The organism is Luteibacter sp. NPDC104163, assembly GCF_055584245.1.
This window is the reverse complement of record NZ_JBVJMK010000001.1, coordinates 170,297-217,669: the sequence shown is the minus strand read 5'-3', so window position 1 is coordinate 217,669 and position 47,373 is coordinate 170,297. Positions and strand designations below refer to the sequence as shown.

38 protein-coding genes (1 of these 38 running past the window's edge) are annotated in these 47,373 nt (G+C 66.4%); 18 read left to right on the top strand and 20 right to left on the bottom strand.

Going from position 1 to position 47,373, the window contains the following annotated elements:
• Nucleotides 1–125 precede the first annotated feature (125 nt).
• From ACZ6YI_RS00930 to ACZ6YI_RS00920, 3 genes are all read right to left on the bottom strand, one after another.
• On the bottom strand, nucleotides 126–449 hold the full coding sequence (locus ACZ6YI_RS00930) for an H-NS histone family protein (RefSeq protein ID WP_465777041.1): 324 nt from the start codon (nucleotides 447–449) through the stop codon (nucleotides 126–128).
• Between the two features lie 854 nt (nucleotides 450–1,303).
• Nucleotides 1,304–3,004, bottom strand: coding sequence for a proline--tRNA ligase (locus ACZ6YI_RS00925; RefSeq protein ID WP_465777040.1), 1,701 nt, complete (start codon nucleotides 3,002–3,004; stop codon nucleotides 1,304–1,306).
• A 39-nt stretch (nucleotides 3,005–3,043) separates the two neighbouring features.
• Nucleotides 3,044–3,469: a DUF4124 domain-containing protein gene (locus ACZ6YI_RS00920; RefSeq protein WP_465777039.1), complete on the bottom strand. Its 426-nt coding sequence runs from the start codon at nucleotides 3,467–3,469 to the stop codon at nucleotides 3,044–3,046.
• 156 nt (nucleotides 3,470–3,625) lie between these two features.
• On the opposite strand from ACZ6YI_RS00920, the gene pssA reads away from it, so the two are divergent.
• The 3 genes from pssA to rimI are packed head-to-tail and all read left to right on the top strand — an operon-like array spanning nucleotide 3,626 to nucleotide 5,361.
• A complete protein-coding gene (gene pssA, locus ACZ6YI_RS00915) occupies nucleotides 3,626–4,411 on the top strand; it encodes a CDP-diacylglycerol--serine O-phosphatidyltransferase (protein WP_440329315.1) in 786 nt (261 codons plus the stop codon).
• A 2-nt stretch (nucleotides 4,412–4,413) separates the two neighbouring features.
• The gene (locus ACZ6YI_RS00910) at nucleotides 4,414–4,884 is read left to right on the top strand and encodes a hypothetical protein (RefSeq protein ID WP_465777038.1); all 471 of its coding nucleotides are present in this window, start codon (nucleotides 4,414–4,416) and stop codon (nucleotides 4,882–4,884) included.
• 3 nt (nucleotides 4,885–4,887) lie between these two features.
• A complete protein-coding gene (gene rimI / locus ACZ6YI_RS00905) occupies nucleotides 4,888–5,361 on the top strand; it encodes a ribosomal protein S18-alanine N-acetyltransferase (protein ID WP_465777037.1) in 474 nt (157 codons plus the stop codon).
• A 10-nt stretch (nucleotides 5,362–5,371) separates the two neighbouring features.
• Here rimI and ACZ6YI_RS00900 read toward each other — a convergent pair whose 3' ends face one another.
• Together ACZ6YI_RS00900 and ACZ6YI_RS00895 are read right to left on the bottom strand one after the other, a co-directional pair.
• The gene (locus tag ACZ6YI_RS00900; protein WP_465777036.1) at nucleotides 5,372–7,855 is read right to left on the bottom strand and encodes an ABC transporter permease; all 2,484 of its coding nucleotides are present in this window, start codon (nucleotides 7,853–7,855) and stop codon (nucleotides 5,372–5,374) included.
• Nucleotides 7,852–8,538, bottom strand: coding sequence for an ABC transporter ATP-binding protein (locus ACZ6YI_RS00895; protein WP_465777035.1), 687 nt, complete (start codon nucleotides 8,536–8,538; stop codon nucleotides 7,852–7,854). The genes ACZ6YI_RS00900 and ACZ6YI_RS00895 overlap by 4 nt, the downstream gene beginning before the upstream one ends.
• Between ACZ6YI_RS00895 and ACZ6YI_RS00890 the strand changes: the two genes are divergently transcribed.
• The 3 genes from ACZ6YI_RS00890 (at nucleotide 8,537) to ACZ6YI_RS00880 (ending at nucleotide 11,030) form a co-directional block, all read left to right on the top strand.
• Nucleotides 8,537–9,151 carry an arylesterase gene (locus tag ACZ6YI_RS00890; protein WP_465777034.1) on the top strand — a complete coding sequence of 205 codons (615 nt, stop codon included), beginning with the start codon at nucleotides 8,537–8,539 and terminating at the stop codon, nucleotides 9,149–9,151. The two genes, ACZ6YI_RS00895 and ACZ6YI_RS00890, sit on opposite strands and share 2 nt — an antisense overlap.
• A gap of 121 nt (nucleotides 9,152–9,272) precedes the next feature.
• Nucleotides 9,273–10,001: a response regulator transcription factor gene (locus ACZ6YI_RS00885; protein ID WP_045831332.1), complete on the top strand. Its 729-nt coding sequence runs from the start codon at nucleotides 9,273–9,275 to the stop codon at nucleotides 9,999–10,001.
• 27 nt (nucleotides 10,002–10,028) lie between these two features.
• Nucleotides 10,029–11,030, top strand: a complete 1,002-nt coding sequence (locus ACZ6YI_RS00880) for a sensor histidine kinase (RefSeq protein ID WP_440329325.1) — start codon at nucleotides 10,029–10,031, stop codon at nucleotides 11,028–11,030.
• Between the two features lie 127 nt (nucleotides 11,031–11,157).
• Here the strand turns inward: ACZ6YI_RS00880 and ACZ6YI_RS00875 are convergent, their stop codons facing one another.
• From ACZ6YI_RS00875 to ACZ6YI_RS00855, 5 genes are all read right to left on the bottom strand, one after another.
• The gene (locus ACZ6YI_RS00875) at nucleotides 11,158–11,652 is read right to left on the bottom strand and encodes a TlpA family protein disulfide reductase (RefSeq protein ID WP_465777033.1); all 495 of its coding nucleotides are present in this window, start codon (nucleotides 11,650–11,652) and stop codon (nucleotides 11,158–11,160) included.
• Nucleotides 11,649–12,803, bottom strand: a complete 1,155-nt coding sequence (locus ACZ6YI_RS00870; protein WP_465777364.1) for a sialidase family protein — start codon at nucleotides 12,801–12,803, stop codon at nucleotides 11,649–11,651. The genes ACZ6YI_RS00875 and ACZ6YI_RS00870 overlap by 4 nt, the downstream gene beginning before the upstream one ends.
• A 134-nt stretch (nucleotides 12,804–12,937) precedes the next feature.
• Entirely contained in the window at nucleotides 12,938–13,519 is a 582-nt protein-coding gene (locus ACZ6YI_RS00865) for a response regulator transcription factor (protein WP_440329328.1), read from the bottom strand.
• Nucleotides 13,516–14,796 carry an ATP-binding protein gene (locus ACZ6YI_RS00860; protein ID WP_465777032.1) on the bottom strand — a complete coding sequence of 427 codons (1,281 nt, stop codon included), beginning with the start codon at nucleotides 14,794–14,796 and terminating at the stop codon, nucleotides 13,516–13,518. The genes ACZ6YI_RS00865 and ACZ6YI_RS00860 overlap by 4 nt, the downstream gene beginning before the upstream one ends.
• Before the next feature lie 48 nt (nucleotides 14,797–14,844).
• The gene (locus ACZ6YI_RS00855; RefSeq protein WP_440329334.1) at nucleotides 14,845–16,380 is read right to left on the bottom strand and encodes a peptide MFS transporter; all 1,536 of its coding nucleotides are present in this window, start codon (nucleotides 16,378–16,380) and stop codon (nucleotides 14,845–14,847) included.
• A gap of 297 nt (nucleotides 16,381–16,677) precedes the next feature.
• Here ACZ6YI_RS00855 and ACZ6YI_RS00850 point away from each other — a divergent pair, with 297 nt between their 5' ends.
• The 4 genes from ACZ6YI_RS00850 to ACZ6YI_RS00835 all read left to right on the top strand — a co-directional run bounded on the left by ACZ6YI_RS00850 (nucleotide 16,678) and on the right by ACZ6YI_RS00835 (nucleotide 19,190).
• Nucleotides 16,678–17,049 (top strand): diacylglycerol kinase, encoded by a 372-nt coding sequence (locus ACZ6YI_RS00850; RefSeq protein WP_465777031.1) that lies wholly within the window; start codon nucleotides 16,678–16,680, stop codon nucleotides 17,047–17,049.
• A 121-nt stretch (nucleotides 17,050–17,170) separates the two neighbouring features.
• Nucleotides 17,171–17,800, top strand: a complete 630-nt coding sequence (locus tag ACZ6YI_RS00845) for a LemA family protein (RefSeq protein ID WP_440326979.1) — start codon at nucleotides 17,171–17,173, stop codon at nucleotides 17,798–17,800.
• Complete coding sequence (locus tag ACZ6YI_RS00840; protein WP_465777030.1) at nucleotides 17,800–18,690, top strand: TPM domain-containing protein; 891 nt, start codon at nucleotides 17,800–17,802, stop codon at nucleotides 18,688–18,690. The genes ACZ6YI_RS00845 and ACZ6YI_RS00840 overlap by 1 nt, the downstream gene beginning before the upstream one ends.
• Nucleotides 18,691–18,695: 5 nt before the next feature.
• Nucleotides 18,696–19,190, top strand: coding sequence for a TPM domain-containing protein (locus ACZ6YI_RS00835; RefSeq protein ID WP_440326983.1), 495 nt, complete (start codon nucleotides 18,696–18,698; stop codon nucleotides 19,188–19,190).
• A gap of 156 nt (nucleotides 19,191–19,346) precedes the next feature.
• Here the strand turns inward: ACZ6YI_RS00835 and ACZ6YI_RS00830 are convergent, their stop codons facing one another.
• The 3 genes from ACZ6YI_RS00830 to ACZ6YI_RS00820 all read right to left on the bottom strand — a co-directional run bounded on the left by ACZ6YI_RS00830 (nucleotide 19,347) and on the right by ACZ6YI_RS00820 (nucleotide 27,658).
• Complete coding sequence (locus tag ACZ6YI_RS00830) at nucleotides 19,347–22,367, bottom strand: TonB-dependent receptor (RefSeq protein WP_465777029.1); 3,021 nt, start codon at nucleotides 22,365–22,367, stop codon at nucleotides 19,347–19,349.
• Between the two features lie 259 nt (nucleotides 22,368–22,626).
• The gene (locus tag ACZ6YI_RS00825) at nucleotides 22,627–25,557 is read right to left on the bottom strand and encodes a TonB-dependent receptor domain-containing protein (RefSeq protein WP_465777028.1); all 2,931 of its coding nucleotides are present in this window, start codon (nucleotides 25,555–25,557) and stop codon (nucleotides 22,627–22,629) included.
• Nucleotides 25,558–25,675: 118 nt separating this feature from the next.
• Nucleotides 25,676–27,658 carry an alpha/beta hydrolase family protein gene (locus tag ACZ6YI_RS00820; protein ID WP_465777027.1) on the bottom strand — a complete coding sequence of 661 codons (1,983 nt, stop codon included), beginning with the start codon at nucleotides 27,656–27,658 and terminating at the stop codon, nucleotides 25,676–25,678.
• Nucleotides 27,659–27,810: 152 nt separating this feature from the next.
• Between ACZ6YI_RS00820 and lgt the strand changes: the two genes are divergently transcribed.
• A complete protein-coding gene (lgt, locus tag ACZ6YI_RS00815) occupies nucleotides 27,811–28,638 on the top strand; it encodes a prolipoprotein diacylglyceryl transferase (RefSeq protein WP_465777026.1) in 828 nt (275 codons plus the stop codon).
• Nucleotides 28,639–28,651: 13 nt separating this feature from the next.
• Complete coding sequence (locus ACZ6YI_RS00810; RefSeq protein ID WP_465777025.1) at nucleotides 28,652–29,446, top strand: thymidylate synthase; 795 nt, start codon at nucleotides 28,652–28,654, stop codon at nucleotides 29,444–29,446.
• A gap of 3 nt (nucleotides 29,447–29,449) precedes the next feature.
• Here ACZ6YI_RS00810 and ACZ6YI_RS00805 read toward each other — a convergent pair whose 3' ends face one another.
• Nucleotides 29,450–30,160, bottom strand: a complete 711-nt coding sequence (locus tag ACZ6YI_RS00805; RefSeq protein ID WP_465777024.1) for an SDR family oxidoreductase — start codon at nucleotides 30,158–30,160, stop codon at nucleotides 29,450–29,452.
• A 102-nt stretch (nucleotides 30,161–30,262) separates the two neighbouring features.
• Here ACZ6YI_RS00805 and ACZ6YI_RS00800 point away from each other — a divergent pair, with 102 nt between their 5' ends.
• On the top strand, nucleotides 30,263–31,165 hold the full coding sequence (locus ACZ6YI_RS00800) for a LysR family transcriptional regulator (protein ID WP_465777023.1): 903 nt from the start codon (nucleotides 30,263–30,265) through the stop codon (nucleotides 31,163–31,165).
• A gap of 52 nt (nucleotides 31,166–31,217) precedes the next feature.
• On the opposite strand, the gene ACZ6YI_RS00795 is transcribed toward ACZ6YI_RS00800, so the two are convergent.
• Both ACZ6YI_RS00795 and ACZ6YI_RS00790 read right to left on the bottom strand, forming a co-directional pair.
• The gene (locus ACZ6YI_RS00795) at nucleotides 31,218–32,996 is read right to left on the bottom strand and encodes an ATP-binding protein (protein WP_465777022.1); all 1,779 of its coding nucleotides are present in this window, start codon (nucleotides 32,994–32,996) and stop codon (nucleotides 31,218–31,220) included.
• A gap of 11 nt (nucleotides 32,997–33,007) precedes the next feature.
• Entirely contained in the window at nucleotides 33,008–33,727 is a 720-nt protein-coding gene (locus ACZ6YI_RS00790; RefSeq protein WP_465777021.1) for a response regulator transcription factor, read from the bottom strand.
• Nucleotides 33,728–33,980: 253 nt separating this feature from the next.
• On the opposite strand from ACZ6YI_RS00790, the gene ACZ6YI_RS00785 reads away from it, so the two are divergent.
• Nucleotides 33,981–34,901, top strand: coding sequence for a helix-turn-helix domain-containing protein (locus ACZ6YI_RS00785; protein ID WP_465777020.1), 921 nt, complete (start codon nucleotides 33,981–33,983; stop codon nucleotides 34,899–34,901).
• A 30-nt stretch (nucleotides 34,902–34,931) separates the two neighbouring features.
• On the opposite strand, the gene ACZ6YI_RS00780 is transcribed toward ACZ6YI_RS00785, so the two are convergent.
• On the bottom strand, nucleotides 34,932–36,035 hold the full coding sequence (locus tag ACZ6YI_RS00780) for an NADH:flavin oxidoreductase/NADH oxidase (protein WP_465777019.1): 1,104 nt from the start codon (nucleotides 36,033–36,035) through the stop codon (nucleotides 34,932–34,934).
• 98 nt (nucleotides 36,036–36,133) lie between these two features.
• Here ACZ6YI_RS00780 and ACZ6YI_RS00775 point away from each other — a divergent pair, with 98 nt between their 5' ends.
• Nucleotides 36,134–37,009 carry a LysR family transcriptional regulator gene (locus tag ACZ6YI_RS00775; RefSeq protein ID WP_465777018.1) on the top strand — a complete coding sequence of 292 codons (876 nt, stop codon included), beginning with the start codon at nucleotides 36,134–36,136 and terminating at the stop codon, nucleotides 37,007–37,009.
• 9 nt (nucleotides 37,010–37,018) lie between these two features.
• Here the strand turns inward: ACZ6YI_RS00775 and ACZ6YI_RS00770 are convergent, their stop codons facing one another.
• A complete protein-coding gene (locus ACZ6YI_RS00770; RefSeq protein ID WP_465777017.1) occupies nucleotides 37,019–37,567 on the bottom strand; it encodes a DUF4142 domain-containing protein in 549 nt (182 codons plus the stop codon).
• A 202-nt stretch (nucleotides 37,568–37,769) separates the two neighbouring features.
• Here ACZ6YI_RS00770 and ACZ6YI_RS00765 point away from each other — a divergent pair, with 202 nt between their 5' ends.
• Nucleotides 37,770–38,258 (top strand): dihydrofolate reductase, encoded by a 489-nt coding sequence (locus ACZ6YI_RS00765; RefSeq protein ID WP_440327451.1) that lies wholly within the window; start codon nucleotides 37,770–37,772, stop codon nucleotides 38,256–38,258.
• Nucleotides 38,258–39,190: a Nudix family hydrolase gene (locus ACZ6YI_RS00760; RefSeq protein WP_465777016.1), complete on the top strand. Its 933-nt coding sequence runs from the start codon at nucleotides 38,258–38,260 to the stop codon at nucleotides 39,188–39,190. The genes ACZ6YI_RS00765 and ACZ6YI_RS00760 overlap by 1 nt, the downstream gene beginning before the upstream one ends.
• 109 nt (nucleotides 39,191–39,299) lie before the next feature.
• Here the strand turns inward: ACZ6YI_RS00760 and ACZ6YI_RS00755 are convergent, their stop codons facing one another.
• Nucleotides 39,300–40,058: an enoyl-CoA hydratase/isomerase family protein gene (locus ACZ6YI_RS00755; protein ID WP_465777015.1), complete on the bottom strand. Its 759-nt coding sequence runs from the start codon at nucleotides 40,056–40,058 to the stop codon at nucleotides 39,300–39,302.
• 17 nt (nucleotides 40,059–40,075) lie between these two features.
• Nucleotides 40,076–41,533, bottom strand: coding sequence for a DUF4139 domain-containing protein (locus ACZ6YI_RS00750; RefSeq protein WP_465777014.1), 1,458 nt, complete (start codon nucleotides 41,531–41,533; stop codon nucleotides 40,076–40,078).
• Between the two features lie 240 nt (nucleotides 41,534–41,773).
• On the opposite strand from ACZ6YI_RS00750, the gene ACZ6YI_RS00745 reads away from it, so the two are divergent.
• Nucleotides 41,774–47,373, top strand: the 5' portion of a protein-coding gene (locus tag ACZ6YI_RS00745; RefSeq protein WP_465777013.1) for a hypothetical protein. The gene runs 124 nt beyond the window's last position; the window shows 5,600 of its 5,724 coding nt (coding positions 1–5,600); its start codon is at nucleotides 41,774–41,776; its stop codon lies beyond the right edge, outside the window.

Below are 47,373 nucleotides of genomic sequence, written 5' to 3'. Positions count from 1 at the left end.
CCGCCTGCGTGCCCGCACCGTCGCGCGGGCTGCTCGCCGCACACCCCCCCCCCCCCCCCGGCGCTCCCACATGAAACAAAAAGGCCCCGGATTAACGGGGCCTTTTAGCGTGCTGCGGATTATTATCAGGCGAGAAGATCGCTTTCTTTCTTGCCAGCCTTGAGTGCCTCATTAAACCAGCGCGGGCGCTTGCCACGACCCGACCAGGTCTGTTCCGGATCGGTCGGATTGCGATATTTGGCGGCGACCGTGGTGCCAGCACGCCGCGACTTGGGCGCGCGGACGCCGAAGACATCGTCAAATGTGAGCCCTTCTTCCTTGATCATCGCGTTGATTTTCTCGCGAAGCCTCGTGACCTTTTCCTTCTGCAGCTCGCCCTGGCGGGACTGGGCCTTGGCGATCAGCTCGGTGAGCTGGGTGTGGTTGAGGTTCTTGATATCGACGGCCATGGCATCCTCCCGGGGGTTGGTATTGACGGACCATTAGGTAATGGCCATTGCCCGGCATTGTGGCGCAATAAATGTGTTTATGGGAGTGGTTTGATTATCTTTTATCTAATATCAGAAAAACCCTACACGGGAATAGGGTAATCGCCCTCATTAATTGTGAGGCTTTTCTGAAAACTTGCGACGGCATCGCCTGTACCTCGTGATCGGTTCATTCGCTGGCGCGAATGCATGTGACCAGCGGCTAGCGCCGCCTCGCCTTTGTCGGTCGAGGAAGCTGCGGGTGGGCAGGCCCTTGAGGCCGCCAGGCGCGGACCTTCGGACCGGGCCGTAGCGCCTCACTCGCGAAAATCGATACGCCACGCGGCCCTCCGCTCATGTCGGCCCCAAGGGCCTGCCCACCCGCGCCTCAAACGGTGAGGTTCACGGTGGGAGAGCTCGCAACGTGTGCCGCGCAGGAGTCCGGACGGGATCCCGCATCCCCGCTTCGTTGGCTTATCGCGCACGCGCGCGCTCCCACAAGGGACGCGGCTTCGGTGTACCGGCTTGTGCGGTACGAAACGGAATGTGTCGACTCGGGGGCGGTCAGGCCCTGGCGGCCGACATGAGCGGAGGGCCGCGTGAGGCAACGCGTTTCGCGAAGAGGGAGCTACGGCCCGGTCCGCAGGTCCGCGCCTGGCGGCCGCCAGGGCCTGACCGCTCCCGACACCGCGACACTCCCAGCCTAAGGCGGCGCAAGCCGCTGGTCACATGCATTCGCGCCAGCGAATGAACCGATGACGAGGCGCGTAGGGGGCGCAACAGTGCACGAAAAAGCCGCCCGAAGGCGGCCTTTTCGACGCAGCAGATGCGGCCGCTTAGCCCTTCAGCAAAGCCAGCAGTTCCTCACGCGTAACGTTGCGCGATTCCGCATCGGTACGGGCACGATACTCAAACGTGCCAGCCTCGAGGCCTCGGCCGCTCACCACGACACGGTGCGGGATGCCGATCAGCTCGATATCCGCGAACATCGAACCCGGACGCAGGCCACGATCGTCCAGCACCGTATCGATGCCGGCCTGCGAGAGTTCCGCGTACAGCGACTCGGCCGCCTCGGCTACCGTGGCGTCATTCTTCGGGTTGATGACGCAGACTGCCACGCGCCACGGCGCCATCGCGTCGGTCCAGATCATGCCGTTCTCGTCGTGGCGCTGTTCGATCGCCGCCGCCACGATGCGGCTGACGCCGATGCCGTAGCAGCCCATGTACATGGTGCTCATCTTGCCGTTGCCATCGAGCACGCTGGCGCCCATGGCTTCCGCGTACTTCTGGCCGAGCTGGAAGATGTGTCCCACCTCGATACCACGGGCAAGACGCAGCGTGCCCTTGCCATCGGGCGAGGCATCGCCGTCCACCACCTTGCGGATGTCTTCCACGCGGGTGACGCGCGCATCGCGGTCCCAGTTGGCGCCGGTGTAATGCGTACCGTCCTGGTTGCCGCCGCAGACGAAGTCGGCGAGCAGGGCCGCGTCGCGATCGACGATGACCGGGATGTTCGCGGGCAGGCCCACGGGGCCGATGAAGCCCGGGCGCGTGCCCGTGGCGGCAAGGATCTCTTCCTCGCTGGCCAGTTCGGGCTCACCTGCCAGCTCGGCCAGGTGCGACACCTTCACTTCGTTGATCTCATGGTCGCCGCGCAGGCACAGGGCGACGAGGCCCTCGACGCCACGGACGAGGATCGTCTTCACCGCCTGCGTGGCCGGCACCTTGAGGAACGCCGTGACCTCATCGATCGTGCGCTGCGTGGGCGTATCCACGCGCTGCAGCGCTGCCGAGGGGGCAGGGCGCTCACCGGCCGGGGCGAGCGACTGGGCCTTTTCGATGTTCGCCGCGTAAGGCGAGGCATCGGAAAAGGCGATGTGGTCTTCGCCGGAATCGGCCAGGACCTGGAACTCGTTGCTGGCGCTGCCGCCAATCGCGCCGGTGTCGGCATCGACCGCGCGGAACTCCAGGCCAAGGCGGGTGAAGATGCGCGAGTACGCGTCGTACATCACCCGGTAGGTCTCGTCGAGCGATTCCGGGGTGAGGTGGAACGAGTAGGCGTCCTTCATCAGGAACTCGCGCGCACGCATCACGCCAAAGCGCGGGCGGATCTCGTCGCGGAACTTGGTCTGGATCTGGAAGAAATTGAGCGGCAGCTGCTTGTAGCTCTTCAGCTCGTTGCGCGCGAAGTCGGTGATGACTTCCTCGTGCGTCGGGCCGTAGCAGAACTCCTGCTCCTTGCGATCCTTCATCTTCAGGAGCTGGCCGCCGAACTTCTCCCAGCGGCCCGTCTCTTCCCACAGGTCGCGCGGCTGCACCGACGGCATCAGCATCTCGATCGCGCCGGCGCGCACCATCTCCTCACGGACCACGGCCTCCACCTTGCGCAGCACGCGCAGGCCCAGCGGCGACCACGTGTAGAGGCCCGAGGCCAGCTTGCGGATCATGCCGGCGCGCAGCATGAGCTGCTGGCTGGCGATATCCGCGTCGGCGGGAACTTCCTTGACGGTGGCGAGGTGGTACTGGCTGAGGCGCATCGGGCGGAGTTCGTCGGGGAAAAGCGGAATTATAGGGCGTTACGACTTGCAGTAGAGGGTCATCTGGGCCTGGGTGGTTTCCACCTGGCGCTGGCGGCCGGCGGCATCCAGCTGCTGCGTGCCGCCCTTGCCGTCATCGACGGAAACGATGGCTTCCTTTTGCAGGACCTCCATGTTCTTGGTCAGCTGGCTGCAGAGTGCCTTGCGGTTGGCCGGGTTGTCGGCGACTGGCGTGCCGGCAGCGGGCTTGGGGGCGCTGGCCGCGGGGGCAGGTGCGGGCGTGGACGACGATGAAGGCATCGAGACGCCGCCCTTCATCTTGATCTTTTCGACCTTGGCCTCCTGGCCCGGGGGCGGGGAGTCCGAGTAATGCGTGACGCCCTGGGCATCTTTCCATTTGTAGGCCTGGGCGAAGGCGAGCGGGCAGACGGCGACGAGCAGGACCAGGGCGAGGCAGCGGCGCATGTGGGGGTATCCCAGGCGAAGATGAATGTGGCGGACACATCTATCACCCGCCCCCGGGGCGCGCAAGCGACTGCTTCGCGCTTTCTGCCGGGAATGCACGGACTGACGCTTCACGGCGGCTGGGCTAAACTGGAGGCCCAAGTGACGACTGAGCCGATGAGCGATCCGATCCAAGCCCGGGGGCCGCGCCACCGCGGTATCTACCTCCTGCCGAACCTGTTCACGACGGGCGCCATGTTCGCCGGTTTCTACGCGATCGTGTCCGCGATCCACGGGAATTTCGGTACCGCCGCCCTGGCCGTCTTCGTCGCCGGCATCCTGGATGGGATGGATGGCCGCGTGGCCCGGCTCACCAATACGCAGAGCGAGTTCGGCGTCCAGTACGACTCACTGTCCGACCTGGTCAGCTTTGGCCTGGCCCCGGCGCTGGTCATGTACACCTGGTCGCTCTCCTCCCTGGCCGACTACGGCCGTACCTGGGGGAAGATCGGCTGGGCGGCGGCCTTCATCTACGCCGTATGCGCGGCCCTGCGCCTGGCCCGCTTCAATACCCAGGTGGGCGTCGCCGACAAGCGCTACTTCCAGGGGCTGGCGAGCCCGGCCGCGGCGGTCCTGTGCATGTCCTTCGTCTGGACCATGACCCGGTTCGACGTGCCGGGGCCGGATGTCGCGTTCTTCGCCATGCCGCTGGCCGTGATCGCCGGCCTGCTCATGGTCAGCAACGTCCGCTACTTCAGTTTCAAGGCGTGGCCCAGGAGCGATCGGGTCCCCTTCATCTGGCTGATCGCGGCGGTACTCATCGTCGTGTTGCTGGTGATCGACCCGCCGCGCGTGCTCTTCATCGGCACGCTGGTTTACGTCGTCTCGGGTCCGGTCATGACCTTGTGGGGGCGTGCCGCCCATCGCCGCCGCGTGCGTCGCCACGCCAAGGCGCCGGAATAAGCATGTCCGCCGTCTCGCCCGAGCGCCGCGCGCACCTGCTCAAGGCCATGGGAGTCACCCCGTGGCGCCTGCGCGGGTCGGAAGCGGCCGTGGCGGTCGACGACCAGCCGGCCGTGAACGATGCCGGTCCTGGCGAGCGGGTGCCCTGCGTCGTCGTGCTCCCGGCGGGCGCGAGCGAGCGCGAGCTGGATCTGGTCGGCCGCGCGCTGCGCGCGTTCGGTCCCGTCATGGGCCGGGCCGCGCGGCTCGAAGCCGGCGAGCGTGGCCTGGGCCACGTGCCGGTGGCCGCGCATTACCTGGTCTTCGGCGAGGCACAGGCGCGCGCACTGGGCCACGAACTGCCTGCCGCCGTCATGAGTGCCGCGCAGATCGTCCTCGTGGATCCGCCTTCCGTGCTTCTCGCCGATGCCGCGGCCAAGCGTCGCCTGTGGAACGGGCTGCGTGCACTGGGCCGTTCGCTGGGCAGGCGCTGAGCCATGGTCGCCGTCGCCCGCCCATCCACCGAGGTGCGCGCCATGCGCCGCGAAGACCTCGATGCGGTGGTGGCCATCGAGCACGCGTCGTATGAGTTCCCGTGGAGCGCTGGCATCTTTCGCGACTGCCTGCAGGCCGGGCATAACTGCTGGGTCATCATCCACGAAGGCGAGATCGCAGGTTACGGCATCCTCTCCGTCGCCGCCGGCGAAGCCCATGTGCTGAACGTCTGCATCGGCGACGCACACCGTGGCCTCGGCTACGGCCGGCGCATGATGCGCCGCCTGGTCGACCTCGCCCGCTGGTACGGGGCGGAGCGCATCTTCCTCGAGGTGCGCCCTTCCAACCCGGTGGCGCACGCACTGTACGAGTCGATGGGCTTTGCCGAGATCGGCCGCCGCCCCGCCTATTACCCGGCGAAGAACGGCCGGGAAGAGGCGATCGTGATGGCGCTCGAGATGCATATCGCCGACTGACCGGCGCGCGTCACTCCCGCAACAACGCCATCGGCGAGGTGCGCAAGACGCGGCGCGTACCGAAGAGGCCGATCAGCATCACGACGAACGCGGCGATGGCGGCGGCGCCAAGCAACGGCCACAACGGCGGGACGAAGTCCTCCAGGCGGAACACCGCCTTGCCGAGCCACCAGCCCGCACCGGCGGCACCGAGGCCGGCCGTGAGTCCAGCGACCAGGCCCAGCAATGCGAACTCGCATGCCGCCGCCGCGCGCAACTGCGCACGCGTGGCGCCGAGCGTGCGCAACAACGCAGCCTCCTTGCGTCGTTCCTGTGCGCTCGCCGCAAGCGCGGCGGTGAGCACCAGTGCGCCGGCGAGCAGGCTGAAGCCGAGCACCCAGCGCACGGCACCGCCGACGCGATCCACGATTTCGCGCACGCGGTCGAGCAGGGCGTCGACATCGATCAGGCTCAGGTTGCCGTAGTCGCGCGAGAGCTTCGACAGCTGGTCGCCGTGGCCGCGTGGCAGGTAGAAGCTCGTGAGCCAGGTATGCGGGATGTCGCCTGCATGGGCCGGGTCCAGCATGAGGAAGAAGTTCACGCGAAACGAGGTCCAGTCGACCTTGCGTACGCTGGTGACGCGCGCATCAAGCGCACCTTCGCCGACCTCGAAGCGCAGCGTGTCGCCCAGCTTCAGGTGGAAGCGGTCGCGCCATGAGGTGTCGACGGAGACTTCAGCCTGTCCAGGCGATGCGCCTGGCCAGGTGCCGGCCACTACCTCGTTGGAAGGCGGCAGGTCCGCCGTCCATGAGAGCCGCAACTGGCGGTCCGCGGCATCACGCGCCTCGTCATTCGCGAGGAAGGGCAGCTTATCGACGGGCGTGCCATTGATCGCCGTGAGCTTGCCTACCGCCAGCGGCATCATGTTCGTCTTGGTCGCACCGATGCGTTGCAACTGCTCGGCGAATGCGGTGCGCTGGTCTTCCTGCAGGTTCAGCGCGAACCAGTTGGGTGTATCGGCCGGCAGCTCACGACGCCAGCCTTCCAGCAGGGAAGGGGCAATGACGGCGAGCAGCAGCAACGCGCAGAGCCCCAGTGACAACGCCGTGGCCTGGACCAGCGACAGCCCGCGACGGCGCGCGAGCGCGGCCAGGCCAATGCGCAACGCGGGATGCGCGCCCGGTGCGACGCGCCGGGCGACGACCAGCAGCAAGGCGGCCAGCAACGCGGCGACGGCCGCGACGCCGGCAAGGCTCGCCGCGAGGATGCCCGCCAGCTTCGCCGAATCGCTCTGCAACCAGAGCAGGCCGATCGCGGTGGCGAGCGGCACGAGGTACAGCACGTCGAAGCGGCGGAGGCGGCGCTGCATCGATTCGCGGAAGACCGCGACCGGCGGCACCTCGGCCAGGCGTACCAGTGGCGGGAGGGCGAAGCCAGCGAGCACCGCCAGGCCCATCGCTGCCGCCGCGAACGCCGGCGCGAGTGGCAAGGTCGTCGGGATGTTGTCGAAGAGCTGGCGCGCGAAGTACCACGCACCTTCGGTCAGACCCAGCGCGATCACGATGCCGACCGCGGCGGCCGGTAGTGCCAGCGCCGCCAGGGTCATGACCAGCAGCGACGCCACCTTGCGCCGTGGCGTCCCCAGCGCGCGCAGCAGGGCGACTTCACCGGCCTTGCGCCGCGCGTAGCGGGCGGAGGCGAGGGCGATGGCCACGCCGGAGAGCAGGGCCGAAAGCAGCGCGGTGAGGCGCAGGAACGCACTCGCGCGGTCGAAGGCGCTGCGCATGCGCTCCTGCATCTTCTCCGGGGTAATCAGGTCCGCGCCGGCGGGCAGGCTGCCTTCTTCCACGGCGGTACGCCAGCGCGCTACGGCGGCGGGCGGCCCCGATACGAGCAGGCGGTGGCGCGCGCGGCTGCCTACGCCGAGCAGGCCGGCGGCATTGGCATCGTCGAGGTTCATGACCGCGCGCGGTGCGAGCGCGAAGAGTTCGCCGCCGTCGGGCTGGCGCACGAGTTCCGCGGAGGCCACCAGATCCAGCCCGCCGATCTGGACGCGTTGCCCGGCGTGGATGCCCAGGCCGACCATGGCCCGATGGTCGAGATAGACCTCGCCACGCGGAGGGCCGTGTGCGACGCGGGTGCGGCCATCGGCACCGCCGACTTCCAGCGTGCCGCGCAGCGGATAGGCCGCATCGCTGGCGAGCACGTCGAGCAACTGGCTGTGCTCACCCACGAAAGCGACGCTGCGGAATTGCGCGCCGCGGGTCAGCTGGAGGCCATCGTCGCGAGCGGACGTGGCCATCGCCTCGGGTAACGGTGCGGGCGCCGATACGCCGATGTCACCGCCGATCAGTTCGGCCGCGCTCGCGAGGATGCCGCGCTCGATGCGCGTGGACAGGGTGGCGACGACGCCCAGCGCGACCACGGCCAGGACGAGGGACGCGGCCAGGGTGCGCAGCTCCACGAGGTGCCATTCGCGACGCAGCGTGCGCAGCGCCAGCCGCGTCACGTTCATGCAGCCACCCCGAGGCGCCCTTCACGCAGCTCGGCCTGGCGCGCGCAGCGTGCGGCGAGGCGCGGATCGTGCGTGACCAGGATCAGCGTCGTCTTGTGCTGGCGGTTCATGTCGAACAACAGGTCACCGACATGCTCGCCGGTGTGCTGGTCGAGGTTGCCGGTGGGTTCGTCGGCAAACAGGATGCGCGGCCGGTGGACGAAGGCGCGGGCCAGCGCGACGCGCTGCTGTTCGCCGCCGGAAAGCTGCGCGGGGTAATGGCGACGGCGGGCGGCAAGGCCGACGGCATCCAGTGCCGCGTGCGCGCGGTCTCGGGCGTTGTCGTCGCCCTCCAGCTCCAGCGGGAGCATGACGTTTTCTTCCGCGGTGAGCGCGGGGAGCAGGTGGAACGACTGGAACACGAAGCCGACCAGCCGGCGGCGCACCGCCGCGCGTGCTTCCTCATCCATGCCGCCGAGCGATTGGCCGTCGAGGCGGATCGTGCCTGCGGTCGGCACGTCCAGCCCCGCCAGCAGCCCGAGCAGGGTGGTCTTGCCCGAGCCCGATGCCCCGACGATGGCGAAACTTTCGCCCGCGGCCACCGCCAGGTTCACGCCTGACAGGATATCCAGCTGGCCCTCCGGACCGAAAACCGACTTGCTAACATCCGCCACTTCAAGAAGAACTCGGGAAGAATCGCTCATGCGTCGTAGCCTGGTCCTGTTGCTGCTTATGGTTTTCTGCGCCGTGGCCCACGCGGCGGGCTCGCCACGCAAGGTGCTGGTGCTCGGGGACTCACTGTCGGCGGCGCACAACATCCCGGTGGAGGCCGGCTGGGTGCGTTTGCTGGACGCGCGCACTTCGAACATGGCGCCACCATGGGCAATGGTCAATGCCAGCATCAGCGGCGAGACCTCGCTGAGTGGTCGCAACCGCCTGCCCGCGCTATTGGGCCGGGAGAAGCCGGGCGTGGTGGTGATCGAACTGGGCGCGAACGATGGCCTGCAGGGGCTTTCGCTGGGCAAGCTGGCTGAAAACCTCGATGCCATGGTCACCGCGGCGCAGGGCGCCGGGGCAAAGGTGCTGCTGCTGGGCATCGAACTGCCGGTGAACTATGGCCCGCAGTACAGGGACGGGCTGCGCAAGGTATATGCCGATGCCGCGAAGAAGCACGACGTCGCCCTCGTGCCCTTTCTCCTCGATGGCGTGGCCCTGGATCCGGCGCTGATGCAGGACGACGGGCTGCATCCCACCGCGAAGGGCGAGCCCCGCGTGGCGGAGAATGTATGGAAAGCGCTTGCACCCCTACTCAGGTAAACGACGAAACGTCGACGTTTACCTACCCAGAATGAATACCTGTTTTCGGTCTTCACGCTGTTCTCACCGGTCCGGCCGTTAACTCTTCACATTTGTGAATCACGAGAAGGAGAGTGGAGCGATGAGCAACCGCGACGAACAAGCAGGCCTGATCCTCCTCGTCGAGGACAACCGTCAGATTGCCGAGATGGTGGGCGAATTCCTTGAGCGCCGGGGCTACTCCGTCGACTACGCCGCCGACGGCGTGAGCGGGCTGCACCTGGCCGTGTCCAACAGCTATGACGTGATCGTGCTCGACCTGATGCTGCCGGGCATGGACGGCCTGGACGTGTGCCGCAAGCTGCGCAAGGACGGAAAGAAGTCCACTCCGGTGCTGATGCTGACGGCGCGCGACACGCTGGAAGACAAGCTGGTGGGCCTGGAGGCAGGCGCCGACGATTACCTGGTCAAGCCGTTCGAAGTGCGCGAACTCGAAGCGCGCCTGCGCGCCCTGATCCGCCGTGACCGTCGCCAGGTGTCGTCCGAAGTCCTCACGGTCGGCGACATGACCCTCGACACGGCGACGCTGCGCCTGACCCGTGGCGGCCAGGAGCTGACCGTCTCGCCGATCGGCCTCAAGCTGCTGGCGATCCTCATGCGCGAATCGCCGCGCGTGGTGAGCCGCCGCGATATCGAGCGCGAGATCTGGGGCGATACGCTGCCCGATTCGGACACCCTGCGTTCGCACCTCTACAACCTCCGCCGGGTCATCGACAAGCCGTTCGACCGGCCGTTGCTCCACACCATCCACTCGGCGGGCTACCGCCTCGCCGACCTCGATTCCGAGGTTGCCGCTTCACAGACGGCCTGAGCAAAGGTGCGGGGCTGGAAGTAATCGATGGAAGGCAGGACATCGCAGGGGACTGGGCGGGGCTGGCGCGGATCGTTCCGCGCCCGCATCGCCATCGTCTTCTCCTTGCAGACGCTCGTGGTGGTCATCGCTTCGTTGATGACCGCCTACGACGTCGCGCCCCTGGGCGCGGCGCTGGCGATCATGTTGTGCTCGGGCGCGCTGTCCTGGCTGGCGGTCTCGCGCGCCTGGCTGCCGATCGCGGCCCTGGCCCGTCTGTTGAACGGCTGGGATCCCGACCACCCTGACATGGAAGGCCTGGCTGCCGAAGAGGGGCGCGGCAGGGGTGGTGACAACGATATTTCGTCACTGGTCCGTGGATTGCACGGACTGGCGTCCCGCATCGAGGGGTTCGGCGAGCGCGAGCGGAACTTCACCCGCGATGCCAGCCACGAGCTACGCAGTCCGCTCACCGTCATCAAGATGTCGTCGGACATGCTGGCGGACGAAACGGACCTGTCGGAGTTCGGCCATCGCTCGCTGGAGCGCATCCGCCGTTCCACGCGCGAGCTGGAATCGCTGGTGGAAGCCTTCCTCATCCTGTCGCGGGAGTCCGACCAGGGGCTCGCCGAGGAAGACTTCATCGTCAACAAGGTGCTGCGCCAGGAAGTGGACTACGCCCGCGAGCTCATCGCCGGCCGTCCGGTCGAGCTGATCCTCGACGAACCGGCGGCGTTCGCGTTGCATGCGTCGCCGCGTGTGTTCGCCGTGCTGTGCGGCCAGCTCATCCGCCATGCCCTGCAGCAGACCGACCAGGGCACGATCGTCGTCACCGTGATGCCGGGCAGCGTGAGCGTCATCAACCCGGCCGTGGATGTACCCGAGCCCGGAAGCCGTCGCCATGCATCCGTGGATCGGCATGGTTTCGATCTCGCCATCGCGCGGCGCCTCTCGGACCGCTTCCAGTGGCCACTGGAACTGCGTGCACTGCCCGGTGCGTCACGCGTCGCCAGCGTACGTTTCCCGAACCCCCAGCCCATCGAAGCCTGACGCTCGCCGTCGTAGGGGCCCACCCTGTGGGCGACACATCGCCTGTGGGAGTGAGCTTGCGAGCGATCGGCCCGCGCAAGGGCATCGTTCGCAAGCTCACTCCCACAAGATGGCGGTGGCAGTTGGCTTATCGTTGACCGAGCAGCTTTGTCACGCGCTCTGGCGTGAGCGCTCCGCTATACGCCTCGCGCGAACCATCCGCGCGGATCACCAGGGTGCGCGGCGTCTCGCCGCCCCAGGTCGGGTCGATCATGAAGTTGAGGCGGTCGGGCGTTGCGTCCGTATAGGCACGCGCCGGTACGTCATCGAGCTTCGCGTCTTTCAGCCGCTGCGCCAGCGCATCGCGCTGGGCCATGGGATCGGTAGCGACGTAGATCAGTTCCACGTCCGCATGCTGGCGCTGATAGGTGCGCAGCGCGGCCAGGTTTTCTTCGCAGTAGGCGCAGTCGAGCGACCACAACGCCAGCACCTTGCTGCCTTTCGCCGGTGCCGCCACTAGCGCGCCCACCTCGGCCGCCGCGAGGGGCGTGGGCGCTGCCGCACGCGCGGGTGCTGCCAGCGAGAACACTGCAAGAGCACACAGCACCGCCGATGCGCCGCGACGGCGCAACCAGGCGATCACTGCAATGCCTCCGTCGGCACCATCCTGAACTGCCCGCCAGGATTCCAGGCGACAAAAGCGCGGTGATCGTGCAGTACCAGCTTCGGCCAGCCCGACGCACCGTTGGTGTTCGCGATCGCGCGTGGCTCACCGAACGTCGCGCCACCGTCGTCGGATTCGCGCAGCATCAACTCGAGACCGTTCGCGGTCATCTGGTGCCAGGCGATCCATACATGCCTGCCATCGACGGCGAGGTCGGCATGCGATGGCCCGTTCCCCGCGACGATGGCCTGATGCGCGGGCTCCTTGCCTGGCTGGAGCTGGCCATAGGTGATCTGCGGCTTGCCATCGGCCGCGCTGAACCAGACGGCGTGGCGGGTCCCCGCCGCATCGATCGCTAGCGAGGGCCCATGGTGCGGGCAACCTTCGATATGCCACTGGGTGAACGTCGCGCGCTGCACGTCGACCTTGCCGCCGATCGAAAGCGTGGCGTACGCGTGGTCGCGGATGTTGTCGCCATAGATCGCGCGGAAGAACGCATCGATGCTTCCATCTGGCGCACGGGCGAGGGCGATGCGGCAGCACTCGCAGCTCTGGTCGGTGATCTTCCGCTCGGGCGCGAACGTCGTGCCGCGGTCGGTTGACCAGCTGTAATACGTGGCCGCGCCAAGGTAAGGCTTGTGCGCCCTGGTCGCCGCCTCGAGGTCGCGCTTGTCGATCCAGGCCACGATCACGTTGCCCTTGCCATCGACCGCCAGCGAATCGAAACGGTGGGTGATCTCGGCGGTGTCCGTATGCACCGTCTTCGGCGCGTCGAAGTGCGCGCCGCCATCCAGCGAACGCGAGAAGCGGACGAAGCCGGTCCACGGCGCCTTGCGTGGTTGCGACCACGTCACGTAGAGCTCGCCCTTCGGACCAAGCGCGATCTTCGGGCGGTTTTCGCCCTCGGCGTAGATCCGCTCGCCGGTGGGGTTCACGATGGTCGAGAGCGCGAAGTCGCGGCCCATGTCGTCCGAGCGGCGGACGCGCACATGTTCGCCGACCGTGTCGACGACCCAGAGGTGGCCTGCGTTATCCATGGCCGCATCGAAGCCGAGCGGGGCTTCGTTGGCCATGCCTGCCATGTCGTGGGCATGGGCGGCCGGGATGGTTACCGCCAGGAGCAGGAGCATCGCGCGCAAGCGCGCTCCCACAAGACCCGCGACATCCCCCGTGGGAGCGCGCTTGCGCGCGATACTCCCTACAAAGCGTGCCGTACCCTTTGTGGGAGCGCGCTTGCGCGCGATGGCTCTCAACCAGGCGTTCATCAGTTCTCGTCCGGCCGCTCGCGCACGGGGTGCTTGCTCAGCTTGCGCTGCAGCGTGCGGCGGTGCATGCCAAGCCGGCGGGCGGTCTCCGAAATATTGCCCTCGCACTCGGTCAGCACGCGCTGGATATGCTCCCACTCGAGCCGGCGCAGCGGCAGCGGTGCGTCCGGCGCGTCTGCAAAATCATCGCCATCCGCGGGGCCCGCATCACCATCGAGCAGCGCACGCACCACGGCGTCGGCATCGACGGGCTTGGCCAGGTAATCGTGCGCGCCGCGCTTGATCGCTTCCACGGCCGTAGCGATCGAGGCGTAGCCCGTGAGCAGAAGCACGCGGATATCGGGCACCAGCGATTGCAGCTCAGGGATCAGGCGCAGGCCATTCTCATCGCCGAGCTTCAGGTCCAGGACGCAATAGCGCGGCTGGTGGCGGCGGGTGAGAGCGCGCGCGTCGTCGGCATTGTCGGTGGTGATCACTTCGAAGCCGCGCGAGCCCAGGGCGCGGCCAAGGACGCGGGCGAAGGTCGGGTCGTCATCGACGATCAGCAGCGGGCGGCCGCCGGGCGGGATCAGTTCGTTCATGCGTGGTCTCCAATGACCGAAAGGGGCAGGCGCAGGCGCATCTGCGCGCCATGCCCGGTATTGCTCGCGGCCAGCTCGCCATCGAGGCGCTCCGCCGTGGCTTCGGCGAGGGCGAGGCCAATGCCAAGCCCGGTCGCCTTCTGGGACAAGCCTAACGTCCCCAGTTCATCCGCTTCGTCAAAACCGGGGCCTTCGTCGGTCACGGTGAGCACCAGCCACGGCCCTTCGACGCGGATATCGAAGCCGACGAACGCACTGCCGTTGAGCGACGAGGCCTCGACGGCGTTATTCAGCAGGTTGATCAACGCGTGGCGCAGCCCGGGTGGCGAGCGCAGCGCCAGGCGTTCGGCGCCGGGCTCCACGCTCAGCGCCACATCGGCTTCGGGGCGCAGGAGCTGGAAGCGTTCCATGCAGACATGCACGAACTGCCCCACGGTAAGGCGCTCGGGCACCTGCGAAAGCTGCGCCTGGCCGAAGGCCACCATCTCGCGCAGGATCGTGCGGCAGCGCTGCACCTGGCCTTCCAGCAGGTCGAGGTCATCGCCCAGCGCGTTATCGCCGGCGTGCTCGCGGCGGATCTCCGGCAGCAGGGTGCGCATGGTCGAAAGCGGGGTGTTCAGTTCGTGCGCGGCGCCCGCCGCCTGCGTCGCGATGGCAAGGATGCCCTCATCGCGCAGGGCGCGTTCGCGCACGCGCTGCACCTCGCCCTGCTGCGTGCGGATGGCCTTGGCCAGGTTGCTGATGAAGACGCCCAGCAGGATGGCCATGATGACGAAGTTGACGCCCAGGCCAGCCACATAGAGGTCGAAGTCGAGGCTTTTGTTGCCCAGCGTGGGCAGCGGCAGGTGGTACGGCACCAGCAACACGTAGGCCACGCCGGTGAGGATCGAGACCAGCGCGACGCCGACGATGGAAAGTGCGGCTGCGGAAAGCGCGATGGGTACCAGCAGCAGGCTGACGAACGGATTCGCCGCGCCGCCGGTGAAGTACAGCAGGTAGCCGAGCACCAGCGTGTCGAAAGCGATGTGCACGATCGCTTCGCCCTCGCTGATCTTCCACGGCATGCCCAGCCGGAACGATGCCGCGGCGGCGAACACCGCCAGCACGCAGACGCCGATCATCAGCGGGAGGAGGGGGACGTCGAGCTTGAGCAGCGTGACGCAGGAAAGGATCGCGACGCTCTGGCCGGCGATGGCGCACAGGCGCAGCCAGGCCAGGGTACGTGCAAGGACGAACGGACCGGAGCGGGAGGAGGGGCTGTGCAGGTGATCGCTCATGGTCTCTTTGAACGAAGGGCCGCCCCGGTCAGGGCGGCCCTTGTCGGGTTACAGGTCTTCGTTATGCACCGGCGGTACCGGCGGGACATCGGCCAGCGCGTGGTCGAGCGAGAGCTTGCGCATCAGCGGCAGCATCAGGACGGCCAGCACGGTGCAGCCGACGCCGACGAAGCCGAGCTTGTTGAACAGGCTGGTGTAGATCGGCAGCGACTGCAGCGGATCGTTGATGTCGCTGGGGATGGCGGCGTAGTTCGCGACCACGCTACCCAGGTACTGGGAGACGCCGACCGCGACGTAGTAAGCGCCCATCATGAAGCCGCCCATGCGCGCCGGCACGTAGCGGGCGATCATGGCCAGGCCCAGGCCGCTCACCAGGATCTCGCCGAGCGAGTACAGGCCATAACCCCACACCATGTACCAGGAGGAGATCAGGCCATTCACGGCGGTGTGCGCGCCCAGGCCGTACATGAAGAAGCCGGCGGCCACGGCGACGAAACCCAGCGCGAACTTGGCGGCGACCGGGAAATCCTTGCCGTGCTTGCCCAGCGTGTTGTACAGCCAGACAAGAATCGGCGAGAGGATCACGATCCAGATCGCATTGAGCGACTGGAACTGCTCGGGGATCCAGCGGAAGATTTCAAAGCCGAAGATGCCGAACGAGAGGTCCACGTTGCGCTGTGCGAACAGGTTCAGCGAGGTCGACATCTGCTGGTAGAAGATGAAGAAGAAGATCGTCTGGATGGTGAGCACCAGCGCGGCGATCAGGCCGGCCCGTTCGCTCCGCTCAACCGAGCGGATGAGGTGGGCGAAGATGCACAGGATCAACACGCCCGCCGCATAAACGCACATCTTGGCGATGGTCTGGTTCTGCAGGATGGCGGCCGACACACCAATGATGGCGAGGCCGCCGACAACCACGCCGAGGACGTTCTTGATCGGCGGACGGGTTTCGTCCGGCACCGAACCGATATGCGCCAGGGTGTGGCGCATGAAGAAGTAGTTGACCAGGCCGAGGATGAGGCCGATCGAGCACACGCCGAAAGCGGTGTGCCAGCCCAGCGCATCGCCGTAGTGCTCACCTACGTAGTCGCGGATCCACGGGGTGAGCAGCATCGAGATCGTCGAGCCGACGTTCACCGCCATGTAGTAAATGGTGAACGCGCTATCGATCTTTACCGCATCACCTTCGTAGATCTTGCGCACGAGGTTGCCGGCGTTCGGCTTGAACAGGCCGTTGCCGAGGACGATCACGCCCAGCGCGACGTACAGGAAGATGGCGTTGTCGGTGGGGACCCAAAGCAACGCGTAACCGACCATCAGCACGACAGCGCCGGTGAGCATGGTGCGGCGCGTACCGAGGAATTTGTCGCCGATCCAGCCGCCGATGGCGGGGGTGGCGTAGATCAGGGCAGCGGCGGCGCCCCAGACCAGGTTGGAGTCGGCTTCGGCGAAGCCGAGCTTCTTGACCATGTAGGTGACCATGAGCACCTGCATGCCGTAGAAGCCGAAGCGCTCCCACATTTCGATAAGGAAGACCGTGCTGAACGACTTGGTCTGTGAAACGGGTGGATTCTGAATTGCCATGTATTTTCCGGACACATTGGAAACAGCGAACGGCCAAAAATGGCCGTTCCCGTTGCCATGACCCTGAACGGGGCCACAACCGTTCAAGCGTAATACAAATGGTCCGCCGGGTTGTGTTGCAGCGCCAGAGGGGCGCGGCGATTCGCCACAAGGGGAGGGGGTAAGCCTGCCCAAAGGCCGCCTGTGGCATCATATCGGGCCACACCACACCCTTCGGCGCCTATCCATGCCGCAGTGCACCTACAACCCGGCCTCGCGGGCTTCCCGCCAGGCGCCCCAGCGGCAGGCCTGAACTCCATGGCATCTACGGTTCCCCGCGGTCCGCGGCAGATCTACACGGCTTTTGGCTGGTCCATGAAGGGCCTGAAAGCCTGTTTCCAGTACGAAGCCTCGTTCCGCCTGGAGGTCTTCAACGCCATCGTGGTCATCCCGCTGGGTCTCTGGCTGGGTGCGGGCGCGGTCGAGAAGATCATCCTGATCACCTTCCCGATGCTGGTGCTGGCCATGGAGCTGCTCAATTCGGCCATCGAGGCGGTGGTCGACAAGGTGAGCCCCGAGTTCCACGAGCTCGCCGGCCGCGCCAAGGACATGGGCTCCGCCGCCGTGTTCCTCATGATGGTCATGGTCGTCGTCAGCTGGGCCCTGATCCTCGTTCCCCGGTATTTCTGAAGCCCTCTGCGGGGGATGGGCGCGTGCCCGCCCTTCGGGGCTGGCCTGGGCCCGATGGAACAATCCGCCGGGCGCCGACTTGGGTTACCGTGTGCCCCGCACACCCAAGGAACCCGCTGCCATGAAGACATTCCTCCGCGCCTTTGCCCTCGTCGCCCTTGTCGGGTTCCTGTCCGGCTGCGGCTACAACTCGATCCAGCGCGAGGACGAGGCCGTCAAGGCCGCCTGGTCCGAGGTGCTGAACCAGTACCAGCGCCGCGCCGACCTGGTGCCGAACCTGGTCAATACCGTGAAGGGTTATGCGCAGCACGAAGAGCGCGTGCTGACGGAAGTCACCGCCGCCCGCGCCAAGGTCGGCCAGGTCCAGCTCTCGCCGGAACAGGCGAACGATCCGGAAGCCCTGGCCAAGTTCCAGGCCGCCCAGGGCCAGCTCTCCGGCGCGCTGTCGCGCCTGCTGGTGGTCAGCGAGAACTACCCGCAGCTCAAGGCGGATGGCTCGTTCCGTGACCTCCAGGCCCAGCTCGAGGGCACCGAGAACCGCATTACCGTCGCCCGCAAGCGCTACGTCGATGCCGTGCAGTCGTACAACACGCTGATCCGTTCGTTCCCGAACAACCTCACGGCCAAGGTCATGGGTTACCAGGTGAAGCCGAACTTCAGCGTCGAGAACGAGAAGGCCATCTCCACGGCGCCCACCGTCGACTTCAACAGCGCCCCGGCGCCGGCACCGGCGGCTTCGGCCGCGCACTGATGCGCCGGTTCGCGGCACGGCTGCTGCTCGTCCTTGCGTTGCTGGTGCCGCCCCTGGCGGCACTGGCCGACGATGCGGCCGTCCCGAAGCTCACCCGCCACGTCACCGACCTGACCGGCACCCTCACCGCCGACCAGGTCAACCAGCTGGACGCCCGGCTGGTCGCCCTGGAAAAGGCCAAGGGTGCTCAGGTCGTCGTGCTGATGGTGCCCACCACCCAGCCCGACGACCTCGAGAGCTACTCGATCAACGTGGCCGAGGCCAACAAGGTGGGCCGCAAGGGCACGGATGACGGCGTGCTCCTGCTGCTGGCGAAGAACGATCGCCGTGTGCGCATCGAGGTGGGCTACGGCCTGGAGGGTGCGCTCCCCGACGCCATCGCTTCGCGGATCATCCGCGAGTACATGGCGCCGAAGCTGCGCGCCAACGATTACTACGGTGGCATCACCGAGGCGCTCAACGCGATCACCCAGATCGTCAACGGCGAGACCTTGCCGCCACCGGTCAACCCGGATGAAAGCCACGAGCGTCGCGGCAACGGGGGAGGGCACTTCCTCATCCCGCTGCTGTTCGGCGTGCTGTTCCTGCGTGGCGTACTCGGCCGGGCACCCCTGGGCGTGCGCATGCCCATCGGCGGCATCATCGCCGGTGGCCTTGGCTGGCTGCTCCTGAACTCCCTGGTCTTCGGCGCGCTCGGCCTGATCGGCGGCGCGCTGCTCATGGCCATCCCTGCGGGTGCCGGCCGTTCCATCGGCGGCGGTGGCTGGGGCGGCTGGGGTGGCTTTGGCGGTGGTGGCGGCTTCGGCGGCGGCGGTTTCGGCGGCGGTGGTGGCGGCTTCAGTGGCGGCGGCGGCAGTTTTGGCGGCGGCGGTTCGTCGGGGAGCTGGTGATGGGCATGCAGCGGATCGCAACCAACCTGTTCGGCGCCTGGTTCCAGATCGGCAGGCAGTTCCCGAAGGAAGCGCTGGATGACATCGCAAAGCGCGTGGGCTTCGGCGAGTGCACGCACCGCGGCGAACTGCGCGTCGCTGTGGAATCACGCCTGCCACTGGCCGCCGTCCTGGAAGGTGTGACTGCCCGCGATCGGGCAGCCTCACTCTTTTCACACCTGCGCGTGTGGGACACCGAAGAGAACTGCGGCGTGCTGCTCTACGTCCTGCTCGCCGAACACCGCATCGAGATCGTCGCCGACCGCGGGATCGCCGCGAAGGTGGCTCCGGATGAATGGCACGCCATCACGGCGCACATGCGCGATGAATTCGCGAAAGGGCACTTCCGCGAGGCTGTGCTGACCGGCGTCGACGAAGTGGGCGCGCTGCTCGGCCGCCACTTTCCGTCCGACGGCACGCCGCGTACTAACGAGTTGCCGGACCAACCTTTGTTGCTCTGACGCACGGCCATCGCGCGCAAGCGCGCTCCCACCCGAGACCTGCGTAACCGCTTGTGGGAGCGCGCTTGCGCGCGATTCCCGGCTGCGAAACACGCACAAAAAAAGGGCTGCCCGAAGGCAGCCCTTTTTCTCACACAAGTGCAGCGGTACGGCTTCTTACAGGCTGAAGTCGTACTGCACCAGCAGGCGCAGCGAGCGCGGCGTCTGGTAGTAGGTCGGCACGCGGTAGGTCGAGCCGTAGTACGTCGCATCCGCGCCGTTCTCGCCCACTTCATCAACGGCGGTCTTGGTGTCGTTGTTGAAGAGGTTGAGCACGTCGAGCTGCACGGTCAGGCCCTTGGCGTAAGCCGGGGTGTAGACCACGTTCGGGCTGATCGACCACTGCCACGGCAGGCGCTTGGCCGTGCCGCGCGACTTGATCTGGCCGTCGCAGTAGAAGAACTCCGAGTTGTAGCCCGGGATACCGCCGACAGTCTCGTCGCCGCCGCCGAAGCAGCTGGACGGACGGCCCGACTCGAGCAGGCCGTTCACGCCAACCTGCCATTCCGGGGTGATGCGGTAGCCGCCGTACACCTTGATGCTGTGGCGACGGTCGTTCGGCAGGTAGCCGGTCGCACCGGTCATCAGTTCGGGGTAATCGAACGCGCTGGTCGTGCCCGTATCCTTCTGGCCGTTATCCGACTTCACCAGGCCTTCCGTGTTGCCACGGTTCTTCGACCAGGTGTACGACGCATTGACGTACCAGTTGTCGGTGGCCTTCTCGGCCGACAGGGTGACGGCTTCGTACGTGCGCTTGGCCTTCTCGCCGAACGCCACGCCCGGCAGGGTCACGTTGCGCAGCTGGCCGCTGCCGTCGAGATCGACGTCAACCGACACCTTGCTGCCCGGGTTGTAGATGAAGCAACCCGGCATGGTCGCCGGCGGCGTGAACTGGTCGCCGTTCTTGTCCATGTCCAGGCCGATCGACTTGCCGTAAGCGTAGAACGGACGCCAGTCGCAGGTATCGTCGATGGCGTTGTTGAGCTTGCGGTAGGTCGCCTTGGCGCCGACCACCCAGTCGTTCAGGAAGTCGTTGTCGCTGGTGATGCGGTGCTGGATGCCCAGGATGAACTCATCCTGCGAGTACGGCTTCAGGTCCTTCGTGGCGACCGAACGCGGATCCGGGGTCGAACCGTTCTCGCCGTTGACGATGCTCTGGCCGCTCAGCGGAGCGCCCAGGGTCGGCGTACCGGTCACCGGATCGATGGCCGAGTAAGCGAAGTTCTGCATCGTGTAGTACGAGGCCGTGGCGGCGCGCAGGGCGACGTTCGCGGCGATCGGCAGCGAGTAGCGGCCGGCGGTACCGAAGACCTTGGTCGACGAATCGCCGAACACGTCCCACGAGAAGCCCAGGCGCGGCTGCCAGATGTTGCCCTGGCGAACGAAGTTCTGGGCAGCGCCGTTCTTGTTGTTGAACGAGTCGTTGCGGACGCCGATGTAGGCGAGCACCTTGTCGGTGACCTGCCAGTTATCCTGCAGGAACCACGACTTCTGGTCGATCGCGACCGAACCACCGGTGCGGTAGTTGTAGGCCGTCACGTAGTCCTGGCCGGTCTTGTCGGTGCGGTAGTACCACAGGGCGCCACCCGCGTATTCCTGGCCAGCGTCCGAGCTCCACTTCTCACGCGAGAAACCGCCCGACAGGTCGTGGTCGCCCACCTTCCAGTCGAGGTCGACACGGTAGGCCGTGCGCTGGTCTTCGCCGTTGAAGCGGTCGATGGTGCTGTCGAGGTAGCACGAGTTGACCGGTGCGGTGGCGCCGCTCAGGGTGCTGCTGCGACGGTCGATGACGTACGGGCAGCCCGAGTTGGCGCCGTTGATGTTGCCATCGTACTTCGTGGTGGTGCCGTCAGCCGAGACGTAGTCCGAGGAGTTCTTGGACTTCATCTTGCCCCACTGCGCCGACACGGTCAGGTCGTCAGTGATGTAGCTGGTGTACTTGAAGATGTTGACCGCGCCGCCGGTCTTGAGGTGCTTGCGACCCAGGTAATCGGTGGTCGACGGCTTGCCGTCGGCATCGATCTCCGAGTTGTAGTACTGGTTGGTCGTGTGCTGCGTGTTGTTCATCCCCGTCCATTCGAGGATGTTCGAATCGTTGATGTTCCAGTCCATCTTGATGAGATAGAACGGATCATCGTAGTCGTTGCGCGACGCCGGGGTCGTGGAAACGGTCGACGGGTAGGTCGTCGTCGATTCCTTGTGCGACTGGAAGATGCCGTAGAAGAACAGCTTGTCCTTGATCAGCGCGCCGCCCAGCCAGGCCGAGTAGACGTTATCGTTGTCGCTGTTCTTCTGGTAGGTGCGGTAGAGGTTACCGTCCTTCGTGTAGGTGGTCGGCTGCTGCTCGCGGCCCCATGCCGGGGTGTACACCCAGGATGCGCCACCCTTCCATTCGTTGGTGCCACGCTTGGTGATCACCGAGGTCACGCCGCCGGTCGAGAAACCGTACTGCGCGCCGTAGCCACCGGTCTGCACGTCGAGCTGCTGGATGGCCTGGAACGGCACTTCCGAGAACGACAGGTTGTTGTACAGGTTGGTGACGTTGAAACCGTTGACGTAGTAGCTGTTTTCAGCGACCGAGGCGCCGCCGAACGACGGCAGGTTGCCGAAGGCCGAATCGCCCTTGACGGTGCCGGGGGTCAGTGCGGCGACGTCGACGACGTTGCGCGGGACCGGGAGCTTGTCGAGCTTGTCGGCGGTGAAGCTGGTGCGCGACTCGACCGAGGCGACGTCGATCGCGGTGAGGGCGTTGGCCGAGACCGTGACGGTATCGAGGGCCTGCGCGCTGCTGCTGCCGCCGGTGGCGGAGGCGAAGTTCAGCTGCGCCGACTGGCCGGCGACGACGTTGATGTCACGGGTCGAAACGGTCGCGCCGTTTTCGATGACGTTGACGCGGTAGCTGCCGATCGGCAGCGACGAGGCGCGGTAGTGACCATCCTGGTCAGCGGTGACGGAGCGCGATGCGCCCGAGCCGAGGTTCTGGATCTGGATGGTCTGCGAAGCCGAGGCGGTGCCGTAGATGTCGCCAACGGTGCTCTGGGCGTACGCGGTGCCAGCCAGAAGGCAGGCGCCCAGCGCGGAAACGAGCGCAGTGCGCTTCAGCACGCGCGAACGCGTGAGCAGGGTGGTGCTTGTCATGAGGTCAAAAACTCCCTGGCCCTGCGTATTTCAGCAAGGCACTGAACAGCTTGTAGTAGCGCCGCGGGGACGGCACTCGATTGTGGGTGTGTGAGGTAAACGGCGTGGGGACACCGACGTCGCGCCAACCCCTGGGCGAATGGCGACGTAACACGAACATAACGCCGTCGTCATATGACTGCAAGCATTTACGGGGTTTATCACGTGATAATGCTGCGTACGCAAGCAGTTACGCCCGCGCCGGGAATGCGAGTGGTTCTCAGAACCGCTGCTGGTACCCGATATAGAAGTAACGATCGATATCGAACGCCGGGTTATACGGCGGACTGCCGCCACCCGCGCTCGAGACGTTGTAGTACAACGGCCCCTTGCGCCCGAACACGTTGTTGATACCCACGCGAACGCTGCCGTTCCACGGCGCCATCCAGCGGAACTGGAAGTCGTTGAATGCGACGCCACCCTTGCGGCTCACGCCGCTGACGCCGCTGATCACGTTCAACGTGTCGGGCTGGTTGCATTCGACCGTCGACGACCAGCAGGAATCCTTCAACCCGGAGTAGTAGCGGGTGGTCCATGTGGCGCCGAAGCGGCGCCAGGTCCAGTCGAGCGAAAGGTTGGAGCGCACGCGGTACAGGCCCTGCACGCCATTCATGTAGCCAGCCAGCTGGCGCGGCTCGGCGCTCGCGCTGCTGCGCTGGGTGTAGTCCTTCAGATAGGTGCTATCGGAGAGCAGGGTGAACTCGCCGTAGCGCGTCTGCGGGAAACGATAATGCAGGCCGAGATCGTAGCCTTCCGTACGGAGCGAGCCCAGGTTGACGAGGGTTTCGTCGAGCGCGGTGATCGTGCCGTTGGGCGCGCGGGTGAACCGGCCGCAGTACGTCGGGTCGTTGCGTACGTAGCAGAAATTGAGGATGTCACCCGCGAGGATCGGCGTGATCACGTCGTGGATGTCGACCTTGTAGTAATCCAGCGTCATGTCGAGCCCGTCGAGGTAAACGGGGCTGTAGACGAGGCCGGCGGTGCGCGTGATCGAGGATTCCGGCTTCAGGCGCGGGTTGGCGCCGGCGCGGAATGCCGTGGGGTTCTGCCCACCGGTATTCGACGTGACCTGGGCGCCTGACTGGTCGACCTGGCGGTAATTGGCCGGCACACCTGCGGCGGCGCACCGCGAGCGCACCGCGGCATCGGTCGCGGAGGCGCCAAACGCGCTGTCGCACGGGTCGAGGAAGCTTTCAAAGCTCTCGGTCGAGCCTGCGTACAGGTCGGACACTGTCGGCGCGCGGAAACCCTGCGCATACGTGCCACGAAGCAACAGGTCATCGAACGGCTTCCAGCGGAAGCTGTACTTGTTGTTCGTGCGGCCACCGAACGCGGTGTAGTGCGAATAGCGCGACGATGCGTTGATCGCCAGCTCCTGCGCCATGGGCAGGTCGGCGAGTAGCGGAACGTCGAACTCGAGGTAGGCCTCGTTCACGATGTAACCGCCGTTCGTCGGATCGCTGGCGAGCTGCGTCGTCAGGCCGGCGGAATCCGCCGGATCAGGCACGTAACGTCCATCTTCCTGGCGATGCTCGAGGCCGCCGGCGACCCGCAGGGTGCCCGCGGGCAGGTCGACGAGGCCGCCCGTCAGGTTGGCGATGAAATCATTGGTGCGCGTGGTTTCGTGCGCCGTGGTGGTGGATGCCACGTAGCGCCACACCGCATCCGGCGTGGCGCCAGGTCCAGCCAGGATGTTCCACGGCACGCAGCCCGCCGCGCGATCGGCGGCATCGGCGCAGGCGACCTGGCCATCGATCGTCGTGGTCGCGCCCAGCGCCTTGCGCGCATTCACCAGGTTGATATTGCCGCTGGTGGTCCGGCTCGCCCGGTCTTCGGAGTAGGCGTACGTAACGTCCCAGTTCCAGTTGTGCTCGCCCAGGCTGAAGGTGCCCTCGACGCCGGCGTCGGCATGGAACACCTTCGACTTCGCCCAGATCATGCGCGGCAGTTCCACCGTGCGGCGGAAGAACGAGGTGTCGTAACCGGGGAACGGGTTGTAGGCGTTGGCCGGGTCGATGAACAGGCCTTCCGCGCGACCCGTGGGACTTTGAAGGGGGTAGCCGGAGGCCTGCGTGCGCGTATCGCGCACGCCGTAGTTCGCCATGCCGCGCAGGGTGATGTCGTCGGTCAGGTTGTAGCGGCCCGTGGCAAACAGGTTGCGCAGCTTGCTGCCCGAGCGGAACGTCATGTCGCGCTGGGTGTTGTACTTGTCCGCGGTGCTGTTCACGTCGTACGCGTGGTAATTCGCCAGGTCGCCGCTAGCGGTGGCGCCATGGTTGATCACGTACTGGTTGGGCACCCAGCTGCCATCGGCCGCGTAAGCGCCGGCGCCGGCGGTACCTGCCGCGCGCGGATCGGTGATGCCACCGTAGGGCCCCATGTTGTAGCCATCGAGCGGGTGGCGCGGCCCATAGGCCGTGCTGGTCAGGGTGCGCTTGCTGTCATCGATCGTGTCGCCATCTTCATAGCTGGCGCCGAGGATCAGCGACGAGCGCTCGGTGCTGCGGCCCCAGGTGAAGTTGCCGTTTTTCTGCGCGCCGTCGCCCTTGCCGTTCACGCCGTACTGGACATCGGCCAGGGCGCCTTCGAAGCGGTCGGTGGTGATGATGTTGACCACGCCACCGATGGCGTCGGAGCCATAGATGGACGAGGCACCGTCCTTCAGCACCTCGATGCGCTCGATGATGGAAACCGGGATGGTCGAGAGGTCGGTCAGGCCACCCAGGCTGGTGGTCCAGCGGCGGCCGTTGACCAGCACCAGGGTGCGCACGGCGCCCAGGTTGCGCAGGTTGGCGTAACGGCCACCGGCATCGTTGCTGGAGGAGAGCGTGTCCTGCGGGGTGACCTCGGGCGTCGCGGCCGAAGGCATGCGCGCCACGATGTCGCCCAGGCTCGTCAGGCCGGTGGCCCGGATGGCCGCACGGTCCATGGTGAAGACGGGTTGGGCTGTCTCGACGTCGATCCCGCGAATGCGCGAGCCGGTGACGGTGACATTGACCGGGGCGAGCATTTCCGCCGGCGAACCCGCTTCCTGGCCCGCAGGTGCCTCCTGCGCGGGCAGGGTAGCGGGCGCGAGGCAGCCGAGCAGCGCCACGGCAAGCACCGCCCGCCGCGCCGCGACGTGGCGCTTCTGCCAGCAACTGACGACCATACCCCGACAACCTCCCGATCCTCGCCAGGCACCACCCGGGCCCAGCGATCACGCGAACATAACGCTTGCGGGCGCAAGGGGCAACCGCCAGGGGTCACGGCGGTTGCCCCCGGGCCGGTCAGGGGGCCGCCGCTTTCGCCGCTGCGCCATCGCCGATGTTACGGTCCAGGAAGGCGGCGAGCTTGTTGTAGAGCTCCTCCACATTCTCCGGTTTGACGAAGCCGTGCTTCTCGCCCGGCTTGGTCAGCGTCTCGTACGGCTTGTGCGCGGCATCCAGGGCCGCCTTCATGGTCTTGAACTGGGCGAACGGCGCGCGCTCGTCGTCCTCGCCGTGGACCAGCATGATCGGCAGGTTCAGCTGGTCGGCCATGCGGGCGGGGGAGTTGGCCTTGAGCATGGCCGGGTCGGTGCCCAACGTCAGCCGCAGCTCGCTGGTGGCTTCCTTCGACTCGGAGATATCCCCCTTGTCGTACATCATGGGCAGGTCGTACAGACCGGCATAGCCCACCGCGCACTTGAACATGCCGGGCGCCCTGATCGGCGCCATCAGCGCCGAATAGCCGCCGAAGCTGGCGCCGAACACGCACACGCGCGAGGCATCGGCGTAGTGCTCGCCGGTCGCCCATTTCACGCTATCGATCAGGTCATCCTGGAGCAGCGTGCCCCACTTCTCGTAACCGGCCTGGACAAAGCCCTGGCCGCGGCCCGCCGAGCCGCGGAAGTTCACCTGCAGCACCAGGTAGCCCCGGTTCGCCAGGAACTGCGCATCCGCGTCGAAGCCCCACGTGTCCTTCTCGTCGAACGGGCCGCCGTGCGGCAGCAGCACCATGGGCAGGTTGGTCTCGGGCTTGCCCTTGGGGAAGGTCAGGATCGCTTCAATCTCCTGGCCATCGCGCGCCTTGAAACGCATGGGGCGCCGTTCCGACAGCTTTGTCGGGTCGAGCCACGGTGCGACCGTGAACAGCGAGCTGACCTTGTACGTCTTCGTGTTGATCAGCATGACGCGGCCCGGATCGCGGTCACTCCAGATGCTGAACATCAGCTCCGTCCCGTCTTCGCTGTACGAGACGAAGTTGACGGCGTAGCCGGGGAATTTCTGCGAGATCGCCATGTGCAGCTTGGCGGTGGGATCCTGCGCGTCCACGTAGCTCACCGTGGGCAGGCCGATCTCCGAGCGGGTGGCGAACGGGCGGAACGGCGCCGCGGTCCACAGGCCGTTCGACGTGACTTCGCTGAACGGATCCGTGCGGATCACGCGCGGGTTGCCGCCATCCGGGTCCTGTTCGACCAGCGCGCCACCGACGCCATCCGGGCTGTACTGGGCGTAGATCCGCGTGCCGCCGGCGACTTGCGCGAGGGGGGTGATCCGGGAGTGTTCACGGCCGACGGGCATCTTGGCCCAGTTGCCATTGGCATCGCGCCGGAACAGGACCCAGTGGTGCTCCAGGTCCACGCCATACGTGAACAGCGGCACGCCCTGCGGGTCGAGGGTGAAGCCCATCTGGCCGATGCCGATGTCGGTCATCTGCCGGCGAGCGCTGGTTTTCGCATCCACGTCGTACAGGGTGCTGCGATTGCTATCGGTCCACGAAGTGGTGCGCATGTAGAAGTGGCCGTTGGCCTGCTGCGGGCGCCCCTCGATCTCGCCGAAGCCGCGGTCGAGCGCACGCGTGCCGGCGCGCTTGCCGACACTTTCGTAGCCGTAGAGGTAATCCGGGTTCTTGCCATCGATATCGATCGCCATGATCTCGCCGGTGCGCGACGTGTTGCCGATCGAGCCATCGACCTTGCCGCGGGCGACCACGAGCCGGGTGTTGCTGGTCCAGAGGACCTCCGCCGGCAGTTCGTAAGGGGGCATCCGGATGAGCGAGATGGGCTTGCTCATGTCGTTGATGTCGAAGATGGCGACGCCGTGGGTCTTGCCATCGGGATCGTGGTACGAAACCGACACGTGCAGGCCATCGGGCGACAGGTGCGGGTCGGTGATCGGCGGGTGCCGGGCAAAGTCGGCGGCCGGGATCAGGTCGGCTGCCATGGCGCCGTGGGCGCATGCGGCAAGGCACAGCGCGGCCAGCAGCGGCCGGGCAAGGCGGTGGGTCATCTCGGTGTCTCCCCTGGTGAAGCATCCATACCCGCCGTCCCCCCGGACGGCGTTCCGGCTCGCTCTATAGCCCAACGGCCCCGTCTTCACAAGGCGGCATGCCGCATGCCGGGGCGGTACACTTGGGGATCGCCCCTCTAGCGTGCCCTTCCATGGCCGATCCGTTCGTCGTCAAATTCGATCCCGTCGCCGTCGCCCTCGGCCCGGTGCAGGTGCACTGGTACGGCCTGATGTACCTGGGTGGATTCCTCGGCGGCTGGGCGCTTGGCGAGTACCGCCGCCGCCAGGGTCGCCTGCCGGTGAACTCCGACCGCTTCAGCGACCTCATGTTCTACGCCATGATGGGCGTGGTCGTGGGCGGCCGCGTGGGCTACATGCTGTTCTACACGGCGATCAACTGGATCTGGACCGACCCGCTGGCCATCTTCCGCGTATGGGATGGCGGCATGTCCTTCCACGGCGGCCTGCTTGGCGTGCTGGTGGCCGGCATGTGGTGGTCGCGGCGCAACGGCGTCAAGTTCTTCGACACCATGGATTTCGTGGCACCGCTGGTGCCGCTGGGGCTGGGCCTCGGCCGCCTCGGCAATTTCATCAACGGTGAACTGTGGGGCAAGCCCACCGACCTGCCGATCGGCATGATCTTCCCGCACGCGCCGGATGCGCTGCCGCGCCACCCGAACCCGCTGTATGAGTTCGCGCTCGAGGGCGTGGTGATGTTCGTGGTGCTGTGGGTCTTCTCCATGAAGCCGCGCCCGCGTTACGCCGTCTCCGGCCTGTTTGCGCTGATGTACGGCCTGTTCCGCTTCACCATCGAGTTCGTGCGCGTGCCGGATGCGCAGCTTGGCTACCTCGCCTTCGGCTGGGTGACCATGGGTCAGATCCTGTCGCTGCCGCTCATCGCGCTGGGCATCCTGTGGCTGCTGATGTCGCGCCGCGCGCCCTACGCGCCGGTCGCAGCGCCTACCGCTACCGCCGCCTGATATCGTCGAACCCATGCAGCCCTATCTCGAACTGCTCCGCCACGTCCTCGACCACGGCGCCGACAAGGCCGACCGCACCGGTACCGGCACGCGCAGCGTGTTCGGCTGGCAGATGCGCTACGACCTCGCGAAGGGTTTTCCGCTCGTCACCACGAAGAAGCTGCACCTGCGCTCGATCATCCATGAGCTGATCTGGTTCCTGCAGGGCGATACCAACATCGCCTACCTGAAGGAGAACGGGGTCAGCATCTGGGATGAATGGGCCAACGCGGATGGCGATCTCGGCCCGGTCTATGGCCGCCAGTGGCGCGCGTGGCCCACGGCCGACGGCAAGGTGGTCGACCAGATCGCCTGGGTGGTGGAAGAGATCAAGCGCAACCCGGATTCGCGCCGGCTCATCGTTTCCGCGTGGAACGTCGGCGAGCTGCCGAAGATGGCGCTGATGCCGTGCCACACGATGTTCCAGTTCTACGTCGCGAACGGCAAGCTCAGCTGCCAGCTGTACCAGCGCTCGGGCGATATCTTCCTCGGCATCCCGTTCAACATCGCCAGCTATGCACTGCTCACCCACATGATCGCCCAGGTCACCGGGCTGGAAGTGGGCGACTTCGTGCACACGCTGGGCGATGCGCACCTTTACTCGAACCATATCGAGCAGGCGCAGAAGCAGCTGGCGCGTGAACCGCGTGCGTTGCCGAAGCTGGTGCTGAACCCCGAAGTGAAGAACGTCTTCGACTTCCGCTTCGAGGATGTGTCGATCGTTGATTACGATCCGCATCCGGCGATCAAGGCGCCCGTTGCCGTCTGAGCGTCAGGCGATCGAGCCGCCCCCATCGACGGTGATGGTCGAGCCCGTGGTGAAACCGGTGCCCGCCGCATAGAGCACCGCGTTGGCGATGTCTTGCGGTTCACCCACGCGCTTGCTTGGGAGCTTGCCGGCAGCCGTCGCAAAGAACGCAGCTCGCGTGGCGTCATCCATGCCACCCCACAGCGGCGTGCGGACGACGCCCGGGGATACCGCGTTGACCCGCACCGGCGACATCTCGAGCGCCAGCCCGCGTACGAGGCTCTCAAGGGCGGCATTGATCGCACCTTGCAGGACTGAGTTGGCGCTGGGGCGCACGGAAAGGAAGCCGGTGACGAGTGTCAGCGACCCTCCGTCGCGGATCCGGGCGGCACGGGCCACGCGGTAGGCGCCCCAGAACTTGCTCTCCATTGCCGAGTAGGCGTCCTCGAGGCCCAGTTTGCGGACCGGGCCGCCGGGCGTCTGGGCGGCGGAGACCACCACGTGATCCCATTCCTGGCCCGATAGCAGCGACTCGACAGCCTCGTTGTCGGCCGTATCGAGCGCAACGGTACGCACATCGTGCCCGATATGGTTGGCCGCCTCCTGGAGCCTGGTCGCCGAGCGTGACGCGATGGTCACCCTGGCACCGGCATGGGCGAAGGCCTGGGCGGTCGCGAGGCCAATGCCTGAGCTGCCGCCGACGACAAGAACGTTCTGGTCAGTGAAGGTGTTCATGGAGGGTCTCTGCAAGGAAGGACGATGTGCAGGCACTATGCTGCCGAGGTCCCAGCCGGAGAACCCTCCGGGCCCAGAATCACTTTTTCCGGACGAGCGACAATGCTTGATAACCTCCTCGAGCTGACCATCTTTGCGCGGATCGTGGCCACGGGGAGCCTGTCGGGCGCCGCCAGGGACCTGGATCTTTCGCTGGCGGTCGTCAGCAAACGGCTGGCTGCGCTGGAAGAGCGGCTGGGGGTGCGCCTCTTGCAGCGCACGACCCGCCGGCAATCGCTGACGCAGGAGGGCGAAGCGTTCCATGCCCGGTGCGTGCGCATCCTGGCCGAGGTTGAAGAGGCCGAGGCGGCAGTCTCCCGCACGCGCGATGCCGTCACCGGCGTGCTGCGCGTCGCCGCGCCGCGCGGCTTCGGCCGGCGGCGCATTGCACCGCTGGCCGTGGCCTTCCGCGCATTGCATCCCGAGGTATGCGTGCAGCTCACCCTGAGCGAGGCGCTGGTGGACATCGTGGAAGACGGCATCGACGTCGCCATTCGCTTCGGCGCGCTGGCCGACTCCTCGCACATCGCCAGGCGCCTTGCGCCGAACTACCGGATCCTTTGCGCGGCGCCGGCCTACCTGGCACGACGCGGCATGCCGCAGGAGCCGGCAGACCTGGCGGCTCACGACTGCATCATCTTCGGCGAGCACCCGACGCGTGAATGGCAGTTCCAGCATGCCGATGGCGAAACGACCGTTCGCGTGAATCCGGCCTATGTCACCAACGACGGTGAGGCGGCGCATGCGCTGGCGCTTGCCGGCGGCGGCATCGTCCAGAAGTCCATCTGGGACGTGGGCGACGACCTCGGCACGGGGCGCCTGGTGCGCTTGCTGCCCAGCCATGCGATCCCGGCAGCTCCGCTACATGCCGTATACGCCAACGCACAACATCTCGCGCCGAAGGTGCGTGCGTTCGTCGCGTTCTGCGCCGAGGCGCTGGAGCAGGACTGGCGCTGGGGTGAGTGAGGCGTCGATGCATATGCGCGCCCGCTGAGGTAGTGCGACTTCTACGTCGTAGCTACTTCTTCTGCCCGACGATGTCATAGATGTGTGTCGCCAGCCGGTCCGGTGAAAACGGCTTTGGAAGCCGGTAGTTCCGCGCATGGGACGGTGCGCCGTCGGCATCGGCTGGTGCGTTCGTGGAAATGAGTATGGCCGGCACGCCGGGAAAGCGATCACGCAGGTGGCGCATGACGGTCGTGCCGTCCATGTCCGGCATATGGTGATCGCAGACGATGACGTGAGGTGGATCGCGCGTCTCATCGGCGTACCTGAGTGCCGAACGCCCGTCATGCGCGGCCTTGACCTGATAGCCGTAGTCTTCGAGCGACGACACCAGGATGCCCCTGAGCAGGTCGTCGTCATCGATCAGCAGGACACGGATGTCGCCATCTCCGATGGGCTGCGCCGTCGCATCGGCATGCAGTGCACGACGCAGCCACAGCGTGACACAGGTTCCCTTGCCAGGGGCGCTCTCGATCGACATGCGGCCCCCGTTCCTTTCAACGAGGCCATGGACGACGCTCAGTCCCAGGCCCGTACCGATGCCGACTGGCTTGGTCGTGAAGAAGGGTTCAAACACGCGCTGCCGCGTTTCTTCCGACATGCCTTCACCTGTATCGGCGATCGAAACTGCTATCCAGCCGTCCATCTCGGGTGCCAGCGTGATATCGCACCTCCCGCCATCGGGCATCGCATCACGGGAATTGGCCGCCAGGTTCAACAGGGCAAGCTCAAACTGACCGCGATCAAAGTGCGCGATCGTCTCGTCTGGCGGGGTTCGTATCGAAAGGCTTACGCTCTCGGGCAGGAGCTGGCGGAGCATGGGCTGGACATCGCCAAGCGCCTGGACCACATCGAACGCCTCCGCCTGGGTGACCTCCGTGCGGCTGAAATCGAGGAGCTTGCGGCTTATGTTCGCACCTCGCCGCGCCGCCACCTCCACGCCTTGGAGTGCCTCACAGAGGGCGCGTTCGCGCGCCGTTGCGGGTGCGTGGCTGCCAGGGCGTCGACACTCCCGCGCGAAGCCCAGGATCACGCCAAGGATGTTGTTGAAGTCATGCGCCGTGCCGCCGGCAAGCTGGCCGACGACGCGCATCTTCTCGAGATGCACGACCTGCCGCTGGGTCTTCTCACGTTCGACGATCTCCGCCGCGAGACGGTCTCCGCGTTTTTCCGCTTCGGTGAGGCTATCGCGGATGGTCTTGACCGCCTGGTCGAGCAGAGCGGTGATGACAAACAGGTTCGCCGCCGTGTTTAAGATGCGGGGATAATCGAAACCGTGATGTCCCGTTCGGTAGAAGTGGGCGAACGAGTCCGCGCAGATACCCAGCGTGAAGTTAACGATGGTTACACCGTAGACGACCCACAAGGCTTTCCGGCCGAGCAACAGGGCCGCGACGATCAGCAGGGCATGGGCGTAATCCACGCCGGTGAGGCTTCCGAAAACGAGGTAGCCTACGGTCAGGATCCCGAGCATCGATCCCAGGAAAAGCCGGACGCCCTTACGGAAGCTGCCCTTCCGCACGAGTGCGAATGCGGCGATGCAGGCGATACCGATCGCGATGTCACTGGCGAAATCGATATACATGCCGACGCGGGGCCAGGGCAGTATGTGGCCCCAGGCTTTGGCCAGGAATTCCCGCTGCACATCCGCGTTGATGTACCGCGACGGCTCGCGGGTAAAGATGGTGACGCTGAAGCACACGAGGAACAGCTGGAAGAACGCCCCGTTACGCCGGTCGACCTCGTTCGGCGTGGGGGTATGGCTCAGCCAGTGCCAGATCCGGTTATGCATCGCTTCATCCCTCAGCCCGAAACCCAGACGTAGCCCTCACCGTGTACGGCGGTCACGGGAAGCGGGACATCGGTTGCCTGCCTGACCTTCCGCCTGAGCCGGTGCAAGAGGTTGTCGAGGCGATGCAGGTCGAAGTCGTACACCTCGGTCGTCAACGCACGCGCCAGCGTCTCGCGATCCACGACGTCATCGTGGTGCTCGAGGAGGCAGGCCACGAACTTCCGCTCCGATTTCGTCAACAGGATGGCGGCGCCACCCGGCTCGACCAGCCGCCAGCCTTTCGGGTCCAGCGACCAGTGGGCGGGCTTCAGCATGGGAGGCGGTGCGTCCGCGCCCGCGGGAATGCGGCGGGCGAGGCTTTGCAGCGTGGCGACCAGCACCTCGATTTCGACCGGCTTGGTCAGGTAGGCATCGGCGCCTTCGCTGAGACCCCGTACGCGGTTCGTCGTGTCGTTGCGGCCCGTGAGCATCACGACGCCAATCCCGGGCCGTAGCGTGCGGAGCCGCTGGGTGACGGCGAAGCCATCTTCGTCGGGCAGGCCGACGTCCAGGACGACGATATCGAACTCGGCCTCGCCAAGCCGTTGGTAGAGCTCGGCGGCGGTGGTCAGGGGCTCGACAGGCAGCCCGTAGTCCGCCAGCTGCGGCACGAGGATCCGGTCCCTGAGGACCAGGTCGTCCTCCAGGAGCGCGATGGCCAGACTGCCGTTTGATGCCCCTAAGCGGCTCATACGTGACCGGTCCCTTAACAACGACGTCGTGGAACCCCCGGGCTACAACTCCCTCATGGAGCCTAATATAGGCGCAAGCCCTTGAAAAGACCGGGTTGGCGCGCCGCCACGCGACGGTTGGCAGCTGGAAATGAGAGAAATGGGGAGAACTCGCGATATGTCGAGCGTGAGTCCCGCGCCGGCTATCCCTACGATTCGCCGCTTACCGACGCGCACCGCGCCGCGCCAGCTTGCTGTCTCGAGGGGAAAACGAATGGTCCGTTCTTCTTCCATGCCCGATCAAGCGCCTTTGCCGCAGGCAGGCATCACCTGCCTTCCCCTGGATGGCATCCAGGACGTGACCCCGGATCACGCCGGCCTCCGCGTCTTCGTGTTGCCCGGGCCGTGCGTGATCCAGCGCGAGGTTGCTGGCCTGTGGCTCGATGTCCGTGTGCTGTACCGCGGCGGCATCGTGGTCACCCGGCTGCCCGGGCCACTCCGTGTCACCGGGCACCGCGAGCCGGAAGGCGTCGTGCTGGGGATCGATGCCGGCCTGGCCGAGCATCGGTTCGACGTCCTGATCGCCCGCCTGGACAAGGCGCCCGTGCTCCAGCTGGATGCCGATTCGGTGATCAACAGCCTGGTGCATGTGCTATCGACGGCGTCGCGGGTGTTTGCCCCTTGCGTGCGTGAGCCGATCGTCGAGGCCATCTCGCTGCGCCTCGCGGTGCTTTCGCGTCGTGACTCGGTGCTGCCGCCGAGCCGGCAACTTCCGCTGCCGACGTGGCGGCTCCGCCGCGTTACCGAGCTTGTCAGCGAGCGCCTGGACGGCGCCATCGGCCTGGCGGACATGGCGAAGGCCGCGGGCCTTTCCCCCATGCACTTCGCCGCGCAGTTCAGGGCCGCGACGGGCATGCGCCCGCACCATTACCTGTTGGCCCAGCGTATCGACCGCGCGAAACACCTGCTGGAGAAGACGAGCGATACGATCATGGATATCGCGATCGCCGTGGGATTCCAGACCCAGGGCCACTTCGCCACCGTGTTCAAGCAGCACGAAAGCGTGACGCCACGGGAATGGCGCGGTGCACGCGGGATGCGCGCGCAGACGGCGCATCGCGTGCGTACGTCCGTGCAGACGCGTCGGGGCGGCGACCTCCCGGCGGAAACATCGAGGAGGAGCCGCCGGGTCTAGTCCCGCCATGAGGCAGGAGTGCGCCTGCGGTCAGGCGCGCATCGGCGCGTAACGCTCCAGCCAGTGCGCGTACGAAGGCGGCAGCGTCCACGACGGTCGCGGCACCTCGAGCGCCATGGCCGCCTTGTACGGCCAGTGCGGGTCGGCGAGATGGGCGCGGCCGATCATCACGAGATCCATCTGGCCATCGGCCACCACGCGATTGGCGGCTTGCGGATCGTCGATGCCCCATGCGGAGGCGACGGCGATGCCGGCTTCGCGCCGTACGCGCTCGGAAATCGGGCCGAGGAACGCGGAGCCCCACGGGATGTTCGTCTCGGGAATCGTAAAGCCGACGCTGACGTTGAGCAGGTCGAGGCCTTCGCCACGCATCTTGCGCACCAGTTCGATCGATTCCGCGAGGGTTTCCTCATCGCGACCGTCGTACTCGAGCACGCCGAAACGCGCGGTGAGCGGCAGGTTCTCGGGCCACACGGCGCGGACCGCGGCGAGCGTTTCCACCAGGAAGCGGCCACGGTTCTCCGCGTTGCCGCCGTAGATGTCGTCGCGCTGGTTGGAATGTGCGGAGAAGAAGCTCTGTGCGAGATAGCCATGCGCGAAGTGCAGTTCGAGCCATTCGAAGCCGGCTGCGCGCGCACGCTTCGCGGCGGCGACGAAATCGGCCTTCACACGGGCGATGTCGTCGAGCGTCATGGCCCGGGGAACCCTCGGCAAGCCCTTGCCATAGGCGATCGCGGACGGACCGATGGTTTCCCACGCACGCGGATCGGCGTCGTCGATGTGGTCATCGCCTTCCCACGGACGCTGCGCGCTCGCCTTGCGGCCGGCGTGGGCGATCTGGATGCCCGGAACGGCGCCGGACGCCTTGATCGACGTGGCGATCTTCGCCAGGCCTTCGACATGGGCGTCGTCCCAGATGCCCAGGCAGGCCGGGGTGATCCGGCCGTCCGGCGAAACACCGGTCGCCTCGACGATGACCAGCCCCGCACCGCCACGGGCGATGGCCGGGTAGTGCACCTGGTGCCAGTCATTCGTGAACCCGTCTTCCGCGCGGTACTGGCACATCGGCGGGATGGCGATGCGGTTGCGGAGGGTGATGTCCTTCAGGGTAAAGGGGGAGAACAGAGCAGACATGGCTGAGCCCAGGGGGAAGCAGGGAAGGGAGCAGACGATAGGGGAGAAGAGCTATAATGAAAAGAACCGCTACCTAATGGTTTCCATAAGAATTCATTATGCTAAGTCCCGCCTGGCTCCGCTCATTCAGCACCCTTGCCGCCGAGGGAACGTTCACCCGCGCCGCGGAATCGCTGGAACTCACCCAGGCTGCGGTGAGCCAGCACATCCGCCAGATCGAGGCGCAACTGGGTCCGGTCCTGATCCGCCGCCCGCGTGGCGTCGAGCTGACGCCCGCGGGGCATGCGCTGCTGGCCTACTGCGAAGAGGTCGAGCGCGCGGGACGTTGCCTCGCCTCGCGCCTGTCCGATAGCGATGCGCTGCAAGGCGAGGTATCGATCATCACGCCTGGAAGTGTCGGCCTTTCGACGTACCCGCGGCTGCTGGATATCCAGGGCGAAACCCCCGGCCTGGTCATCCGCCACCGCTTTGCACCGGAAGAGGATGTGCTCAAGGCCGTCCTGGATAACCGCGCCGACATGGGCATCGTCTCGCACAAGCCGGACGACGAACGTCTCACCGTCGAGCGCTTCTGCGAAGAAGCACTCGAGCTTGTCGTGCCGGCTGATGCACAAGTCGAAGGCTGGGATGACCTCGTCCGCCTGGGTTTCATCGACCACCCGGATGGCCATGCCATGGCGACGCGCCTGCTGTCGCGTCGCTATCCGGGCAGGCGCGGACTTTCTGATATCCCCATCAGCGGGTTTACCAACCAGATCGCGCTGATCCTCGAACCGGTGTCGCGTGGGTTGGGTTTCAGTGTCATGCCACGCCATGCCCGGCGTGCGTTCGGCCGGCCGGAGGCGATCCGCGTGCTGGACGGCGACCGTTCCGTTGTGGAAACGCTATGGCTGATCCACCGAGCCGAGTGGGACCTGCCGCGTCGCGCCCGGCACGTGGTGGAGGAATTGCACCGGCGGCTGGTGAAGGACTGATTAGCCCGCTTACGGCGTCTCCGCCTTCGCCGCATGGCTCATGCTGGCGCCGGGCAGCTTCTGGGCCATGTCGAGGTGCTCTTTCAGCGTGGGCAGGGTCTTCGTAGCGAAGGCCTTGAGCTCCGGATCCTTGCCGCTGGTGCTTTCCTTCGCGAACAGCGCCACTGCCTTGCGGTGGTCCATGACCATCTTCTGGCCGAAGGCCTTGTCGAAGTCGGCACCGGGTTTCGCGCCGATCGCCTTGCTGGCGGCTTCATCCTTGCTGGTCGGTGAGGTCGAGACCTGCAGCCCCTTCGTGTCGGCGATGCCCTTCAGCTCGGTGTTCGCCTTGCCGTGGTCCGTGACCATCTGCTGGCCGAACGTTTTTACCTCGCTGGACTGGCCCTGGCTGGCACCCATCTGGCCAAGCGCGACTTCGGCCAGGCCGGCTGCGCTGGCTTCCTTGACGAAGGCTGCGTCGGCGGTGGGTGCGCCTTTGGCGGTGTCCTGCGCCGCCTGGGCGGCAAACGGCATGGCGGCGACCAGGGCGGTAGCGAGTAAGCGGCTTGCGGCGTTCATGGGTGCACTCCGGAATGGGGTGGGTCCTGTGTCGCACCGCCGTCATCAACGGGGTGTGCAACGTGGGGCCAGCGCACCGTCACAAACGTCTGCGTGCAACTTCAAACGGATGTTTGTTCCACCATCACATTCCTAGGACTACTATTTGCACGTACGGGCCGAATATGTGCCCGGTTCCTCAAGAATCTGCGAAGGAAGCCCCATGTCCGTTCACCTGGTTGCCGCGCTCGACGAAAACTTTGCCATCGGCAAGCAGGGCGGACTGCCCTGGCACCTTCCCGACGACCTCCGTTATTTCAAGACGCTGACCACGGACAAAGCCGTGCTGATGGGCCGCAAGACGGCGGAGTCCATCGGCCGTGCACTGCCGGATCGCGTGAACTACGTGCTCTCGAAGAAGGGCGAGGCGCCGTATCCCGGCCAGATCACCGTGCGTTCCATCCCCGAGGCGCAGGCGAGTTGCGGCCACACCGGCCTCATGGTCATCGGTGGCGGCGAAGTCTTCCGCGAAGCGCTCCCGTATGCACGCACCCTCTACCTCACCTGGGTGTATGCAGCCGTGGACGGCGCGGACGTGTTTTTCCCGGGCATCGATTTCAAGGAATGGACGGAGGTCTCGCGCGTCAAGCACAAGGCGGACGCCGAGCACGCGCACGCGTTCGACATGGTCGAATACGTCAGGAACGTCTGATGCACGTGCTCGCCGGCGTCCTGATGGACGGCGCCGGGCGCATCCTCATCGCGCAACGCCCGCCGGGTAAGCACCTGGCGGGCATGTGGGAGTTCCCGGGTGGAAAGGTCGAGCCCGGCGAGGAGCCGCTCGCTGCGCTCGAACGTGAGCTCGATGAAGAACTCGGCATCGCGGTAGATCCGCTCTCGTTCGAAGAGCTGATTCGCGTTCCGTGGAACTACGGCGAGCGCGGCATGTTGCTGCAGGCGGTGGTCGTGCGCGCCTGGAGCGGCGAGCCACAGGCACTCGACGCGGCGGCCATCGCCTGGCACCTGCCCAACGACATCGATCCGGCGATGCTGGCGCCCGCCGACCGGCCGATCCTGGCTGCGCTGTGGCTACCCGAGCACTATCCGATCACACCCGCTGAAGCTTCGGTGGCCGAGGCGACGACGCTGGTGCGCGCAGCGCTGGCGCGTGGTGAGCGGTTGGTGCAGTGGCGGTTGCCAGGCGTTTCCGTCGAAGAGGCGCGAGCGGCAGCTGCCGCGATGCTACCGGAGGTGGCGCGCTTCGGCGCTCGCCTGGTGCTGAACCGCGATATCGAAGGGGCACGTGCGCTGGGAGTCGGCGTCCACCTTTCGGCGGCGCAGCTGCATGAACTGAAGGAACGCCCGTTACCCCTGGGCATGCTGGTCGGCGCCTCCTGCCACAACGCCGAAGAGCTCGCGCTCGCCTCGGGCCTCGGCTGCGACTTCGCGACGTTGTCGCCGGTCGAGGACACCGCCAGCCATCCGGACGCCCCGCCGCTCGGCTGGCCACGCTTCGCCAAGTGGGTCGAGAACGCATCGCTGCCGGTGTATGCGCTAGGCGGCCTGGGCCCGGCGGATGTGCCGATGGCGCGGATGCATGCGGCGCAGGGCGTGGCGGGCATCAGGGGCTTCTGGAGCCGCTGAGGCGAGGTTCTGGTTGGGTCTTGTCGTGGGAGCGCGCTTGCGCGCGATGGGGTGTGCCGCGAGCACCGATCGCGTGCAAGCACGCTCCCACAGCGCGCTCCCACAACGGTTAGGCCTTGTTCTTCAGGCGCGCGACCAGTGCGTTCAGCACCGTCTGCGTTTCCTGCGCGAAGAAATCATCGATGAAGCCCGCATCGAGCAGGCCGGTGGTGTCGCCCCACACATCCACCAGGTCGGCGCGGGCGATGGCGCGCGTGCGCAACATGGCGTGCGGCGGCAGCTTCAGCAGGTCACCCAGCCAGAGCGCCGAGCGCTGCACCACCTGTTCCACCGCGGCGAGCTCATCGACGAGACCGATGCCGTGCGCGGTTTCCGCATCGACCATCGCGCCGGCGATCAGCAGGCGTTCGGCGCGATACGGCCCGACGATGCGGCGCATCGCGAACTGGATGGGCTCGGGCACGGAGAGGCCGACCTGCACCTCGTTGAGGCCGATCTTGTAGACGCCGTGCGCCATGATCCGGTAATCGGCGAACAGCGACATGACCGCGCCACCCGCGGGGCTGTGGCCGGTGAGTGCGGCGACCACGGGCACGGCCGAAGCGGCGATGCTGCCGCAAAGGGCGAAGAAGTCGTTCCAGAACGTTTCGACACCCGCCCTGTCCAGCGCGAGCAGGGCGGGGACATCAACGCCCGCCGAGAACATGCCCTGCGCCCCGGAGAGGATGATGCCGCGTGCCCCATTGACGGGAGCCTCCGCGATCGCGTCGCGCAGCGCGCGGACGAGCGCGGTGTCCAGCGCGTTGACTGGCGGCCGCGCCATGCGGATCTCGAGGATGTCGCCGTCGTGGGGAAGGATATCCAGCATGTGCGTGCCTCGGTCGGTTAGTTGGGCCGGAGATCGGCGTCGATCCAGGTGTAGCGTACGGCGAAGTCCAGGTTGACCTGGCCATGGGCCGGTACGTCGACCTTGAACTCAAGCAGTTCGGGCGTGTTCTTCGACGGCTTCACCGAAGACGACACCAGGCTCCACGCACGCCAGCGATAGGGGCGCTCGCGCACGGTGATGACGCGGCTGGTTTCGCCGGCATTCGTGAGGGTGATGCGGGTGCCTTCGTCAATCTGGTGGGGCGCGGCGGTGAACGACGTCTGCTCGCGCTTCGCGCGCAGGTCGAAGGCGTTGCCAAGTGCGATCGTAGCGTCCTGGCCCTTCGGCGTATCCGCCACGCGACCTTCGCCGAGCAGTTCGGCGTTGCCATCACGGTCCGTGGTCAGCACGCGGACGTACCCGGCCGGCAGGCTATCGAAGGCCTTGAACTTGACGCTTGTCGTCACGGGCACGCCTTCGCTCGGCGGCAGCCCATTGTCCTTCTCGATGACCGGCGCCTGCACGAAGAAGCGCGTGCCGTTGTCGTAGACGGTCTCGCGCTCGCATGCCAGCTGCCGGCTGTCGTAGAGCGGTGCCTGTGTGACGCTGCCATCGGGCAGGTCGACGGCGTGGGGCAGGGTGTACGTCCGCAGGTCACCCAACGTGTCCTGGCTCATGCCTGCGTCCGCCTTCATGGCCATCATGGCGACCGGCGCGCGCGCGGCGTACATGCGCGGCTGCGGCGGCGCCTTGGCGCGCTGGGCATCGCCCGCGATGAGCTTCAGCGACACATCCTTCCAGTCGCGGCCGCTACGGTTGGCGATGCTGGCGTTCGCATCAAAGGCCATATTGCAAGCCGTTCCGCTGGCCAGGGTCGCGACATACGCGCCGCGCCAGCCGAGGCCGGAGGTGGGGTAATCGAGCTGCGCCGTCGTACGCCCGGCGCTCCCGCCATCGATGCGCACCTGGAGGGTCGAGCCTCTGGCGATGTCGTCCTGGCTGCTGGCACGCAGCGCGGCGTAATCGCGCACCAGCGTCACCTGGCCGGAGGCATTCCGGACGACGAGCGGCGTGCCGCCCTGCACGAGCGTGCCCGATGCGAGGCTCTGGCCACTCGTGCCCACCACATCGACCTGCTGGCCCACGAGGCCCGCGACGGCGCTGTCGAATCCCTGGCCCAGGAGCAGGCGCTGCGAGACCACGCGCGTGCCCTTGCCGGGGAAGCGCAGGGTGAGGGCTTCGCTATCGAGCGCGGAAGGCAGGCCGCCGATGGAAAGATCCTGTGTGCCGCCCTTCAGATCGAAGGCGCGGCGCTCGTGGACGACGGCATAGCCATCGCCCGAAACGGCTTCACCGTTCGTTTGAAACAGCTGGTCGCCGTCGGCGCGGTAGAGGGTGAGGGCAGTACGTTCGTCTGCCGCCAGGGCAGGCAGTGCAACGGCACAGGCGATGGCGAGGACCAGGGTGCGGCGCATGGGAAATCTCCGTGTGGATCGCACGGGGATCATACCGGGCTGAGATGAACAGGGGGCCTGCGGTAAACATGAGCGATCGTGCCGCGCAGCGCCGTGGCGCGCGGCGCCTGTGCGACATATCCCATGGAAATGATTGACGTTTTTGGCGTCTCTTGTGGGGCTTGGAAGGCGAGTACTGAAACATGAGCATGACTCATATTATGACGATGAACCTTCTTTCCTACTTCCCAGGACGTCGCCATGACCTCGTGCCACCCCAGCCAGCCGCGGCCGCTCGCCACGGCACTCCGTTATGCCCTGTGGGGCGCCAGCGTGCTCCCCGCCGCCGCGTTCGCGCAGACCGTGCCCGCGGGTAACACCAACCCGATCACCTACACCAATACGGGCATCACGCCGCCAGACCAGACCACGGTCGGTGTCAATGGCACGGTCGGTGGCGCGGGCGCCGGCTATAACGTTGATGCGCAGACGACACAGACGATCAAGGGTGGCGGCGCAGCGTCGCTCGTCGGGCTCGCCAGCACCGGTGGCAACGGCGGCGCGGGAGGCGAATCGAACGCCGATCTCAACCATGACGGTCCGCTCGGCGGCGCTGGTGGTGCCGGTGGCGCGCTCACGTTAACGCTCGATGCGCCTTCCGACGCGGGTGCGTATTCGGTGCTGGAGAACTCTGCGGCGAACGGTAACGGGGTATCCCTGGCAAGCGTCGGCGGCACGGCCGGCGATGGCCAGCAGAACGAGAACAACGGTAACGGCGGCGTCGGCGGTACGGGCGGCAATGGTGGCCAGGTGGTGTTCAATGCGCCCATCAATCCGAACCAGCCCACGGAACTTACGTTCATCGAGGCAACCGGGGCCGCCGTAAACCTCTACTCGGCGGGCGGTAACGGAGGCGACAGCGGGCAGAGTTCCTCCGTGCTGACGACCGATACGGTCGTTGGCCGCAAGGGTGGCGCGGGCGGGAATGGCGGCGAAATCGATGCGACCGTTGCCGCGAACATCAACGGCTACGCGGGCGGTTCGGGCATCGTTGCGCTCAGCCAGGGCGGCGACGGCGGCACCGGTGGCGATGCCACCGGCTATACGCTGGCGGAGACGAAGGGATCCAACGGTGGCGATGCCGGCAGTGGCGGTGCCATCAACATCAGCGTGACGGGCGGCGCGGTGACCGCGCAAGGCCCCGACCACGCGGGTACGGGTACGCAGCAGAACTTCGACAGCGCGAGCGACCCATCGAACACCGTACCGCTGGATACCTCGGTCAGCGCCGGAGCGATCCTCGCAAAGAGCCAGGGCGGTGTGGGTGGTACCGCAGGTACGGTGGACGGCACCGCGACGAAGGGCGGCAACGGTGCAGCGGGCGGCGCGGGTGGTGACGTAACCATCAACATCGGCGGCTCGAGCCTCGGCGTGCTCAACAACAATGCAGTGATCAGCACGACGGGCTACAACGCCTTCGGCGTGCTGGCTGAATCCGCCGGAGGCAACGGTGGCGACGGCGATTCCGGCAACGGCGTGTATTTCCGCAAGGGAGGCAAGGGCGGCACCGGTGGCATGGCCGGGCAGGCACAAATCCTCGTCGGTAACGACACCGCGACGCCGTACGCCAAGGTCACGACGGCGGGCGACGATGCCGACGCGCTGGTGGCGTTGAGTGTGGGCGGCGGCGGTGGCTATTCGGGCGATCTCAACGATGGCTCGGGAGGCGGCGCGTTCTCCGTCTATATCGGCGGCGAAGGTGGCAATGGCGGCGATGGAAAGAACGCCTATATCGGCAATGGCTATTACGATCCGCCGCCGACCAATGGCATGCAGGCGGCTTTCCACCCGGGCGATGTGATCATCACGACCGGCACCTACTCGCGCGGCATGGTCGTTCAAAGCGTCGGTGGCGGCGGTGGCCGTGGTGGCGATGCGACCAACACCGCGCTCGGTTCGTCGGTGACGATCGGTGGTTCCGGTGGCACGGGCGGTGATGGCGGCCTTGCGCAGGCGGTGAACTTCGGCCTCATCAGCACGCAAGGCCAGCACTCGGCGGGCATCTTTACCCAGAGCGTTGGCGGTGGCGGCGGCAGTGGCGGTGGCGCGCTTTCGCGCGCCATTGGTGCGCAGGTCAGCGTATCGGTCGCCGTCGGCGGCAAAGGGGGCACGGGCGGCGATGGCGGCGAAGCGGATGCGTACAACCTCGGCCAGGTCCAGACGCTGGGCGGCAATGCCCACGCTGTCTTCGCCCAGTCGGTGGGTGGCGATGGCAACGACGTGCTCGTGAACAACATGGTGAGTGCCAATACGTCCGATCCAGCATATTTCGGCGATGCCGGCCTGTTGTCGAACCGCGACCTTACCGGCGCCGGCGGCATCATGACGGTGGGCGACATGGCGGCTGGCATCTTCGCGCAGTCGGTTGGCGGCGGTGGCGGAAACGGTGGCGACGCCACCGGCAAGGGCAGCAACGGGCAGGTGACCGTCAATGTCGCGGTCGGCGGCAGCGGCGGTGCCGGCGGTAATGGTGGCAACGTGACCGTGCACAACGGCAGCGGCGCGATCCAGACGTACGGCGCGCAGTCGTACGGCGTGTTCGGCCAGAGCGTCGGCGGCGGTGGTGGCACGGGTGGCAATGCGGTCACCGGTTCAGGTGATGACCCGGAGTACGCGTTCCCGAAGCTCGCTGTGACGCTGGCGAGCGGCGGCAACACGAAGGACCCGAGCGCCTTCACGAAAGTCACGGATGACATCTGGGACTGGAAGGACAACGTCAAGGGCGCGTGGGATGACAAGAACACGCTGCAAAATCTGTACGACACGACGAATCAGCTCAACGAGGCCCCGAAGCCGATTTACTCGGGCCTGACCGGCGCCAACCTGACGATCGACGTGGGTGGTGGCGCGGGTGGCAAGGGCGGGGCGGGTGGCGATGGTGGCACCGTGACGCTGGACTCCGCAGGCTCTGTCGTTACGCATGGGCCGATGGCCTACGGCTTGTTCGGCCAGAGCGTCGGTGGCGGCGGTGGCGTCGGCGGTGGAGCGGCGCCAGTCACTTCAAATGACAAGCTGCACGATTCGGTGATCGAATCGTCCGTCGCCGTGGGCGGTACCGGTGGCCGTGGTGGTGATGGCGGCAGCGTGAACCTGAGTAATCTGAAGGACGGTGATATCGAAACCAGTGGCGACCTGTCGTTCGGCCTTTTCGCGCAGTCGGTCGGTGGCGGCGGTGGTGTAGGCGGCGCGTCCACGCCCAATGCGGGCCTCGGAAACCCCCTGGCCCTCAGCTTCGGTGCGGCGTCGGTCGACGCGGATAGCCAGGTGTCCGGAAAGGGCGGCACCGTGACTGCAACTAATATCGGCGCGATCACTACGACTGGCGACAATGCGATCGGCATGGTCGCGCAGAGCGTAGGCGGCGGTGGTGGCACGGTCGCGGTCACCGGCCAGAGCCAGGACACGGCGACCGGCCTGTACCACTCCACCACGCAGACACTGGCGCAAGGCACGGTAACGCCGACGCTGGCGGCCAATTACACCGCGACGAAGAACATTGGCGGCAACGTCAACGTATCGCTCGACAGCGGTGGAACAGTGACGACGCAGGGCATCAACGCGCTTGGCGTACTGGCGCAATCCATCGGCGGTGGCGGTGGCCTGATGGTCGTCGACCCCAACAACCAGGTCTCCGTGAACCAGCTCGCACCGAACCCGGACAACTACGCTCCCTCGGGCGGCAACAAGGCAGGCCTCGTCAACGTGACGACCCAGGGCAGCACCTCGATCACCACGAACGGCGCGGGCGCGGTGGGCATCGTCGCCCAGTCGCTCGGCGGCGCGGGCGTGCTCGTCAATGGCTTCAACGGTGTGAACGTGGACACGGAGGCGTCGCGCGTCTACCAGGATCGCTGGGACATGGGCATGGGCGGTGCCGTTACAGTCAACAACAACTCGGACATCACCACGACGGGCGCCTACGCACACGGCATCTTCGCGCAGGTGGCATCGGGTACCGGCGGTGTCATCGGTCGCAGCGACGGCACGGGTCTCGTGTTCCGCAGCGGCATGGGCGAAACCATGTATTGCGGTGGGAAGTCGGTCGCGAATGGCGGTGACTGCGGCGGCGCGGTCAACGTCAACCTGCAGGCCGGCACGATCACCGTGCAGGGTGCGCACAGTTGGGGCGTGGTCATGGAGTCTGAATACGTCAGCTTCCAGACCCAGGAAAACGCGCCCAGCATCGACCAGAGCAATGCGACGCTCAATGTCGCCAACGGCGCGCGGGTCATCGCGGAAAAGAATGCCGACGGCGCGGTGCTCATCAACGGCACCGGGACCAACACGGTCGTGAACGCCGGCGTGATCGACGGCATGAATAGTACGGGCGGCTATGCGATCAACTCGGTCAACAAATCATTCAAGGTCACGAACGAGAGCGGGGCGGTGGTGTCAGGCAGCATCGGCAAGAAATGCGGCGGTGATTGTGGCGACCAGGCGCCGGTCGGGCCGTCGTCGATCGATAACCAGGGCCTGATCGAAAGCGGCGACGTGATCGACCTCGGCGGTGGCACGCTCGAGAACACAGGCGTGGTCAGCGTGCATGGCACCGGCAGCGGTACGACGACGCTGACCGGCAACTACCACGGCAATGGCCAGCTGGTATTCGATGCCGATTACGCTGGCGGCAAGGCGGATCGCCTGGCGGTGACGGGTGCGGCGGACGTCGCCGGCAGCGTGACGGTGCGTCCGACGACCATGCGCAATGCGACTGTCCCGCTGCTGACGGCGGACCAGGGCCTGACCCTGCAGCCTCAGCTTGCAGCCACGCCAACGGAGTTGTTCGCCACGCGGCTCGACCACGACGCCACCACGCTCTACGCCACGCCGGTCGCCCGCTTCAGCGAGCAGGCCTCGGCCCTCGATGCATCGAGTCGCGCGGTCGCCGACCACCTGCAGGCGCTTTGGGATAGCGGTGTGCCGATGGATGCGGGATTCACCGCGCTATCGAAGGTGGGTACGCAGGCGGATTACGAGACCTCGCTGCGGAGCATGGCCGGCCGGGCGCTCGGTAGCGTCGGGGCCTTCCGCTCGGAGAGCAGCCGTAACTTCGTGGGCGATCTCAACCAGGGTTGCGCGCGCGGGCAGGATGCCGACGACTGTGCGTGGGGCAGGGTGCAGGCGGGATCCAGCCGGCAGAGCGAGACGGCCAGCGCCCTGGGCTATAGCGCCAGCACGCAGACGTACGAGATGGGCATGCAACACGCCCTGGGCGATGAGCTGACCCTCGCTGGTGGGGTGGGCTACGAGAACGATCACTTCCGTGACGCCGACGGCACGGGCAGTGTGAATGGCGGCGGCCTGCTGGCCGGCATCGGTCTTCGCTACGCCCACGGGCCGTTTGCGGTAACGGGCATGCTCGATGGCGGTTACAGCACGTACAACAGCTCCCGGTCCGTCATCGTGGGTCGCGAGATCGACCAGGCGACGGCGAAGCCGGATGCGTGGAACATGGGCCTGCATGCCAGGGGCACCTATACGTACGACTTTGACGGTGGCTACCTCATGCCGTTCGCCGAACTGCGCGCGATCCACGTCCATGCGGGCGGCTATACGGAACAGGGCCATTCGCCCTTCAACCTGACGGTCGCCTCACAGGGCCAGTCGTCGATCGGCGGTGGCCTGGGTACCGAAGTGGGCAAGCAGTTTGCACTGGAAAATGGCGCCGCGCTCAAGGTGTACGCCAGTGGCGCGGTGGAGTCCGCCGGAGGTAGCGACTGGCGTAACCGCGCGCAGTTCGATGGCGAGACATCGTCCGATACCTTCGACGTGCGCACCCGGGAACCCAGCACGTACGGCCG

Excerpts from the sequence above, each read along its gene's own strand:
- ACZ6YI_RS00760 (WP_465777016.1), top strand. The coding sequence starts at position 38,258 with ATGCACGTGCTCGCCGGCGTCCTGATGGACGGCGCCGGGCGCATCCTC.
- ACZ6YI_RS00895 (WP_465777035.1), bottom strand. The coding sequence starts at position 8,538 with ATGAGCGATTCTTCCCGAGTTCTTCTTGAAGTGGCGGATGTTAGCAAG.
- ACZ6YI_RS00880 (WP_440329325.1), top strand. The coding sequence starts at position 10,029 with ATGGAAGGCAGGACATCGCAGGGGACTGGGCGGGGCTGGCGCGGATCG.
- ACZ6YI_RS00820 (WP_465777027.1), bottom strand. The coding sequence starts at position 27,658 with ATGACCCACCGCCTTGCCCGGCCGCTGCTGGCCGCGCTGTGCCTTGCC.
- ACZ6YI_RS00890 (WP_465777034.1), top strand. The coding sequence starts at position 8,537 with ATGCGTCGTAGCCTGGTCCTGTTGCTGCTTATGGTTTTCTGCGCCGTG.
- ACZ6YI_RS00830 (WP_465777029.1), bottom strand. The coding sequence starts at position 22,367 with ATGACAAGCACCACCCTGCTCACGCGTTCGCGCGTGCTGAAGCGCACT.
- ACZ6YI_RS00800 (WP_465777023.1), top strand. The coding sequence starts at position 30,263 with ATGCTTGATAACCTCCTCGAGCTGACCATCTTTGCGCGGATCGTGGCC.
- ACZ6YI_RS00920 (WP_465777039.1), bottom strand. The coding sequence starts at position 3,469 with ATGCGCCGCTGCCTCGCCCTGGTCCTGCTCGTCGCCGTCTGCCCGCTC.
- ACZ6YI_RS00795 (WP_465777022.1), bottom strand. The coding sequence starts at position 32,996 with ATGCATAACCGGATCTGGCACTGGCTGAGCCATACCCCCACGCCGAAC.
- ACZ6YI_RS00925 (WP_465777040.1), bottom strand. The coding sequence starts at position 3,004 with ATGCGCCTCAGCCAGTACCACCTCGCCACCGTCAAGGAAGTTCCCGCC.
- ACZ6YI_RS00845 (WP_440326979.1), top strand. The coding sequence starts at position 17,171 with ATGAAGACATTCCTCCGCGCCTTTGCCCTCGTCGCCCTTGTCGGGTTC.
- ACZ6YI_RS00790 (WP_465777021.1), bottom strand. The coding sequence starts at position 33,727 with ATGAGCCGCTTAGGGGCATCAAACGGCAGTCTGGCCATCGCGCTCCTG.
- ACZ6YI_RS00780 (WP_465777019.1), bottom strand. The coding sequence starts at position 36,035 with ATGTCTGCTCTGTTCTCCCCCTTTACCCTGAAGGACATCACCCTCCGC.
- ACZ6YI_RS00750 (WP_465777014.1), bottom strand. The coding sequence starts at position 41,533 with ATGCGCCGCACCCTGGTCCTCGCCATCGCCTGTGCCGTTGCACTGCCT.
- ACZ6YI_RS00765 (WP_440327451.1), top strand. The coding sequence starts at position 37,770 with ATGTCCGTTCACCTGGTTGCCGCGCTCGACGAAAACTTTGCCATCGGC.
- ACZ6YI_RS00860 (WP_465777032.1), bottom strand. The coding sequence starts at position 14,796 with ATGAGCGATCACCTGCACAGCCCCTCCTCCCGCTCCGGTCCGTTCGTC.
- ACZ6YI_RS00910 (WP_465777038.1), top strand. The coding sequence starts at position 4,414 with ATGTCCGCCGTCTCGCCCGAGCGCCGCGCGCACCTGCTCAAGGCCATG.
- ACZ6YI_RS00900 (WP_465777036.1), bottom strand. The coding sequence starts at position 7,855 with ATGAACGTGACGCGGCTGGCGCTGCGCACGCTGCGTCGCGAATGGCAC.
- ACZ6YI_RS00810 (WP_465777025.1), top strand. The coding sequence starts at position 28,652 with ATGCAGCCCTATCTCGAACTGCTCCGCCACGTCCTCGACCACGGCGCC.
- ACZ6YI_RS00865 (WP_440329328.1), bottom strand. The coding sequence starts at position 13,519 with ATGAACGAACTGATCCCGCCCGGCGGCCGCCCGCTGCTGATCGTCGAT.
- ACZ6YI_RS00770 (WP_465777017.1), bottom strand. The coding sequence starts at position 37,567 with ATGAACGCCGCAAGCCGCTTACTCGCTACCGCCCTGGTCGCCGCCATG.
- ACZ6YI_RS00805 (WP_465777024.1), bottom strand. The coding sequence starts at position 30,160 with ATGAACACCTTCACTGACCAGAACGTTCTTGTCGTCGGCGGCAGCTCA.
- ACZ6YI_RS00870 (WP_465777364.1), bottom strand. The coding sequence starts at position 12,803 with ATGCTCCTGCTCCTGGCGGTAACCATCCCGGCCGCCCATGCCCACGAC.
- ACZ6YI_RS00835 (WP_440326983.1), top strand. The coding sequence starts at position 18,696 with ATGCAGCGGATCGCAACCAACCTGTTCGGCGCCTGGTTCCAGATCGGC.
- ACZ6YI_RS00785 (WP_465777020.1), top strand. The coding sequence starts at position 33,981 with ATGGTCCGTTCTTCTTCCATGCCCGATCAAGCGCCTTTGCCGCAGGCA.
- ACZ6YI_RS00930 (WP_465777041.1), bottom strand. The coding sequence starts at position 449 with ATGGCCGTCGATATCAAGAACCTCAACCACACCCAGCTCACCGAGCTG.
- pssA (WP_440329315.1), top strand. The coding sequence starts at position 3,626 with ATGAGCGATCCGATCCAAGCCCGGGGGCCGCGCCACCGCGGTATCTAC.
- ACZ6YI_RS00850 (WP_465777031.1), top strand. The coding sequence starts at position 16,678 with ATGGCATCTACGGTTCCCCGCGGTCCGCGGCAGATCTACACGGCTTTT.
- ACZ6YI_RS00885 (WP_045831332.1), top strand. The coding sequence starts at position 9,273 with ATGAGCAACCGCGACGAACAAGCAGGCCTGATCCTCCTCGTCGAGGAC.
- ACZ6YI_RS00855 (WP_440329334.1), bottom strand. The coding sequence starts at position 16,380 with ATGGCAATTCAGAATCCACCCGTTTCACAGACCAAGTCGTTCAGCACG.
- ACZ6YI_RS00755 (WP_465777015.1), bottom strand. The coding sequence starts at position 40,058 with ATGCTGGATATCCTTCCCCACGACGGCGACATCCTCGAGATCCGCATG.
- ACZ6YI_RS00825 (WP_465777028.1), bottom strand. The coding sequence starts at position 25,557 with ATGGTCGTCAGTTGCTGGCAGAAGCGCCACGTCGCGGCGCGGCGGGCG.
- lgt (WP_465777026.1), top strand. The coding sequence starts at position 27,811 with ATGGCCGATCCGTTCGTCGTCAAATTCGATCCCGTCGCCGTCGCCCTC.
- ACZ6YI_RS00775 (WP_465777018.1), top strand. The coding sequence starts at position 36,134 with ATGCTAAGTCCCGCCTGGCTCCGCTCATTCAGCACCCTTGCCGCCGAG.
- rimI (WP_465777037.1), top strand. The coding sequence starts at position 4,888 with ATGGTCGCCGTCGCCCGCCCATCCACCGAGGTGCGCGCCATGCGCCGC.
- ACZ6YI_RS00840 (WP_465777030.1), top strand. The coding sequence starts at position 17,800 with ATGCGCCGGTTCGCGGCACGGCTGCTGCTCGTCCTTGCGTTGCTGGTG.